Genomic DNA, 57671 nt, shown 5'->3' with positions numbered 1-57671 from the left:
TGCAGCCCGAGCGCCAGGACGCCGACGGTATCACTGAGCCAGCGGCTGCGGGCCGTGAGCAGCCCCATGGGCAGACCGAGGAGGCAACCGATGGCGTAACCAATGAGAAGACGCTTGCTGGTGACCCAGGCACTCTCCGCCAGGGAGCCATCCAGAATGGCCGCCCAGAGGTAACGCCCCACAGTAAGGGGTTCAGGAAGCAACACCGGGGACCAGATCCCAGCAGCGCAGACTGCCTGCCAGATGCCCACCAGCCCTGCGAAAAAGGCGACGATGATCAAAACCCGCTTCATTCTGCAACCTCCTGAGCGACGTGGTGGCTCTTGAGCGCACGCGTGATTTCCGTGGAATGCGCGGCGAGCTCCACGCTGTTGATGTCCCGGGGCCGGGGCAGCTCGACCTTGAACTGCTCGCGAATGCGACCGGGGTTGCGACTGAAGAGGACGACGCGGTCTCCCAGACAGACCGCTTCGCGCACGTTGTGGGTGACGAAGATGATGGTCTTTTTCCGGGCCGCCCAGATGCGCTGGATGTCCGTGTAGAGCTGCTCGCGCGTCATGGCATCCAATGCGGCGAAGGGCTCATCCATCAGCAGCACGCGGGGATTCGGAGCCAGGGCGCGGGCCAGGGCGACGCGCTGCTTCATCCCGCCGGAGAGTTCATGAATGTTCGAGTGGGCAAAGCGCTCCAGCCCCACCAGCTTCAGGTAATAAGCTGCCACATCCTGGCGCTCCTTTTCGGTCAGGCCCGGCTTGAGCCGCAGGCTGAACATCACGTTCCCCGTCACATCCAGCCAGGGGAACAGGGCGTGCTCCTGAAACATCACCATTCGATCCCTGCCTGGACCGTTCACCGGGTTGCCATTGGCCAAGAGCCGGCCGCTGTCGGGCTTCTCCAGCCCGGCAATCAAGTTCAAGAGGGTGCTCTTCCCGCAGCCACTGGGGCCCACCAGGCAGACGAACTCGCCCTCCCCCACTTCGAGGCTCACGTTGTCCAGCGCCTGTACTTTCCCGCTCCTGGAGGAGAAGGTTTTCGACACGCCCTCAACAATGAGTTTGGCTGGCGCGATGTTCTGAAGTTCATCGGTTACACTCATCTGGAATCATCAAAGCTTCGGGAAAAGGGCATCGAGATCGGGTATGCCCTTTAAAAAGCCCACTTTATTGGCACTGGTGACCATCCGGTCCAGGGACTCCCGGGACACCTCCTTGGTCACACGCGTACGGGCCAGCGCCTTCTCGAGCATCGAGTCTTTGGGCGCGGTCCGGGTCAGTTCAGTGAGCTCCGCTTTGATATAAGCCTTGGCCTCCGCAGGGTTGGCCAGGATCCAGTCTGTGAGCTCCGCGTGTGCGGTCGCAATCTTTTTCGCCACCTCTGGCCGGTCCTGCACCAGCTCGGCGCTGGCAGCCAGAAGGGTGACGTTGGTATCAGTATCTTGAAGAAAAATCTGGCCGCCCGCCTCATCCTCGAGCCGGGTGACCCAAGGTTCCACCGTCCAGGCCGCGTCGATGCCGCCGTTCTGGAAGAGGGCGAGCTGATCAGCATTCTGGGTGGGCAGGATGTGCGCGTCTCCACCCGTGAGGGTGACTTTGAGCCCCTGCTCGTGCAGCCAGGCCCGGAGTTGGACGTCCTGCGTGTTCCCCAACTGGGGGCTGGCGATCTTCTTGCCCCGGAAATCGGCCGCCGTTTTGATGCCTGCCGCCGGGCGAACCACCAGGGCATTGCCCCCGTCTGCCCCGCCACCAAGCACGCGGATCTCCTTGCCGCCGGACTTCGAATAGGCATTCAGCGCCGGGCTGGGGCCGATGTAGGTGACATCCAGGGCCCCGGCAAAAATAGCCTCCGTGGCGGACGGTCCGGCATTGTAGGTGAACCACTGCACCTTGGGCCCGATGCGCTCCTCGTACCAGCCCTTCCCAGTGCGGGAGAGGTGGTGCGCCACCAGCCCCTGTACGTGAGTGACGTTGGGAAAATGGCCGAATCTCACCACCGAAGGGTCCGCCTTTTTCCGGCAGCCGGGGAGTCCGGCAAGCCCGAGGGCGGAGAGGGTGAGAAACTGGCGGCGACGCATGGGGCGGCGAGACTAGCACGCCATGCTGGAAAAGGCCAGCAAGACTGATGCTTTGCCCAAAATACGTTCGCCAAACCCTTGTGTCTCAGCCGGTTATGACACCACTTCCGTCGGGTTTTTCGTCTGGGAGACTCCCAGCGCCGCTTGGGAGCCCGAGCAATGAAAAAGCCAGCTCCCCGCGGGGAAGCTGGCTGAATGAAGTTGGCCGGGGGAGGCCCTCCTGGCAATCCGCCTACTGAGCGGCTGGGGCTGCCGCGGCTGCGGCCGCCTTCCGACGAGCGCCACCACCCTGGCCCTGACCCTGCTGTCGGCCTTTGCCACCGCCTGCCGGGCGCCATTTGGGCTCCACGAGCTGGGCATTCCAAGCGTCCCAAGCAGCAGCCAGTTCCTTCACCTTCTCCGGTTCCTGGGAGGCGAGGTCGGTGCTTTCACCGATGTCCTTGGCGAGGTTGTAGAGAGCTGCACCCTCGGTAGAGGCCTTGCCGCCCTGGGCGGGCAGCGGGGTGCCATCGTCGGGGGCTTTTACCAGCTTCCAGTCACCCTTGCGGATGGCGATCTGCTGGCCGAAGCGCCAGTAAAGCGCGTCATGCGGGGCGTCTTTGCTGGCGCCGGTGAGGAGCGGCAGAAGATTCACGCCGTCCAGCTTCCAGTCTGCGGAGGCGGGAGCCCCCACGGCCGCGAGGGCGGTGGGCAGGATGTCGAGCTGGATGACCGGTTGGTCGAGCGTCTGGCCAGCCGGGATCTTGCCCTTCCACTGGACCAACCAGGGCACGCGCACGCCACCCTCCCAGGTCTGGGCCTTGAAGCCGCGCAACGGACCGTTGCTGGAGGTCGTCTGGCGGGTCGGACCGCCGTTGTCGCTGATGAAGAAGACGAGCGTATTTTCCTCGACTCCGAGTTCACGCACCTTGCCGAGCACGCTGCCGACAGCGTCATCCAGGGCAGACAGCAGGGCGGAGAAGGCCTTGCGCTTGGGGTCCTGCACGTCGTTGAAGCGGGCGAGGTACTTCTCCGGAGCCTGGAGCGGGTTGTGCACCGCATTGAAGGGCAGGTACACCAGCCAGGGATCTGCTTTGTGTTTCTCGATGAAGCCCACCGCCTCGCGGGCGAAGGCCTCAGTCGTGTACTCCGCCGTCGTCACCGGCTCGGTGCCGCGGAGGATGGGGTTCTGGGTGTCTGCCTTGGGATCGAGGTAATCATGTGCGCCGCCGAGGAAGCCGTAAAATTCATCGAACCCGCGCTTGAGCGGATGGAAGTCCGGCTTGTTGCCCAGGTGGGACTTGCCAAACCAGCCGGTGCTGTAGCCGGCGGCCTTGAAGCGGTCCCCCAGGGTTTTCTCCTGCAACGAAAGTCCCACGTCCTCACCCGTGTTCTGGGCGGGGCCGGGATTGAACTCGTGTCCGAAGCGCTGCTGATACTTGCCGGTCAGGAGTCCGGCGCGGGTGGGGCTGCAGTACGGGCCGCTCACGTAGCCGCTGGTGAAGCGGGCTCCGTTCTTGCCGATGCTGTCGATGTTGGGCGTGGGGATCTGGGCATTGCCCTGAATGCCCAGCTCACCGTAACCGAGGTCATCGGCCACAATGACGAGGACGTTCGGCTTCTTGGCATCCGCGGCGGTGGCAGCGGGAGCGATCCACGGCGAGATGCCAGGCGTGCCGAGAGCGGCGAGCGCCAGCAGGAAGGTGCGAGTTTTCATAGCTTGTTAGCAGGGTGTTGCACGGGAAGCCCTCAGCCGGGGCCTATTCATCGAGGTATTTGAAATAAACCACGCGGTACTTGATGGCCGCCTGCGGGGGGTTGTAGGCGTCTTCCAGCGAGCTGGAGGTGTACTCCACCGATCCCAGGGCGGAGGCGGTATAAACATCCATGCCCACCGGCTCCGGACCGTCGAACTTGGGGTAGCGCCCCGCTGCATCCAGGTCGAGGCGGTCGCCATCTCCGGAGCGCTTGAGCGGCGGTGAGCCAGGCAGCTGGAAGAGCGTGTCCGTCATGCCATCGGCCGTGCTCAGGCGGGCGGTCTGCTGCGCGGTCCGGTCCCAGGTGCCCACATTGCTGAGGTGTCCGTTGCCCGGCACGCCATCACGCCCGGTCCAGACGTAGCGCTCGATCAGCGCGTAGAAGCGCTTCTCACCGACCACGCGGTCGCCCGCCTCATAGACATCATGCTGAATGTTCCTCGAACTCTTCTGAAGCACCTGGGCCACGCCCCACATGCCGAAGGTGTTCGAGCGGGTGGTGAGCACGCCGGCCATGTTCCGCAGGAGGGACTCCCTGGCCCACGCGGAGGTGTTGCCACCGTCATACCCGGGGACTTCTGCAAGCTCGCCCACGTAGTCAAAGACCTGGCTGTCCGTCTGGTAGCTGGTGATGTTGTCCACCAGGCTGGTGACATCTGAGTCAGAGCGCAGGTACTTGAATACCGCCTCCAGCGGGAGATGCCGATCAGGGATGTTGAAGTGATCGTTCCGCGGATAGATGCGGGAGTTGAGATTCACCTGGCCCGCCGTGCTGCCCATGTAGGAGGCGGTGGAGAAGCTGTCCGGCAGCTTCTTGTCGATCTTCCACTGGTCATGCGCCATAGGATAAGTGGCGCCGAAGAGATCTAGCAGCAACCAGTCGGGAGGCCCCTCACTCGGATCCGCCTTGTCCAGGCTCAATGTCCTCCATGGAGTCTTGGACTGCATGCCGGTGTGCAGCAGGGACCAGTAGCCGGGCGAGGAAACACGGCTGGTGGTGACGTACTCATCCGGACGGTCATAGTTGTAGCCGGAGATCTTGGCCCCATCAGGTGCCCGCTGGATGGAGCGGAACTTGCTCTTCTCACTGGAGTCCTCGGCTGGCTCTCCCGCATTGATCTTGCCGGGCGTGCCGATCTTGTTCTCCTTGCCCGGGCCGGTCATGACCCACTGCGCGGCATCGGAGCTCAGGTTCGGATCCGCGATCTGCCAGGACACCACCTTGGGCGTGCCCACGTCTTTGAGATCGACGGTGAGATCCACCTTCAAAGTGTCATCTGGGGTCAGTCCCAGCGGGATCATCTGGCGCGGACGGTTCTCATTGCCCAAGGTGCCCTGACCGGGACGCCAGCGGATGGAGACCTTGGCCGTGCCCGCGTTCACGGAGCTGTCGAAGATGACGGGATCCCAGATGTTGGTCAGCTGGGCCGGGGTCAGGTCCGTGATCTTGTCATCCTTGCGTGCGGGAGCATCGCTCTTGTTGGTGGGCGGGTTGTCATTGTCCACACGCTGGAACTTGCCGATGGCAAACTCGGGGCTCTTCACCACCACGCGGTTGGGCACCGCAGTGCCTTCGAGCTTGGCCCCCTTGGGCCCGATCAGCGTGTTCGCCGCTGGATAGGTGGCGAGCAGGTTCATGAACTTGTTATGCCACTGGCGGTCATTGCGAGGATCTTCTGCGGTGGTGGCACCGAACTGCTGGCTGGGGTTCTTCCCGCCGCCCTTGGCCGTGATTTCAAAGTAATCCATGCGGGTGGGGAACTCCTTCAGATCCACGATGGGGCCAAAGGGCTGCATGTAGTACTCCACCTCGTACCAGTACTTGATGTAGCGGGAGCTCTCGGTCGTAGGCGCGTTGTTCTTCGGCGCGGGATCGGGGTTCGTGGCCTGCACAAAGAGACGCAGCTCCGTGATGTGCGGGCCGGGGGTCTGCGGCAGCATGAGCACGACTTTGTTCGTGTCCGGATCTTTGACGCGCCAGTAGAAGCGCTCCGGCGCCGCGCCGGCCAGCTCTCCGGAGTTGGGGAAGAAGTTCACGCTCGTGGAGCGGGCAGCATAGGCCGTGCTGAAATCCGCCACACCACCATCCAGCTGCGTGGTGGCCATGCGGGCCTGCTGCAGGATGTTGAGCGCGATCTGGTAGGAGCCCAGGTAGCCGTACTTATCGAGGAAACTACGATCATAGCCCGGCCACTTCCTGCCGAAGTAGTCCATGAGCATCCGGATCTGGTTGCGGTTCACCATGTTCGCCTTGTCCGCCAGGTAGCCTTCAGGTCCGGCAATGTCCGCCCCGTTCACTCCGAAGAAACCCATGAGGGAGTTCAGGTTCAGGATCTGATCGTCCTTCAACTGGCCAGAGGCGAGAGTCCCCTCCTCCAGGGTGCCTTCCACCCCTTTGGGAGTGATCGCACCGTTGGTGGAGCTGGGGTCATAGATGAAGGGAAGCTGATAGCTGGGACCGGCCTCCAGGGAGAGGGGGATGTAGCTGGTGAAAAGCCGGGACCGGCCAAAGGCGTTGAACTCAGGGCTGCGGTTGTAGAAGGTGAGGTTGAACTTGTTTTCCTCGTACCAGGCCTTGGGGTCGGCCACATCCGCGTAGTCCATGATGGCCTCCGGGAAGCGGGCAAAACCGTTCAGGAACGTCTGCGCCAGCAGCTTGTCGTGCATCAGCTTGGTCGGATCGCTGAACAGCACGTCCAGGTTCACCGACTGCGGTTTGCCGAGGCCCCACGTGCGCTTGCCATCACCCGAGGTGGTGTCATCGCCGCCCCGCAGGAAGATGGGCGGCATGAACCCGCCTTCCAGCTGCTTGGTAAAGCGGTTGTCGGTGCCGGGCGCGGGCTTGCCGATGGCCGTGTTGAAGTTGAGGCGCGCGGTTTCATCATCCAGCCAGAAGGCATAACGTGCGCTCAAGCGGTTCTCCGGGCCGGCAGCAGCGGAAGGATCACGCAACAAGTTGACCCACTTCACCCGCATCTCAGGCGGCGTCGTGCTACCAGTGGCGGCGGGCACGATGGCAGGCGTGGTGCTTCCTGGCAGAGGCTTGTTGAGGTTCACAGACTCCGCATCACGCAGCACCCCGGTGGGTGGCTGCACGGTCACCTCCCCGGTGTGAAGGGGAACGTACCGCACCGGCTGGCCGGGCCGGATAAGGGTCAGGCGGCCAGGATTCGTCACCCAGTTCTCTGCAGGGGCCTGCGCCGGCCCCTCACTGAGACGCGCGGGGTCGGGGATGTTGTTTCTTAGAAGCTCGATGGCATGGCTCACGGCCCCCTGGGCCACCAGCTTGGTGCGCTGGGAGCTCTCATAAGCACCGGCGGCCTGGCGCTCGGTCTGCATGGTGGAAAGGAAGCCCACCACCAGGATGGTAAGCACTCCGACGATGAACAGGGTCATGATCAGCGCGGCGCCGGATTCACGGCGACGGGCCTTCTGACGTGCTGGTTTTTTAGTTTCCATTGATGAGCTTGGCGCGGGTGGTGAAGGTGCGTGCGTTGTAGATGTTGAGGGCCCGGAGGTCTTCCTCAAACCGGTTGACCGATTTCTCCACATTGAGCACGCGGGTTTCGTAAACATTGGTCTGGACAGGCAAGGTGAGGCCGCGGTCGAGCGTGGCGCTGTCCAGAGTGACGACCGTGATGTCCACGGAAGCGGGCACGCGGTTGCCCTTCATGGTCTGCTCAGTCTGGCTCAGGTAGCTGAAGCTCTTCCCGTTGTCGAACTTGGTCGTGGTGGCCACCTGGAAATAGGCGGCAGAGTTGTAGAGGAGTTCGGACCCCGGGTGATTCGGATCATCCTTGACCGTGGGGATGGGATTGCCAAGCAGATCCAGCGGCTGGATCCAGAAGGCCACCACGCCGTCCGCAGCAGTGGAGACCACCACGTCCTGATTGGTGGGATCCTCCTCATCAAAGGCCTTGGCATCCCAGTTCTGGAGGAACCAGTCCGCATTGATCGGGCTGGTGCGCAGGGAGGGATCGCGAGGATTGGCGAGGTTGACGGATTTCGGGAAATAAGGTGACGGAGCCCCCACGGTGGCGTTGCCGACAGGGGGCAGCGTGGGCGAGATGAAGATGCGCTTGAGCCGGTGGAACTTGCGCGCCTCATCGCGGTAGAGGTAATAACCGACGCAGCGCATGTCTCCATTCGCACCCAGTGGTGCCATCCAGAGGACCGCAGGTGAATTGGGCGCCACATTCAGCGCTCCCCGTGTGGTCAACTGGGAACCCTGGGAGATGACGAACTGGGTGCGGGTATCCACCACGGCGGGCGTGATTTCCCGGCTCATGAGTTCCAGGGTGGTGCGGGCGCTCTGGAAAGTCTCCGTGCGGCTCTGGCCTTCCCGCCAGGCGCGGTGGGCAGCGTCCGTGAAGGACGTCAGCACGATGAGGAGGATGGCCAGGAGTGAGACAGAGAGCAGCAGCTCAATGAGCGAGAAGCCGGAGAAGGCGCGTCCGGTCGAGGGGGAAAATCTGGGCGCAATCCGCCCTGCCTGGACGCCGCCAGGATGGTGATGTGGAGACATGGCAGGTGGGGCTTAGTGCTCGATCTTCGGCTGGAACTGGGGGTCGATGACCTGCCAGTCTTGTCCAGCCAGGGAGGTGACACCGAAGGTCACATCCGCTTTGGGATTGTCGGGCCCCACTGGATTGCCGTTGCCGTCCAGGGGCCAGGAAAGTTTCACACGCACAGCGTGCAGCTTGCTGGTGTTGGCCGGGGCTGGGTTCCAGTCCGTAATCACCACCTCGGCACGGTAAGTGCGTCGGGTGCGGTAGCGCTCAATGGTTGCCAGATCTGCGCCGTCTTCTGGCGAAGGCAGATACACGCCCAGATCATCAAAGTAAGCCGGGCTGAAGGTGGCGGCTCCCGCCTGCAGGCGCTGGCCCTGCAAGCGGTTGTAGAGATCTTCCAGCACCGTCGCCACCACGGTGTGGTTCACCGCCTTGCGGGATACATCCAGGCCCACTGGCAGGATGCCCACCACCGAGACGAGCACGGTGGAGATGATGGCTACGCAGAGGACAATCTCGGTCAGAGTGAATCCGCGGCGGGCCGTCGTAGAAGGGACTGACTTCACATTCATGGGCGATAGAGTCGGACACGGCCGGTCAACGTATCCACGTTGACCTGGGCCCAGTTCGCGGCCTCCCGGCCCTGGTGGTAGAGATAAGAGCCATCGGGGTTCACCGAGGCAGGGGCGAGGACAAAGAGGGCATTGCGACCAGAGCTGCCGGGGATCCGGGCGGTGCCGGAGGGCAGGAACTCGACGTAGTGCATCTTGGTCTCGCCATCCGGGCTGGCGAAGCTGGCGCCGCCCACCTGGGCGGTGACGTAATCACCTCGAACTGAGGCCCCATCGGCCTGGGCGTAGGAGGAGGAGCGGATGTACTCCGGCAGAGCCGGTTCCAGTGCCACACCTTCCGGCAGCTTCTGCCAGGCGGTGAGCTGGACGTACTTCTGGGACTCGTCATTCCACTCCCAGAGGCTGGCCTTGCGCAGCTGGGTGTTGCTGCCGTCCGTCACCTCGGTGGCGACGGCGAAACGGATGACGGTGTGGCGGGCGATCGCCTCGCTGCGGGCCAGGCTGATCAGGTTCGAGAACTCACGCGCGCTGGTGCTGAGGGACGCAGCGGCGGTGGGCGAGTGCATCGCGGGGATGGAAATGCCGGACAAAACGGCCACCACGGAGATCACGGCCAGCATCTCCACCATGGTGTAGCCCCCGGCAAGGCGGCAACGCAGCGATTTCCGGCTGCGGGTAGAAGAGGTGTCGGTACGAGGGGGAAGTTTGGAGAACATTACAGGGTTTCAGGTCGGCTCGACTTCCTTCTCGATTTTGAGATCGGGTAGTCGGGATGTTGAAGTGCCTTCCGTTGTCTGGATGGGCCAAACGACAAAGATGTCCGCGACATCAATGTACACTCAGTTAGTGTGAATTGAAGGTACTCACGCGGCCGGAGTTGTCCACTAAAAATATGGGGTATTTATCCTACTGAGTTGGTAGGAATTGAGGATGTAAACACCAAACTTCAGGACCGGGCGAAATCGGGAATCCGGAAGCGTTTGCGGTACGCTCCGGGGGCGAGGCCGGTGGTGCGCTTGAAGAGCCGTCGGAAGAAAGCGGCGTCCTCATACCCGGCCTGCCAGCTGATTTCATCGACCGGGGTGTCCGTGCGCTCCAGCCGTCGTTTGGCCTCCTCCATCCGCAGGCGCTGCACATAGGCCAGCGGGGCCAGCCCGGTGGCCTGGGTGAAGCGGCGCTTGAAGGTGCGCTCCGCCAGGCGGGAGCGTTTGATCATCTCCTCCACTGGCTGGGCGAGGGTGAAGTTCTTCACCAGCCATTTCTGGGCGCTTTCGATCTCCGCATCGCCGTGGTCTCGCCGACCGTCGAAGACCATGTAGGGAGTGAGCCCATCCTGATGCCACTGGAGGGCGAAGGTGCGCGCGATCTCGTGGGCGGCGGTGGCCCCGACGAAGCGGGCAATGAGGTAGAGTGCCATGTCATGCCAGCTCATGGACGCACCGGAGCAGATGAGTTCATCCCGATCTCCGGACACGGTGAGCACCCGCTCAGGGTGAATGCGGACGGTGGGATGCGTGCGCTCGAACGCCTGGACGTAGCCATAGTGCACCGTCGCGTCTCTGCCAAAATAGAGGTCCGTCTCGGCCAGCAGAAAGACCCCGGAACAGGCGGAGCAGAGCACGGCCCCACCCTGGTGCATGCGCTTCAACCAATCCACCAGGGCAGGGTAGCGCCCCGTGGTCCAACCCTCTGCCGGAAGCAGGAAGGAGGGCACGATGACGATGTCGGTGGTGGGGATGTCCGCAATCTCGCGCTGCACACTGACCGGCACCCCACTGGCGAGTTGCAACGGGCCGGCTGACTCCCCCACGATCTCCACTTTGAAAGGGTTCTTGGGGACCGGCAGATCCATGAACGAGAAGGCGTTCAAGACATCGAAGATGCCCGTCAAGGTGGAGATGACCGCGTCTGGCAGGGCCACGAGACTGACGTGCCGGGGATCGGCTTCCACCTGTTCAACTCGTCGCGTCATGAGGGTGTCTTCTTTGAGGATGACCGGGCGGGCCGCTGCGCCTTACGCCCCAAAAGTGGCATAAACGAACCGCTTCTGGGTGCTTCCGACTCTGGTGACGCCATGGCGGGTGGGCGAGGCTTCATGCGAAGACAGAAACGCATTCATGCAAACACAACAACAACTGCAAACCAAGCCCATGAGTACACCAGTGATCGACCAAACCAAACTCGAATCTTTTGTCATGCGCGCCATTGGCGATCTCTCAGCCAGCTCGGGAGGCATCCTCGTCAGCCTGGGGCACAAGCTGGGACTCTACAAGGCGATGGCAGGGGCGGGCCCTCTGACCTCGCAAGAGCTGGCGGACCGGGCCGACTGCGCGGAACGATATGTGCGCGAGTGGCTGAACGGCCAGGTGGCTGGAGGCTATGTGCAATATCACGCGGTGAGCAGCACCTACGAGCTGAGCCCCGAGCAGGCGATGGTGCTGGCCGATGAGGACAGCCCCGTCTTCATGCCGCACGCGTGGAGCGTGCAGGCCTCCATGTGGTTCGATGAAGACAAGGCCGCCCATGCCTTCCGCAGCGGCAAAGGAGTAAGCTGGGGAGAGCATCACGACCGCCTCTATTGCGGGGTCGCCGCCTTTTACCGCAACGCGTACAAGGGCAGTCTGGTGTCCCAATGGCTGCCCGCGCTGGAGGGCGTGGTGGAAAAGCTGGAGGCAGGCATGGATGTGGCCGACGTCGGCTGCGGTCACGGCCACTCCACCCTGCTGATGGCCCGGGCTTTTCCCAAGTCACGCTTCTACGGGTACGATGTGCACCAGCCTTCGATTGAGGAAGCTCGCGGTCTGGCCGTGGAGGATGGTCTGGAAGGCAACACGGAGTTCGAGGTAGCACGAGCCACGGACTACCCCGACCAGAAGTTCGGCCTGATCTGCTTCTTTGACTGCCTGCACGACATGGGCGACCCCGTGGCCGCCGCGCAGTATGCCGCCAAGGTGTTGTCTCCTGGTGGCACCGTGCTGCTGGTGGAGCCCTTTGCCAATGACCGCACGGAGGACAACATCTCCCCTGTCGCAAGACTCTACTACACGGGCTCCACGATGCTGTGCTGTCCCCATGCCGTGTCCGAGGGTGGGCACATGGTGCTGGGAGCGCAGGCGGGTGAAGCGCGACTGGCGGAGGTGTTCCGCAAGGCGGGGTTCACGAAGTTCCGCTGCGCGGTGAAAACGCCGTTCAACCTGGTGCTGGAGGCACGGAGGTAGGGGGGGCACAGATTCAAAAGGACCGAAGGTCCGGCCTCATTGCAGCCTTGGGCATCGCCCAAGGTTTGCAGATCAAAGACTCATTGAGGGCTGAAGGCCCGGCCCCATCAAACCTCCCCACCACAAACATCCCTGAATGAACCGGGCCTACAGCCCTGAGCATCTCAATTCCCCAATGACCTTGGGCGATGCCCAAGGCTGGCATGACTCCGGGCTTTCAGCCCTCAACCCGGGTGCCCAGAGAGTTATTGCTGGAGGTGGTGACGCGCTTCCCTCATGACAGTGGTCCCGCACATTCCAATAACCTACCTCGCCCCTTGCTTCGGCAGCTTCATCGGCTTCCCCACGGCGGCGTTGCAGACGGCGCATTCCTCCAGTCCCACATAGGCGGGAGCAGCCTCGGCAACGCCAAAGTCCGGCCCGTGCTCTTTGCGCTGGAAGGACTCCAGGGCCTTCATGCCCTCCTTGCGTTTCTCCTCCAGTTTCACCAGCAGGCTGGATCGCTCCTCATCGGTCAGGCGCAGCTTCTTCATCCGTGTCGCCATCCATCGGTTCACCAGTTCATTGATGGCCTGCAGCCGTTGCACTGGGTCCTCGTCATGCAGCATCTCTTTTGACTGCTCTTCCAGCCCTGGCCCAAACGTGGAGGTGGCCAACTTCACGCCATAAAAGCGATCAGGCCGTGCCTGATAAGCCTGCAGCGCCCAGATGGTGGCATTGCAGACCGGGCATGCATAGATGAAGTGAAAGTACGTCTGACCTTCCTTCTTCATCAAGATCTGGGCCACATCCTCCCCAGACAGGCCCGTTTCATAGGCGCCTTCCAGCACACTGAAGAAGATGAACTGAGTGGTCTCATCCAGCATCTTCTCTGCGGGACTTTCGGCATGTGCTCGAACCGGTGCGAAAGCGATGGCAAAAAGGCAGAGCAAGATCGGAAACAAGCCATTCATGCCACCATCGTACTCCTCCCGCCCGAGCTCGGGAACCCGCAAATTGTAAGGAGATTGTCTGACCTATGACAGGAAAACGAAGACGCTCCAGATGTTGCCACCTGGAGCGTCAGAAACCTTGGGGAGGGCTCTAACAATGTCAGCTCAGTCCGCCTGTCCCCAGACCCGCGGGTTCTTGAAGCCCTTGGGAGCCGGGCCGCTCTTGGGCGCGACGGCTTCTGCGGCGAGCTTGTCATAGCGGGCGCGCAGTTCCTGAACCTTCTCCGGATTGGCCTCGGCAACGTTGTTCTTCTCACCCACGTCACTGGCGAGGTTGAAGAGCTCCACGCCTTTGGCGGGTTGTTCGCGACCCTTCTTGCCTTTGCCCTTGGCAGCGTCGCCCGGACCGTCTTCGTCATCGCGATTCGCACCGCCAATGACGAGCTTCCAGTCGCCGGAGCGGATGGCGCCGCCGTTGGGCGTGGTGTTGACGAGGATGGCGTCATGTGGTGACGCCGCGCCTTCCGTGACGGTGGCCCAGACATCCTTGCCATCCAGCGGCAGAGGTTGTTTCAAAGGTGCGCCCGCAAGGCCGAGCAGCGTCGGGAACCAGTCGGCAATGTGGATGGGAGCCTGCACCGAGGTGCCGGGTTTGATCCTGCCTGGCCAGGTGGCGAAGGCGCAGACGCGCACACCGCCCTCATATACCGTGCCCTTGCCCGCGCGCAGCGGCCCGTTGCTGGTGAGTTTCTTGGGATTCGGCCCGCCGTTGTCGCTGGAGAAGATGAAGAGCGTGTTTTCCACGAGCTTCTCATCCCGTACGGCCTGCACGATCTTGCCCACTGCCGCGTCCAGCGCGGTGATCATGCCCGCATAGGTTTTGCGTTTGCCCTCGAACTGCGTGTAAGGTGCCTCGTACCCGGCTGGCACCTGATGCGGAGCGTGCACGCCGTTGAAGGGCACATAGAGGAAGAGCGGGCGGGACTTGTCGCGTTCGCGCACACGGCGGGCGGCCTCCTTGCCAACGAGCTCGGTGGAATAGCCTTCGTCGTGATTTTCCTTGTCATCGCGGTGCCAGTCGAACCCGCCATCGCGAATGTGGGTGAAGTAGTCCAGAGCGCCGTTGTAGTGGCCGTACTGGTGATCAAAGCCCCTCTTGGTGGGCAGATAAGCGGGCTGGAAGTGGCCGAGGTGCCACTTGCCGGTGATGGCGGTTTCATAGCCTGCTTCTTTCAGCGCTTGAGGCAGGGTTCGCTCCTCCAACGGCAGACCGTACTCCGCCCAGGGACGCACCACGCCGGTCTGGAATCCGTAGCGGAAAGGGTAGCGGCCCGTCAGCAAAGCGGCGCGGGTGGGAGAGCACACGGGCTGCACATAGAACTGGTCCAGCGTGGCACCGCCACGGGCCAACTCATCCAGGTGCGGGGTCTTGATCTCACTGCCGCGCCAGCCCACATCATGGGAGCCCAGATCATCGGCCAGGATGAAGACAATATTCGGGCGGGGAGCCTCGGCGGCAGAGACCTCGCTGGCGGCAATGGCCAGCAACAACAGGGAAGCGATGCGATGGATCATGTAGCGTATCTAGGGGGTGGGAGAAAGATGAAGGCGTGCGGGGAAACGATGAAGAAGTGCGCTTCTTCACACAGATTGAGCCTGCCGGGGACGACGACGGCGCAACACCAGCATGGACAAGGTGGCGACCAGCAGCACCCCACGCGAGGGCTCGGGAGCGAGCGTGACAAACACAATGCCCTGGCTGGAGAACAGGCTGGCGTCCCACATGAGGGAGCTGTCTGAGAGCTGCGGCAGCACAAAGGTGGGCGTGGCCGATGAAAACGCGGCAAGCCCGTTCCAGTCCACGAGGTTGAACACGTCCCCTGCGGCAAACGTAGCGCCCTCCGTGGGGACGATGACAATGGACTTGGTCCCGCTGGTGGTGGCGGTGAAGGAGCCGGTTATTTCCAAGTGATCGTGTTGAAATCCGGACTGGTTGACCGCGGCCGAAAGGTCAGCCGCGTAGTCGGCACCCAGCCCGGACAAGGCTGCGGCGTAGCCTTCCGATGCGGAGTCGGTCAAGGCTGCCACATGCACCGTGGCCGCCTGCACCTGGAAGGTAAGCGTGCCGCTCTCAAACAACACATCGCCATTCACCCAGAGCGTGCCCAGCTTGCCGCCAGCATCGAAGGAGGTGTCCGCACCTGCGAGCACGGAATCGCCGGGCCGCACTTCCCCACCCTGCAGGGTAAGCCCGGTCTTGATGACCCCGGTGCCACTGACCACGCCCCCGGTCGTGACAGTGGTGCGCCCAGTGCCGGTGGTGCCTGCGGTGAGCGCCTGGCTCAGGCTGCTGCCATCGCCACCGGAACCGACCTGGAGCACGCCCTGCTGCACGGTGGTGGTGCCGCGATAAGTGTTCTGCCCGGTGAGCCGCCAGGTGGCCGTACCGGTCTTGACCACATTCACCGTGGCCTGCACGGCGAGGTTGTCGGAAATCACTCCACTGACCTGATTCTGTACCGAGGCCGCCGCCGCCCCTCCCAAGGTCAGGGTTTTGGTTCCGGTTTGGGAGATGGTCACCTGCCCGGACCAGTCCAGCGCGCCTGTCTTCTCCGCCAGCAATACTCCGCCCCCGGTTTCGCCGTTCAGCAGAAGCTTGCGGTTCGAGGACACATTTTCCGTCCCCTCATAGCTGAAGGCACCGGTCGTTGCGGCGTTCCCCAGTACGAGAGCATTCTCGTCCCCTGTCGTGATGCCCAGAGCTTCGAGGTCCGTCACCACCAGCTTCCCATCCCAGATCTCCGTGCGGCCTGTGTAGCCGTTGTCGGACAGGAGCTTCAAGGTGCCAGCGCCTGTCTTGGTCAGGCGGGAGCCGCTCACGGTGCCATTGGTGATGGTGGAGGTGACTTCCAGGATGTTGGTGGCCTCCGTCGCGGCGCTGAGGGCCACGTCCACGGTCCGGCTGCCGTTAAGGGCCATGGTTCCGTTTTGAATCAGAGCCGCGGTATCTTTTCCATCGGCGAATGCGGCGATGTTGCCATTCAGATTCAGGAGATTACCCGCCCCCACATCCAGCACCGCCTTCACCGTCGTCCCCCCAAGGATCAATCCATTCACCCCATGCACCGCCCCCGTGCCGGTGAAGCGCAGCGTGCCTTCAGTGACACGTGTGGTGCCTCCGTAGTTCAGGGCATTGGTGGTGGAGGACAAGTTCAGAACACCCGAGCCCATCTTGATAAAGCGACCGCTCCCGCCTCCCCCGATCGCATTCGCAAAAGTGACTGTGAATGTCTGCGTATCGAAGATCGCATCGCCCAGGAACAAGGTGCTTCTTGTTGAGGCATCGAACGTCTTCGCCGCATCCGCATACTTGAGTTTGCCGCCGTTGAAGACCAGCGAGCCGCCAACCCCCAAGGCATCCGCATGGCTGATCAGGATCGTGCCTTCATTGAAGTAGGTGCTGCCTGTGTAGGAATTGGCCGATTTCAGATCGAGCGTTCCCGCCCCGGCCTTCACCAACGAGACAGCACCGCCTGCCGCATTGTCACCCACCACCGCACTCACAATGAGGTTGGCCCCGGTGACCCGGACGAACAGTTCGGCCGCCGCCGTTGTATTTCCTGCGGTCAATTTGCCCGTGCCCGTGATGTTGCTGACGCTGGTACCGGTGCCATCCACTGTGCCGCCGGACTTGATCAAACCGCCGCTGACTGTGGCCAGGGTATTGGTCCCCAGGTTCACATCAATGCCTGCGGCAAGGTTCAATGAGGCAACGTCATAGGAGGTGCTGAGCGTCTGGTCGGCCGAGGGCTTGGCGTGGACGGCGGAGGTCCAGCCCGTGGCGGCGGTGGTGAGATAGTCCGAGCCGCTCATGGCGATGATGCCGGTGCCGGTGACGTACTTCACAAACTCGTTGCCGTTCGTGGCCCAGCCACCCAGGAAGCCGTCTGCGACTCCGCTGGTGAAGACCAGTTTGTTCTGCGCGGTGCCGAGGCTGCCACCAGTGAAGTTCACGGTGGCACCAGCAGCTCGTGTGCCGAAGCTGGCGAAGGTGAAGGTTGAGGTACCGTCCGACGCCTGGGTGGTGATCGTATTCGATCCCGCCTGCAAGTGGAGTGCTCCAATCGTCTCACTGTAGGCAATGGCATTGTTGCCGCCGATGCCGTAAAAGAACGTGCCTCCTGCGAGGGTGAGAGTTGCCGCGTCATTCACCCGGTTGCCACTGTTGTTGGTGGCATTGCCGTTGTTGATCCTGAAAGTGCCGCCCTGCTTCACTGTGATGCCACTGGTGTTCGCGAGTGAACCATTGGTGCCCGGTGCGTTTCCCTGCTGGTTCACGTGGAGAATCCCCTCCTCCACTATGGTTTCTCCGGTGTAGGTATTGGCACCGCCCAGCACAAGGGCAGCACTTCCCTTCTTCGTCAGCGCAAGCGCTTCAGTCGATCCATTGTTGAGGCTGCCCGTGAAAGTGCCGCCGCCATTGACGGTGAGTGTGCTGGGGGTGTTGAGAGTGGCGGAGTTGTTGATCACCGTCCCGACTCCATCCAACGATGAGACTGTCACACTGTTGCCATTGAGTCGCAATGTGCCGCCCAGCATGTTGAGCGAGTTCACCCCGGTGGTGTTGAGCCCTCCCGCACTGCGCAGTTCCACGGTGCCGTTCATCACTGTCAATCCACCGGTGAAAGTGTTGTTTCCACCCAACGCGAGGATCTTGGTGCCGCTGCCGGTGCCGTTGTAGAGCACACCGGAATCTCCGGCCAGCACGCTGTTGATCGTGGCGGTGATGTTGCTGTCACTCGCCACATGGACGATGCCTTGCGTGTAGGATGCCAGATCCACCACGCCCGCAGTGAAGGTTCCGTTGGCCGTGAAGAGCAGCCCGCCGCTATCAATGCCCAGGGTCACTGCCGCGCCCAGAGTGACCGCTCCCGTGTTGCTGTTCGTCCATGAGTTCACGCGCACCGAGCTGGAGAGGGTCACGGCGCCGCCGGATTTCACGGCATTGACCCCGGCCGTCAGGGAGTTGGCCGCGACCACCGTGTACTCGCTGGAGTTCAGCAGACGCAGGCCGTTCGTGGAGTCATAGGTGAGGAATCCGGTGCCCGTGCCCGTGGTGGAGACATCCCCCACCAGCCAGGGCAGAATAGCGCCCGCAGTGCCAAAAAGGGCGAGCGGTTCGCTGACATAAACTCTCACGGCACCCGCCGTTCCCGCACTCTGGCCCAGGCCGTCTGCGCGGATCAGCCCCAGGGCGCTCCCGCTCCGGGTGAGCGAGCCCAGTCTCAGCTCGTACTCATCCCCAGCACCTGCTTTGAGGGAGACAAAGGAACGAGCCTGCCCTGCAATCACCAATCCACCGACGGTCTCCACTTGCACCGTCTGAGTGGTGAAGTCGGAGCCGTTGAAGTTAAGATTGGTCACATCGTTGTTGCCTCCGGCCGTGAGTGTGATGATGGCCGCGTCTCCCACTCGGTTCACGGCCACCGTGTCGGTGTTGGAACCAAAGGTGAGCGTGGTGCCAGCCGCCACCGTCACGGCAGAACTGGAGGTGATGGAACCCCCGCCTGAAATCTGCAGTGTCCCGACCGTCACGTTGGTGACACCGGTGTAAGTGTTGCTGCCAGAGAGGAGGATCGTCCCTGCAGAAGTCTTGTTAACCCCGGAGGAAGCCGTGCCGTCCGCGATGACCGAGCGAATCTCCAGATCGATCAGCGCGGAGATGTTCTGCGCAGAGAAGTTGCGCGTGCCATTGAGCGTGATGGTCCCGCCCTGGATGAGCGCCGCGAGGGGCGTATTGGCATTCAGGAAGTTGATCGCGCCAGCCAGGTGATAGACGGTGCCCGTGCCCAGGGTCACGGTGGAGGAGAGCCCTGCCACACCGCCCAGATTCAGCGTGGTCCCGCTGATGGACAGGCCGTCGCCAATCGCCAGCGTGCCGGAGCTGACCAGATACGGACCGGAGGGAGCAGAGGCGTTGTTCAGATACAGCGTGCCTGCGCCAGACTTGGCGAGGCCGGCCGTGCCAGAGAGGGCGACGTTGGAGATCAGCGTGGCTCCCGTCGCGACATTGATCTGCGCCTGCACTGCGCCAAAGCCCAAGGCTCCATCCGTGCCCTGCGCCAGCGTGAGGGTGCCGCCTTCCTCGAGGGTGATGCCAGAGAGGAGCAGCGCTCCGTTCACGGTGACTTCATAGCTGCCAGTCGCATCTGTGCCTGCGGCAAAGACGGCGGTGTCGGTGCCGGTGTTGGCCCACACGCTGGGCAACGTGAGATCGCCTGTAGCGGTGGCATTCCAGTTCTGCGTGGTCAGGTCCCACACGCCAGTGGGTGTCGCGGAGCCGCTGCCTGCGACATCTCCATTGAGATCCCAATACAAGGGGGCCGCAAAGGAACGGGAGGTCCCCGCCAGCAACAGCGCGAGCAGCAGGGGCATGATCAAGGGAGCTCCGGCACCGGCTCGTGTGCGTCGTGACGGAAAGACAGAGGATATGGGAAAGAACATTGATTTACTCGCAGAAGCAGGTTGGTCCTGGCACAGAGGCATGCAGGCTCATCCGCACCACCCCTCAGTGGGGCAGGCGTTCAAAAGGTGGTTGATGAGATAGGACGGTGGTTTGGCGCAGACCGTCAGCAGCAGTCTCTGCCCCGCGGTACCGGTGGTCGGATGTGGCGGGGTCTGTATGGATCAAGCAGGAGCACGGACATGGGAACGGGGCCGTCACGAGACGGTGGAGACCTGACAGGCTTCCCAGGTGGGATCGGGCAGGAAGTTTGAAACGTGAACCTTCCTTCGTGCGGATCGGCCAAATGCTCCGAGGCCGGATGCATTCACACTGGTTTAGTGTGGATTGAAAGTAGCCACGGAGGGGAATTTGTCCAATGGAAATTTTTCCGGATCAGGTTTGTCGATGGGGGTCAATGTGACGCGAACGCGTAGTTCGTCCCGTTCGTAGCGGGTCGATTTCGTTCTTTTCGTGCATTTCGTACTTCGTTCAGTGGAGATCTGCTGCCGTTTCTGACGCGAAGAGCTGGGCGGTCGGCAGGTTCTCGACTTCTCCCGTCAACTCCTCCGCTCCCAACCCGACGGGGACCGTCGGACTACTCCCGCGACGTCGCTTCATGCGTAGTCCGGTTGTCCCAACCGGCTCAGTCGCCGCAGAAGCACGCGTCCAAGTCACCAGTCTTCTTCGCCGGGGGTGCCTCGCGATTCGTGTCGCACCGCTTCGTCGATTTCGTGCATTTCGTTCTTTTCGTACTTCGTTCGGAGAAGTTCCTCCGCTGCCTCCGTGCCCCGCCGTCGTGGAGAACCCCTTGGGCGCGAAAGGCCTCAGACCGCCACAACTCCTACGGAGTAGAAACTTCCAACACCCATACCCACCGTAGACTCACTGGAAGCTCGTCAACGTTGGGCTTGTAGCCCCATCCTCTTCGAGGAAGAACTTCAACGGAGCGCGTGGAAGGCGTCGATTCCTTGGCGGCCACCTGGAAAGTGCCCGCCTCAGTCCGAAGCTGATCCCCAGCGGGGATCTCAGCCCAACGTTGGACGAGCCCTAAGCGAGTCAACGTTGGGTACCTCCGCAGAGGATGATCAGGTTGGCAGGCCGACAGATCCGCTTTCTCCCCACCGCCATCAACACCTCCACCTCAGGCGGATGCGATGTCATGTGCGGCCTGACGTTCGCGGCAAGATGCCGCAAACAGCACGCAGGGATGCGTGCGCTCCCCAAGATCGCCCCCGCTGTCCCCCTGATGGGAATCGACTTACACTGGCCTCCACCAGAAGCTGTCCAGTTGAAACAACTCAACTGGACAGCTTCTCTCCAACTCGTCTCTCTAAGAGAGAGCGAGAGAGAGAGAGAGAGAGAGTCAGGGGGAACGCGTGCGTTTTTCCCCTATGGATTTTTTCTCCATATCACATCACAACAAAACATCCCAACCTCTTCACTGGCCAGCCTGCAGAGCTTGCTCAGGCCGGGGCAAGCTGGTCGCCCCGCCGCCTCCGCAAATCATTGTACGAAGTACGAAATGCACGAAATCGACAGGCCATCCCACGCGCTGAAATTCTCCGTACGAAGTACGAAAAGAACGAAATGCACGAAATCGACGAGTCGGCCCACGTTGAGCTCACCCAAAACAGCCTCTTCCCAGCCCACGCTCACCCGTGTTACGCTACCCGTTCCTTGCCCCGGCAATCAAACGCCTAGAGTACCACTCTCAGTGTTCAGCGTCTTTTCACCCGCCATGAAGACCTCACGCCGCACCCTCATCCTTCTCACCCTGTGTGCCGCCACGTTGTCCGCCCAGGGCCAGAGCCCCCAGAAGCTGCGCGATGAGGTGCAGGCCGCCATCACCCGCGGGGTGGCTTTCCTCAAGTCCCAGCAGAACACCGAGGGCGGCTACTGGACCACGCCGCAGGAGCCCGCCCTGAGCGCGCTAGTGCTGGCGGGCATCGTGCAGGATCCCTCCCAGGTCGGGAAGCCCTCCGCAGGCCCTGAGGTCGATAAAGGCTATGCCTTCCTGCTCAAGAACGTGCAACCCGATGGCGGCATCTACGCAAAGGGCCGCGCCAACTACAACACCTCCATCTCCCTGATGGCGCTGGTCCTGCGCAACCGGCCTGAGGACGAGGAAATCATCCGCAAGGCCCGCAAGTTCGTGGCCGGACAGCAGAACGACTACGACGCCAAGGGCAGTGCGGACAACGCGTTCGACGGCGGCTTCGGCTACGGCCCCTCCAAGCCTGGCTCACCGGCCCACGCGGACCTTTCCAACACCCAGTTCGCCCTGGAGGCGCTCTACCTCTCCAAGAAGCTCCTGGAGGACACCGGCAAGCCCGTGGACAAGCAGGATGACCTGAACTGGGGCGCCGCGGTCAAGTTCATCGAGCGCTGCCAGAACCGTCCGAAATCCAACGACCAGAAATGGGCGGGCGATGACAAGAAGAACCTCGGCGCCTTCACCTACGAACCCGGCGAACCCGGCGAACCCCGCGGAGGCAAGGATGCCAAGGGCGGCCCGGTCGCCATGCGCTACTACGGCAGCATCAGCTACGCGGGCATGCTCAGCTTCATCTACGCCGGCCTCACGCCGGATGACCCCCGCGTGCAGGGGGCGCTACAGTGGCTGGGGGAAAACTACTCGGTGGAGGAGAACCCCGGCATGGGTGCGGAGGGGTTGTTCTACTACTACCACACCATGGCCAAGGCCCTGGCCACGGCGGGGCTGGACCAGATAAAGACCAAGTCCGGCCCTGTGGACTGGCGCACCGGCCTGGCCAGCCATCTCATCAAGCTGCAAGGCGCGGATGGTTCGTGGAAGAACAGCACCTCTGGCCGCTGGATGGAGAGCGATCCCGTGCTGGTGACCGCCTACACCGTCCTCGCCCTGGAGCATGTGCACCGGGCGCTGAAGTGAGGCGAGGTGCGGAGATGTGGCCGACAGCCGCTTCGGCGGTCATCCGTCGCCACACATCGCCTTTCACCGTAACGGGTTGGCCTGCCGCTCCGCGGTAGCAGGTGGTTGGTCGTTTTCCATGGGTTGCACTCGCTCCGCTCGCTTCACCCATGGCTACTCGTGGCGAACCCTCCGGGTTCAAGGAAGCATCCTGCCTCACGCCAGCACATTCAAGAGCACTTCAGGGACCACGATGCAAGCTGTCTCGCACCAGATCACCGTCATGCCACCCTTGATTGACACACCTCGATCCTAGAGGGGTCACCATGAGATGCCTTGAGCCGGTCGCTCCCGCAAGGAGCATGCGCGTCAGATCCAGGCCTCACCATCATCCCATACGAGCACCCCGACGCCAAAGGCGTCATACAAAATAGCCCAGGGTCAGGCGAGGCACGAGCCGCCACCCTGGGTACGCGGGCAGGAGGCCGGAACTCCGAAGTGAGTTCTACAAACCGTGACTGCACCCTTGATCCGTCCCCCAGCTCAAGCGCCAGCGCATACGCTTCAGTCGCCGGTTCAAGGTCGTAACGGCACGGGACCCAAGGAGCGGCGGTTTGTGCTTGCACAACCGCCGGTGGTTGCCCGTGCAGAAGAGCTTCCAAGCAAAAAGGAGCGGCAAGACCGCATCAAGCGGTGATGCATTCGGCGGTCAACCACTCCGCTCACCCTCGGCGGTTGTGCAAGCACAAACCGCCGCTCCTTGAGGGGACACAAAGCCCCCCTCCGGGTTCAGGAAATGCACCCACCGCTTCTCAGCCGCCCTGCCCGTCAACCCGGCTGGTTGAGGAACACCTCCTGCTTCGAGGAGCGCAGGTGGATGGTCTTCGCCTCCAGGTCGTGGTGGGTTTCAATGAACCGCACGGTGTGGTTCTTCGCCCGCATGAGCACGCTGTGCGTCGTGGCGGTGTGGCCCTGCACGCGCACGCCGCGGAGCAGGGGACTGTCACTGATGCCGGTGGCGCAGAAGATGATCTCATCGGCAAAGGCCAGGTCGCGGGAGCGGAACACCTCGTCCAGCCGGTGGCCCCAGCCCGCATCGATCAAAGACTGCTTCTCACGATCATTGGCAGGCCAGATCTTGCCCTGCATGCCGCCACCGAGGCAGCGCAATGCTGCAGCTGCCAGCACGCCCTCTGGCGCACCGCCGATGCCGCAGTACAGGTCAATGCCCGAGCCTTGTAGAGCCGGGGCCAGACAGGCTGTGATGTCGCCGTCCGCGATCATGCGCAGGGAGGCACCCATGCTCCGGATGTCATCCACCAGATCCTGGTTTCGCGGGCGGTCCAGCACCATCACCGTGACGTCACGCACGGACTTGCCAAGCAGCTTCGCCACCACCGGAAGCACTTCCTTGATGGGAGCGTCCACACTGATGGGCAGGGAGGGATCGGCCATCCACGCACGCCGCACCACCTGGGGATAGGCCAGCTTCCGCATGTAAAACGCCGGGATGTCCAGCAGGTGGGCCTCTTCGCCGTCGTCCACCTTCACCGCCGCGATACAGGAGATGGAGTTGGGCATGCCTTTGCTGCAGTTCGTGGTGCCGTCCACGGGGTCCAGCGCCACGTGGAACTTGGGCGTGCCTGCCAGCCAGGTGCCCACCTTCTCCCCTTTGAAGATGCCCGGAGCCTCGTCCTTGATGCCCTCACCGATCACCACCTCACCGCGGATGTTCATGAGGTCGAACATCCCGCGAATGGCGTCGCAAGCCGCTTCATCGGCAGCCTCCTTGTTCCCCTTCCCCACCCATTTCATCACGTTGAGGGCGGCCACTTCCGTGGCACGGAGGAAGTCGAGCTGGATCAGGCGCTCGATATCGCGGTTGGACGTCAGTTCAGTCATCATTTTGCCTAGTTGTATCGCCATGCGACCTTTGTGCATTAAAATTTAATGCCCATTTGCAGACCCAGTACGAGTGCGTCACCGATTTGCCCGGTTCCGCCGGGTCGGATGACGTACTGCACCCCCGGCTGTACATAAGCAAACTTGGTGAGCTCATACCGATACGCCGCCTCCAGCACGATCTCATGCTTGGGCCGGCCGTCCCCGCGGGCCTCCACCACATCTGCGTAATCATCGCTGAACTTGCCGTAGGCAAAACCCAGGATGGTCGCGTCGCGATCACGCCCAGGGATGAGCCCGCGATATACCGCGCCCACGTTCACCTGAAACGGCACAATGGCGATGTCCTCGTTCGGGTCATGCGTCACCGCGCTCCAGAGCACCAGCCCCTGATCGCTACCCGCCGCCTCCCGATACACCATCTGGTCCCCATGCACATAGAAGCCGTACGAGTCCCCCACCTTGTCCCCGGTGCGGAACTGTGTGTACCCTTCCCACGGCGAGTAGTAGGCACCAAACCAGTAGTGCCCGGGCAGCCCCGTCTTCTCATCGCCGCCAAAGGTTGGCGTCCAGCCTAGCTGCGTGATCATCCACACGCCGTCACCGGATTCCACGCCGAAGTCCAGGCCATGCAGGTCACGGTCAAACACATCGTCCTGCGCCTGAAAGATGCCGAACTGGAGGTTCGATTCCGGCGTAGGGTCGAACCGCACCCGCGCCCCCCAGGTGGCGAAGGGATAGGCGGAGAATTGCGTGTTGAACAACACCGCACGCAGGTTCCCGTCGAACGCATTGCTCATGTAGTAGCCGTAGAGCGAGGACGTGTTGAAGTCGTCCGAGGCACTGAAGCGGCCGATCTTGAGGGAAGCGCGGTCATCCGCCCACTTCTGCTCAAAGAGCACCTGATAGAGGAAGATCGTCTGCCCTCCGACCACCTGCATGGAGTCATACTGGCTGCCCACGTAGTTCGCCGTGATGCTGTCACCTGAGCGATTGATGCCGCTGACGAGAAAGGTCGCTCCGTCCCAGCCCCAGATCTTTTCCAGGTCGAAGAGCAGTCCCAGATACGCGTTGTCCGCATACTCTGAGCCCTGGTCAAAACCTCCGGAGACATTGCCCGCGAAGTTGTTGACGTAATACGCATCCACCGTGAGGCCCCAGGCCGCGAGATCGGTGCGCAGACCGCCCCAGTCTCCGGTGAAGGAGTCGCCATCCACCCAGCGGGTGGATGAGGGCGCAGCGGGAGTGACGGCATCGGCCGGAGTTCCCGCCAGGAGCGCGGGCGCAGGCAGGGCAGCGAACGCTGCAACCAGAAGTGACAGGGAGGTGTGTTTCATATTCAGTTCGGTAGAGGCAGTTGCGGTTTAGTTTGAGTTGAGTGAGTCGAGTCGGGGGGAAAGCAGGTTGGCGTAGGGCACAGGCGCGAGATCTCCCGCCACGGCAGGCCGCCGTGTTTGCTTTGCTTGGGACGATGAGAGTGTGGTAAGGCCTCCGTCTTGAGGATGCGGAGGACGCAGTTGGGATCAGGTAATGGTCACGCTGGCGAGCAGCGCATCGAAATTCACTTCAGAGGGCAGGCCCGGTTCAGGCCGCGACAGGACATCCATGGAGCTGGCCGTGGCCAGGCGAGCCACCTCTGGCAGCGGCAGTCCACGCAACAAGCCGGAGACCGTGCCCGCCACCATCGCGTCACCAGCGCCCACGGTGCTGCGCACTTCCATGTGCGGCGGACAGGCGGTGACGACCGAGTCAGCGGTGACAAACACCGCCCCCTTCGCGCCCATGGAAACAACCACCAGACTCACGCCTTGTTGCACCAGCTCCCGGGCCGCGGCCACCACCTCATCATGCGAGTCCAGAGACCGGCCCAGCATGGCCCCCAGTTCGTCCGCATTGGGTTTGATCGCATCGGGACAGGCGACAAGGGCCTCCAGCAGCGGAGCACCGCTGGTGTCCAGCATGACGCGACCGCCCCGCCCGTGGATCGTCTGCACCAGCCGGAAATACTCTTTGGCATCGAGTCCCGCAGGCAGGCTTCCTGCCAGCACGTACCAAGGGGCTGTCAGGGTCTCGATGCGCTCACGCAGGGCTGCCACATCCTCCCGCGTCGGTGCCAGGCCGGGGAAGTTGATGTCTGTGGTCTGTCGCTTCACCGGGTCCAGGATCTTGATGCCCACCCGCGTGGAACCCGGCAGACGAATGAAGGCGTCCTCGATGTTCTTCTGTGTAAAGAGCTCCTCAAAAGGGCCGCTGTTCTCCCGCCCGAGCAACCCTGTGGCCACCACCCGGTGGCCGAGGTCTGCCAGGGAGGAGGCCACGTTGACTCCTTTGCCCCCGGGATTGTCCCGCACATGCTCCACCCGGTTCACCTCCCCGGCAGTGAACTGCGGGATGGTGATGGTCCGGTCGATGGCCGGATTGAGGGTGATAGTGATGATGTCCGCTGGGTTCATGAAATAGAGTGTCTTTATTTGCTGCCAGTCCTCAACCCACGGCCAGGGCCCGCACCTCTGTGGCACTGGCACAGGCCAGAGCGCGCCGCGCCAGTTTCTGGGCCGCAGGCAGGGAGAGCTCCCTCAGCCGTGCCTTCACCGCAGCCACACTCGGCACGGCCATGCTCAGCTCCGCCACGCCCAGTCCAGTGAGGATGGCCGCACCCAGCGGATCCCCTGCCACGCCGCCGCACACGCCCACCCACTTGCCGCACTTCTGCGCAGCTTTCACCGTGAGGTCCACCATGCGCAGCACCGCCGGGTGCAGGCCGTCCACCTGCTTCGCCAGCGCGGGGTGCATGCGGTCCATGGCCAGGACATACTGCGTGAGGTCGTTGGTGCCGATGGAAAAGAAGTCTGTCTCGCGCGCCAGTTCATGCGCCATCATCACTGCCGAGGGCACCTCGATCATGATGCCGATCTCCACCGGCGCGACGCCCAGTTCCTGGCGCACCTGTTCTGCCATCTCCCGCGCCGCGCGCAGGTCTTCCAGCGTGGCAATCATCGGGAACATGATCTTCACCGGCCCATGCACTGACGCCCGATAGATGGCACGCAGTTGCGGGATGAAGATCTCCGGCTTGCGCAGACAGAGCCGGATGCCCCGCACTCCCAGGAAGGGATTCTCCTCCTCCGCCAGTGGCAGATAGGGCAACACTTTGTCACCACCAATGTCCAGCGTGCGAATGATGAGCGGCAGTCCGTTGAGTGCCTCGATCATCGTGCGATAGGCCTCATACTGCTCCTCTTCAGAGGGCGGCGCATCGCGGTCCAGGAAGAAGAACTCCGTGCGCAGCAGGCCCACACCTTCCGCTCCCGCCTCCACCGCCGCCGCGGCCTCGGCCACCTTGCCGATGTTCGCCACCACCTCCACACGATGACCATCCGTCAGCATCGCGGGCTGATAGCGGGCCGCTGCTTCGTCTTCACGACGGGAGTGCAGATCCTGCTGATACTGGCGGGCGGACTCGATGTCCTGGGCGCTGGGTTCGATGTACAACTGCCCCGTCGCGCCGTCCAGGATACAGAGAATGCCGTTGGTCTGCTCCAGCACGGCCTGCCCTGCGCCGACCACCGCCGGAATATCCAGCGAGCGGGCAATGATGGCTGTGTGGGAGGTCGGCCCACCGGAGGCAGTACACAGGCCGAGCACACGGTTGGGATCGAGCTTGGCTGTGTCTGAAGGCGTGAGATCATCTGCCACCAAGATCACCGGTTCCCCTTCCGGCAGAGACGTATCGTGATCCGCACCCGCCAGCAGGCGCAGCACGCGCTGCCCCACATCGTGCAGGTCCACCGCGCGGGCTGCGATCCGCTCGTCCGCGATCTGGCGCATCTCCACCACGCGGTTCTCAATGCTGTGCTGCCAGGACCATGCGGCACTGCGCCCGGAGTCGATGCGCACCTGCACCTCATGAAGGAGGTCCTCATCATCCAGCAATGCCTGATGCGCCTTGAAGATGGCCGCCTTGGACTTGCCACATCGGGCCATCACGGCGTCGTGGATCTCGTCGAGCTGAATGCGGGCCGCGTCGAGAGCCCCGATCAGTGAGCGTTTTTCCAGCTCCAGATTCTGCGCCGAGTCGCTGAAGAACAACCGGGTGGGCTGGAAGATGTGGAGCCGCCCAATCGCCAGTCCTGGCGAGGCCGAGACCCCGGTGATCGCCCGGCCATAGGAATGGGCCGTCCAGGCCGCCATCGCTCCCGCTGCGGGGACCAGATCTTCCTCCTCTTCATCGCCCAGGCCCGCAGCCACCGCTTCCGCCAGCGCCTTGAGCGCCGCGTCGGCATCGGCCCCAGCTGCCTGAATGCGCACGCTCGCCCCGCCGGGCACACCCAGCTTCAGCAGCGAGGCCATGGCCTTGCCGTTGGCCGTTTTTTCCCCGAACTTCACCGCGATGTCTGAGGAGAACTTCGACGCCACTTCCACGAAGAACGTGGCCGGCCGGGCATGCAATCCCGCACTGCAGGCCATGATGACCTCCACCTCTTTCGCTCCAGCGAGATCCGCGCCCGCCCCGCCCGTCTCCTGTCTTCTGGAGAGAGCGGCGATAATGTCCTGTGGGTTCGAGGTATGGGCAAGACGGTCGGCGGCCCCGGCATCGTCCAGCACATCCGTCAGCGCCGCCAGGATGCCCAGATGCTCATCCGACTTCGCCGCGATGCCCACGATCAGCCGCACCGTCTGGCCGTCGTTCCAGGTCACGCCGTCCGGCACCTGCACCACAGAGATGGCCGTGCGATGGATCAGCTCCCGGTCCTGCGGCATGCCGTGCGGGATGGCGATGCCGTGGCTCAGGTAGGTGTTCGCCTGGCGCTCTCGGCCCATCATGCTGTCCACATAGCCCGGGGCGATGGCCCCGCAGTCCACCAGCACCTGGCCGGCGGCCCGGATGGCCTCCTCTTTGGTTCGGGCACTGGCCTGCAGGCGGATGTTTTGCGGCGCGAGGGTGATCATGGCGTGCGTAGGTTCGGTGAAGACGGCGGTTCCGGCCGGTGGTTTCGGGAAAGAACGGGAACTCATGCGGACACAACAGGGCGTTTGAGGAAGAACAGGGCGGTGGTGGTGACGGCAGTGCCGGCCACGATGGCGATGAGGTAAGGCACCAGATTGGTCACCGCACCGGGGATCATCGCAGCGAAGATCCCGCCGTGCGGCACCAGGAGCTGCACATTGCTGGCCATGGAGATGGCCCCTGCCACTGCCGAGCCCAGCACCAGCGCCGGAATGACACGAAGGGGATCCTTGGCCGCGAAGGGGATGGCTCCCTCCGTGATGAAGGAAAAGCCCAGCACCAGGGCGGGTGTACCTGCCGTGCGCTCCTCCGCATCGAAGCGGTTTTTAAAGAGGAAACACGCCAGTGCCAGGCCCAGCGGCGGCGTCATCCCGGCCGCCATCGTCGCCGCCATCGGCGTGTACACCTTGCTGGCCAGCAGCCCGACGGAGAACGTGTACGCCGCCTTGTTGATCGGCCCGCCCATGTCGAACGCCATCATGGCACCGAGGATGATGCCCAGCAGCGCCGCATTCGTCCCGCGCATGCTGTTGAGCCATTCCGTCATCGCATTCAGCGCCCCCTGCACTGGCGGCGCGATCACAAAGATCATGAGCAGGCCCACAATGATGGTCGAGAGAAACGGCAGGATGAGCACCGGCTTCAGCCCCTCCAGCGTGTTGGGCAGCTTGATCTTCTCCGCCAGGAAGCGCGTGAGATAGCCCGCCAGGAAACCGGAAACGATGCCGCCCAGGAAACCCGCTCCGAGATTCTGCGCCAGCAATCCACCCACCATGCCAGGCGCAATGCCAGGCCGGTCCGCGATCGAGTAGGCAATGAAGCCGGAGAGCACCGCGACGAAGAGGCTGAAGGCCGCACCCCCGCCGATCTGGCTCAACGCCGCGGCCAGCGTGCCCTTTTGATCGCCCGCGTAAATGCCACCGAAAGCAAACGCAAGCGCGATGGCCAGACCACCCGCAATCACGATGGGCAGCATATAGGAAACTCCCGTCATCAGGTGCTTGTAGGGGCCCGTGCGGGACTTGGACCGCTCCGCCTTCGCCTGCTCCATCGCGCTCACCAGATCGCCTCCGGTACTGACGGGTTGTTTCAGCGCGGTCTCGATGACCTCCTTGCCCTTGTGCATCGCATGCTTGGTGCCCGTCATGAAGAGCGGCTTCCCGGCAAAGCGGGACGTGTCCACCTTGGCATCGGCGGCAATGACCACCGCATCCGCCGCGGCGATGTCCTCAGGGGTCAGTTGGTTCTTCGCCCCCACGGAGCCTTGCGTCTCCACCTTGATCTCATGTCCCAGGGCCTTGGCGGCCTTCTGCAACGCCTCGGCGGCCATAAAGGTGTGGGCGATCCCCGTGGGGCAGGAGGTGATGCCGACGAGCTTCTTGCCGCCAGTCACCACCGGGGCCACGACGGCCGGAGCAGCAGAGTCCACCGATGCAGCGACCTCCTGCCGAGCAGGCACAATGGCCATACTTCGTTCGATCACCTCGCGAGTATGACGAATGGCCTCGCTTGTGGAGGTCTCCAAGGTGGGCTTGCCCGCGAAGCGCCCCACATCCGCCCGGACGTCAGCGGCGAGAATCACCACATCGGCCTCCGCGATCTCCGCTTCCGTCAGAGCGTCCCGGGTGCCTTGCGCCCCCTGGGTCTCCACCCGGATGGTATGCCCCATGATGGCAGCGGCCTTTTTCAATGCCTCTGCCGCCATGAAGGTATGGGCGACACCGGTGGGACAGGAAGTGAGTGCGGCAATTTTCATCGGCTATTTTCGTGAATTAACGAAAGTTTGCGAAAGTTTTCGAAAAATGTCGAGCCTAAATTTGCGCAATTCGGCTTCTTCCCGGGGATTTTCCTTGCGGATTCTTGTAAACACCTTCGAATACTTGTGATGGGCTCCCCTTCCAAAAATACCGCGAAAGCCTCCACTCCCCCGCCAGACACCACGCTGATGACGGCGCAACGCCGCGGGCAGATCACGGCCCTGGTGCGCGAAGAGGGCGCAGTGCGCGTCACTGAGCTGGCCAAACGATTCGGCGTGTCCGAGGTGACGATCCGGACGGATCTGGATCACCTGGAACGCGAAGGCAAACTGGTGCGCGACCGCGGCGGCGCGCTCCCCGTGGTGATGACCCGCACCGTCACGGCCCTGCCGGATCTGGACCACCGCATGGGCCTGCACATTGAGGTGAAGCGCCGCATTGCCGCCGCCGCAGCGAAGCGCATCCACGCCGGACAGTCCCTCATCCTGGACGCTGGCACCACCGCCATCGAGATGATCCCCCACCTCGCTCAGCTGGAGGGGCTCACCATTGTCACGAACGCACTCAACGTCGCGCTCGCCGCCACAGCCCACACCGCCGCCAATGTCATCCTCCTGGGAGGCACGGTGGGCAGGGATTCAGGAAGCACGCTGGGTTCGAGGACAGAAGAGATGCTCAAGGAGCTGCTCGTGGACCACCTCTTCCTGGGTGTGCAGGCGATGGACCTGCAGCACGGGGTGACGGACACGAACCTCGATATCGCTCAGATCAAGCGCGCCATGATCCGCTCCGCCCGGCGCGTCACCCTGCTGGGAGACTCCAGCAAGTGGTCGACCTCAGGGATGGTCCGGGTGGCTCCGCTCAATGCGGCACAACTTCTGATCACCGATCACGGACTGCCCACCACGGCGCGCCGGGAGATTGAGAGCCTGGGGATGGAAGTCGAGGTGGTGTAGGGAGGTTCTCGTTACCTCCTGAAACCTCACTCCTCCTGCACCGCCAGATCATACCGCAGGCCGCTGGAGCCCTCACCCCGGCCGATCTGCCTGCGCCGTGCCACCCAGAGATGCGTGGAGCCATCGCTGCCACGGCAGCGACACATGACGCGGGAAACTTGCAGCCCTTCCCGGGGCACTTCTTCTTCCCGGATCCGATAGGCCTCACTGCCGATGGACGAAGGCTGCAAGATGCGCCCCGTGGGCCGGATGGGTTGCGGGTTCTCGCCCTGGGTCAGCATGGCACCCAGTTCCAGCGCGATGTCCCCTTCCTGAGGATCAATTGCCACCGGGATCAACGGCAGCCAGTTTTGCGGCACCCGCGTCTGCAACTGGTAGCGCAGCGGTGTCTCCACAGGGGGCTCAATAGCCGGGTTGCCGATGGCCAGATCCCGCTCATGTCCTGGCCACGCACGTCCCAGGCCATTCTCCGCCGTATGCTCCACCGCCCACGCCATGTTCGCCATTTCATCGCGGAGGAATCTCACCTCCTCCAGCACCAGCCCCTGCTGCACCGCAGGCCCCACATTGGGAGGCAGCACAAAGAAGCCCGCCAGCCCCTGAGCCGCCGCCGGCGCGGTGGTGGAAAACATCGTCCACCTCTGGCCCGCCGGACCGGGGGCGGCGTCCGCCTGCTCAATGCGCGTGACCCCGCCGAAGACGTCATGCACGACCAGCGAGTCCACCCGTGTGAGAGTCCCGGTCTCCTGCTCCAGCGGGATCAGAAACCAGTCGTTTCCTTGAACGAGCATGAAGTCCATCACCAGCAGCTTGGTGAGGTCGCGCTTGTCCGGGGTGATGCCGCCAAAGTCGATCTGCCCGTTCTCAAAATCCCACCAGCGGTGGTTGGGCATGCCGCGAAACTGCACCCGCCCCGGGATGACGCTCATGCTGCGCGTCTCCACCGGGGATGGCGGAGTGGCCGCCGGGGCCGCGCTGGCGGACACTTCCAGGGACTGCCATCCCAGATCTCCACCGCTGCCCGGGCGGGCCTGGAGGGCAAGGCTCTCCCCTGAGAGTCCTCCTCCCACCACCGTCACCCCATACTCCAGACGCCCCGGATTCCAGATGCTGGCGTCTGCGGTGCCAAATGCCCCCCATACCTCCTGCACCCACGCGGCCAGACGGTCCAGCGCCCCTCTCACCGCATTCTGCTTGCCCTGCTCCACCACCGGCGCGGCGGGCAGGCCCGGGGCAACATCCGTCGCAGCCCGGTTTAAGGAAATGCCATCCAGCGCCCGGCCCGCCATCACCTGGCGGAACCTCAGGGTGTCGTGATCAGGGTTCCCGGAAACTTCAGCCGCATCGGGTGCCGCCAGGGGATAGGCGAGGCGGAAGTCGAGGATCAACTCCGGCACGCCCGCCTCAGTGAGGAGCTGCTCAAAGAGCTGCCCCACCTCCACCCGGGAGGCGTAGTCCGGCGTCAACGGCTCCGCCTGCACCATCGGCTCTATCAAGTCCCCGTCCTGGAGGGGAACCACGGTGCCATCCCCCTGCACCCAACCCGTCAGCCGGCTCTGCGTGGTGGCCACCTGCACATAGGCAGGGGCCGCTGCGTCCTCCCCCTTGAACTCGCCAAACTGCCACTGCCGGGTCAGCATCCAGAGAGGATCACGGATCCGGGCGGAGAGCGCGGAGGCGAAGTTGGCAGAGCGCGGCCGGACTTCGAGGCGGTTCCAGTAGGTGATGGAGGGCATGAGGAAACAAAGGGTGGCTTAGAGGGCGGCCTCTGGGGCATGCTGGAGGATGGCCCCCAGATCCAGGGTCACCGCCTCCCGACGTGTGTTCGCGGTCATATAGATGGCGGGCAGGAGCTGGCCCAGTGGCAGCAGGTCGCCGTCCACCGCGCGGAGCTTCGCCAGGTCCAGCGTGTCGTGCAGGATGTCATGCAGGGTGTCCAGATCCCACTGCGGCGTTTCCACCGGCGGCACGGCGATGAGCACCGCCTGCGGAGCCTCCGCGCCGGGATCATCGTAGTGGAAGGTGATCGAGGTGTCCTCCTTGCGGGCGGGGATGAGTTCGCTCCATTCATCCAGGATCAGCCCCACCCAGGCCTCCGTGGCCGCATGAGCCGCCGCCCGGTTCAGCACCAGGGAGAGGCGGCCGGACTCGGGTCGCTCCTCCTCGCTGGCAAAGGGCAGCCCCACCCACTTGCCCGTGGGCGCATGAGGAAGCTGGGCTACATTCCACGAACCGGCCGGACGTCCCAGCGCGGTGGTCAAAAGTGAAAGCTGCCGCCACGCGGCCAGCGGGGCCCGCACCCGCGACACCTGCTGCACCCAGCGCGTCACCACCTGCGGCTGCCCCACCAGCGCCGGGCCGTGAGCCAGTGCCAGATCCATCTCCGCAGCATTCACGCCTTTGAAACGCGGCAGGAAGAGGAAATCACGGCCAAAGACCGCCCGCACCTTGTCCCTCGGCGTAGCGGCCGTGGTCGCCGCCTCCTGGCGTCGCAGCAGCTCCGCCAGCAGGGCCTCGGTCCCGCCCGTCGCTGAGGTCTCCGGCACGCCGAACAAGAAACCAACCCGCGCCGCAACCGCTTCAGAAACCGGGCCTGCCTGCAACTGCGCCACCGCCTGATCCAGTGCGGTCGTGGCCTGACCTGCCCGCTGGATGGCCTCTGCCTCCAGCCGGTCCGCCGCATCCGCCGCCTGCGCATTCTCCGGAGGCACGAGATCCTCGGGTTCCAGCGGACGACCTTGCGTGAGCAGGGCGTTCAAGGCCTTTGCCACTTCCAGAAGATCAGGGAAGGTCTGCACCACCGCCAGATCCCAGTCGGGAGCCGCCGCATAGAAAATCTCCACCTGCGTGCTCCCGGCCGGGAGCACGGCAGCCACATGACGGTCCACCCCCGCACCCGGCGTCGCACCACCCGCGAGTGCCAGCACATCCAGGGGCCGCAGCCCCAGCTCCTCCAGCGTCACCACCCGCTCCGCGGACTGGTTCGATGCATCAACGAACTGCACGCGGCACTGCACCTGTGCAGGATGCCCCAGCAGCGTCCCCGCCCAGGCGTCCAGATACGGCTCCACCACCGCACGTGGCGTCAGTGCTACCGCCGCCCAGTCCGCCGCAGTGACCGGTTCCCCGCCCAGCACCACGGCCACGCGGTGCGTCAGGCTCGTGCCAGTGCGGGGCTGCACGGCCACCTCTGGATCCGGAGGCCGCAGCCCCTGCGCCAGGCTGTCCAGCACCCCGCCCGCCCTTCCGCTGTTTCCTCGAACGATCTGGAACACCGACTCCGCCGTGAGCAGGTCCGCCACCGCATCCACCGCCTCGTCCAGCCTGCGCAGCTCCGCCTCCGCTGCGGCCCTGTCATTGCCCCCGGATGGAAGTCCGCGCAGCCCCCAGGGGATCTCCCCTTTCTGCCAGGCGGACCTCAACAGCAGGCCGTCCACCACATTGCGGGCGGCGATAGCCTCAGTGGGCTCCCCCGAGGTTTCGCCCTTGTCCGCCACCAGGGGATACACCCGACGGAAGGGGTCAATGTACTTGTCGAGCCGCAAGGGACGATGCCCCTCATGCAGACCCCGTTCAAAGCGGTAGCCCAGCACCGCTCCCAGCGGCTGGCCCTGCCTCACCGCCTCCAGCAGGGTGGAGGCTTCACGCGCGCGTGATGAGGAAAGATCCACCGCATACCGGGCCGCGTCGTCGCCCGCACGGGTGAGGTGCGCATTGCGCAAGATCGCCGCCGTGGCCGCATGCGCGGAAGAGGGCGCATGAATAAATCCGCCCAGATCCACCGGCTCCACCCCGGGCCGCGCCCCGTCAGGCCGCAGGTTCTCCACCCAGCCAAACGCAGCCAGATGGCTGCCCTGCGGATGGCGTTCGCGTATTTCCTCGAGCCGTTTGGAGGCCAGCGAGGTGATCCACGCATCCAGCCGGTGAGAGCAGGTGTCCAGGGTTTCGGTGAAAAGCCGGTCCAGCTCTGCGGTCGGCACTTTCTCCAGCCGCTCCAGCGCGGCATGAAAGACGCGAATGTCCTTGGTCGCCTCCAGCTGGCGGTCCTTCAGAAGAAAGTCGCCCAGGGTCCGGTCGCCCGTCACATTGGGAATCTTCAGATCCAGCCGTTGCCAAACCGTCCTCCTCGCAGGCGCATTCCCGCCCAAATCAAGGAGCTCCGCCTCCCTCTGATCCTCCCGCGTGGCCAGGTTGTGCTGGATCGCGATCTGGGTGCCTGCATCAGCGTACAGGCTGAGCGCCGCATGCCGCAGCAGATGATAAAGCAGTGCTGGCGGGCGACTCTCCCCCTGTGGAAACTGCTCCTGCCGGAGCTCCGCCAGCGAGGCCGTACGGATCCATTGGATGTAGTTGAACCCCGGCAGTCCCTCTGTCTCCGAGAGCGGCGCGGGTGCCACAAAGTGACTGCCCACCAGATGCGCGCTGTCGGAGAAGCTCATCCGCGCCAGCCGGGGATTCCACTCCGGATGTCCGATCTGGCTCATCACACTCTGCGCCAGGGAGGCCAGCCGCGTCTGCCAGTTCCCCGCATTGATGTTGAGCGTGGCGAAGAGTTGCAGCTGGAACTGCGGCCCCAGCACCCGCCTCAGGCGCGCCTCCCGCGTGCTGGCCTCCATGCCCAGCACCGCCAGCAGATCTTCATCCGGATCTCCCGTCGCCCCCACACGCGGCACGCGTGGCACCTGCTCCTGCCAGATGCCGCGCAGGTTTCGCAGCAGCGGAGCGAGGTGCGTTTCCACCACCGGGTCCGCCTGACCGGGCACCCAACGGTTTAAGGAACTCACGGGCAAAAGCCCATATGGCGTGGCTCCTGTACGAAAGGCTGGAAGCGGGCCTCTCCCCCTCACGTGGGCTGCGAAGTGCCCCTTGGCCCGCCGCACGCCTTCATCCGCCACGACGGGATCCATGAGTTGATCAAGGAAATAATTCCATGTTGCCGGCCACAACGCCTCATTCATGGCCCGGGCCCGCGGCTGTTCCGTATCACCCGCGCCAGCCAGATGCGCAGCCGTCTCCTCCTGCACCCCCAGCGCCCGCGCAAAGAGCGTGCCGTTGCTCTCCGGCCCCATCAGAGGAGCGCCGCGCTCAGTCTCGAAGCTCAACGAGCCATCGGGATCCATTGCCGGATATCCGGAAGCGGCGTCACTGGAGTTGTTCGTCGGCGTTCCCTGCGGCACAAAGGCCAGCCCCCGGGCGTAGTGGTGATTCTCCAGCAGCTCTTCCAGCCGCTTCGCCGCCTCCTCCGGGGTGAGGGAGGCCTTGAAGCCCACCACGATGAGCCTCTCAATGCCCCGGGTGAGATCCTGGGCGTTGAGCGGCATCGTCACGGCCATACCCGCCTCCACCGCGCGGTCGTAGTCCACCGTCCACGCGATCTCGTCGTCGATCTGCAGTCCATCGGTCAGGGTGGCCATGGAGGCGTCCCCTTCCTCCACCACCGGACTCAGGGTGAGGGCCAGCGGCTCCTTCACCGGCAGGCTGGTGGCGCGATGGGTGGCACGACGACTGCGGAAGATGGTGACCAGCCAGCGGTCCGGCAGCACCCGGGCCTCAGCGGGCCGGGTCCAGCTCTGCGGGCGCTCTTCGGTCTGAGGAAACTGCGGCTCCCCGGAGGGGCGCGAGGCCACGTTCGACGGAGTCAGCGCTCGCACGATCCACGCCGCGCGCGGTGCCGGGTACTGCGCCACGAGCAGCCGCCAGGCGTCCTGCTCATTTCCTTGATCCCAACCAGCACGCCAGTAGGCCAGGCCCGCCTCGCGCTCTTTCGCGGTGAGGGGTGGCTCATGGGTGTCGGCCATGATCTCATCTGGGAAGATGCGCACTCTCAGCACCGGGGCTCCCGCCACATCGAAGCCAAAGCGCGTTTCCAGTCTCACCGGCAGCAGCACCACGGGATACTCCGCAGAGAGCCGGGCCACATCCGCCGCCACGCTGTCGGTCAGCATGCCCGCCACTCCGCGGTCGGCGGCAGCCTGGGCCGCACGTTCCCGTTCCTTCGCAGCTCGCAGCCGATCCAGCCGCTCCTGATGGGTGCGTCGCGCATCCACCACCCGTGGATCTTGGGCGGGCAGGGCGCGCTCCAGTTCCTTCAGCTTCGCCCCCGCTGCCGCAATTTCATTCCGCATTCTGGCGGTCTGGCGACGGGCCTCCGCCAGGGCGAGACGCGCCTGAGCCAGGGAATGGGATGCCGATGGGGAACCGCTCATGCAATGAGGGAAGAAGTTTTAGGAAACAAGGTCATGCGTCAGGGGGAAGCATCTGAGAACCGTGAATGGCCACCCGCACGGGCCGTTGCAGGGTGATGAAGGCCAGATCGGAGGCCTTGGTGCCCGCCGCCCCCAGCCCTCCGTTGCCATGCCAGACCACCGCAGGGTCACCCGACACCGGTGCCACGGACCTCGTGTCCGGAAGCTGGGCATCGAGATTCACGTGGGCGATCCCGGCCAGGGCCGTCTCATCCGCAGCCAGATGACCCCAGCTCAGATCCCGCCAGGCGCCAACTGGCCCACCGAAGGAGGTCCCGGCCACATCCAGCCCGAAGCGCGGCTCCGAGGGCTGCTCCTGGAGGACGAAGAACCATCCCTGGTCCCCGTCGTCGCCACGCGCCTCTTCGAGTTTCAACTCGAACCCAAAGAACGACACATCTGGATCCAGCCGCCCGGTGAAGATGGGATGTCGCTCCTCAGTTCCCAAATTGCGCCGTCCGTCCGTGCCCGCCTGGGCTTTCACGGCATAGACCACCGCATTGGGATAACGTCGCAGCAGATCCCCGCGCACCAGAAGCACAAGCGGAGAGGCCGCGCGCGCGGGGCGGGGGCTGTTCCCACCCAGCGGACCGTTCTTGGGCCACCCGTGGATGGGATGAATGTCCTTCAGCGTGTCCGGATCGGGTGTCGCCCCGGAGGCCTCGATCCGCCCCGCCACGTTCCAGAACTGACGGAAGCATGAACCACGTTGATCGGTCGGGTATTCATTCCAGAGCAACTCCCGGGCAAACTCGTGGTTCAAGCCCACCATGAAGGCTTCGATGAACGCCTGGTTGGTCTCCAGCAGGGAGACCGTGTTGGGGAGCACCTTGTCCAGCCCCGGCAACAGCCAGTCCTGTGAGAGGGCGGCCAGAGCCTGCGACATGGGTTGAGGAAACTCCGGCGCCGCCATGATGGGCTCCAGCGGATCCTTGGGCTGCCATTTCAGCCCGGGATGCAGGCGCAGCCGTTTGCGCACCCCTTCCACCACGGTGATCCGGGGATCGAGGTCCCTCACCAGCACGCTGCGCGCCTGGGCAAGGTTGACGGCACGAACCTCCGGTGCCTCCGCAGGGCGCGCTGCCAGCTCGCCGAACAACTCCATCGCGGCGGTACGAAAGGCATTCTGCTGCGGCAGCGGGCGCACCCGCAGCAACCGGCGGTTCCATTCCGTGTTTCCCCAGTCGGGCACATTGTCCCCAATACGACTAGGCGTGGCCATGGACGCTGGCAAGGGAGGCGGCGACGCCGCGGACAGCTTGCCCACATTCATCCGCACCAGCACCTCTCCAGAGCCGCGCCTCGGAGCGCGGGACACCTTGCGCGACACCGGACCAAAGGGACGTGAGAGCCGCCGAAACTGCCCCTGCAAAACACCCACCCCCACCGGGCTGCCGGTCACTGCCCGGTACACCGTGCCCTCCCCCTGGCGCACCCGTGCATGCACCGGGGCGGTCAGTTGCAGCAATGCATCATCTCCCGCCGTGGCGACATGCCGCACGTGAATGCGGACTGCGGTCTCCCGCGCGAGCTGGGCAAAACGGAGCTGGTCATTGATGGCGCGGATCTTGTCCAACTGCTGCCAGGCGGAGGCCATGAGCTGCTGTTGCTGGTCCTGGATGGTCAGCGTGCCCAGCCCCGCCGCCACGCGATGCCGGGGATCCAAGTTTAGCTCCTGAAACCAGGGTGTGGGATCAGGAGGCACCACCGGCACCACCGGCACCAGCGTCGAGCGCGCGATGTGCCAGCGGCCGTAAAGCGGTGGCGCAATCGCCCGGCTTCCGCCAGTGGTCGCAAGCAGCTCTTCCGGCCGGTTCAACAGACGGGTCAATGATGTCTGGAACGCCTCGCGATTTGCTCCAGTCCAGACGGTACGCACCACGCTGGGTGCCCGCAGAGCCCCCTCCAGTCCCAGGGGACCATCATGCGCGGCGGGCAACCCCAAACCGGGAGCACTCACGTCCATCGCCCGAATGCCGACCGTCGGCGGCAGCACCCGGGCCTGCAGCTGGCGCACCAGCGCCTCAAAGTCCCCGCTTGCCCCCGTCTGGAACCGCCACCGGTAGTACACGGGCAGACGCACGCCGGTCTGCCCCGCCGTCCAGGCAGGCGCGGTGCCATCCAGCGTGTCGGGCACGGTCTCCCGTACGCCCGCCAGACGTCCACGCTCAAACGACGGCACGAGAAAGGCGGTATACGCCACCCGGGGATCAAGCCGCCGCGGCACCAGGATCCTTGAAATAACTCGCTGCGGCGCCGATTTGAGCAGGGCTCCGAGTTCGTTCGCCGTCACTGTCCGGGCTCCGCTGACCTGGGCATGCGCCCAGGCCCAGGACTGCTCCAGCAGCGGCAGGGAGTCCGCCTCCTTCACCGTCACCACCGGGAGCTGGCCTTCCGCCGAGGCCGGGGTCAAGGAGGCGATCTCATCATCCCGCAGGACGATCAGGCTGATCCAGGGGCGGAGCCGGTCGCCCCCGGTCGCCCTGGCCGGACTGAACCGCCACGGCAGATCCGCTTGGTCAAACTCCACCAGCGGGAAAAAATTGGGCTCTGCATCCTGCACCCCGGGACGCGGCCAGACGCGGATCACCGCTCTGGGGTCCAGTCCGGTCACCTCACCGGGACCAGCCAGCTGGAGCGGCACCGTGGCGCTCAGGCTCTGGTTGTTCAGGTTCACCACCACCCGGGAGGTGGCCCACGCCGCCGCCGCTCCCGTGCCATCCACACGGTCAATGCTGGTGGCCATACCGCGGCGGAGCCACGGCAGAAAGGCAAAGGCGGCGGGAGGGCTGCTCATGGGAATGAGGAAACAGTTTCAAATTGCGGGACCACCTGCACGCGCCCCCGGTCCTGAGGATGGGCTTTCAGATGTCGTGCCAGCGCGGCCTGGGCCAGCCCCCTGCCCACCGGCCCGGTGATGCCTGGCAGCGCCACGCCATCCTCTGTGCTGCTGATCACAAAGAGATCCTCATCCAGTGCCACCAGTGGCTCCGCCCCCACCCTGCCGGTGATAAATTTCACCAGGCCCGTGTTCTGAAACGGTGCCAGCCAGGCCGCTCCCAGTTGCAGAAAAGCCAGCTGATGGCTCAGGATCAATTCATACCGCTGCACCCGCCGGGGCTGCCAGGGCACGTCCAGAATGATCGTCTCATACTCCAGCCCGGCTCCGACCGCTGCTCCCAGCGTGACCGCCTCTGCCGCCACGCTCAGGCCGGCATCCATGCGCTCAAATGACGCCCGGGAGAGCCGGTCCGTCTCCGTCAGCTCCTCGAACTGGGCCGCGGCGAAGAAATCGGTCACTGGCACCAGTCCGGGGGCCGGATGGTTGTTCAGCGTCACCGTGTGCACCGTGTAGTGGTCCGGCCCGGAAGGACGCACCGGGCCAAAGCGGGTGATTGTCCGATTCAAGGGAACTACGGTCTGCCGCACTGCCGCCGCCCCGCCGGGATCCACCAGCACCGGTGCCGCCGGGCTGGAGACTGTGTTGAGGGAGACGGTTTGAAAGGCCCCCGCGGGCAGCTGCGGAGCCCAGTTCCGCGGATCCTGCAACGCCGCCTGCAGGAGCGGCCAGGGATCTGCCGGGGGAAGCTCTTGCGGCTGATCGCGACCAAAGGTCACATCAAAGCTCACGCTGACGTCAAACAACCAGAGCGAAAGCGAGGCCTCACCCCAGACATGCCACGGGGAAGGTCCCGAGACGGAGGCCTCCAGATGCACGCTGGCCAGCACGCTCGATCCCCGCCGGAACGCGACCTCTGCAGAAAGCTCTGCCAGCAGAGAGAAAGGAGAAAACTGGATGAGACAGTCAAAGCTGACCTGCCCGCGGACGTTGAAGCCAAAGGCCGCCGCATAGAGCTCGGCATTGACCCCGAACTGCAAGGTGTTCGAAGTCAGCGTGAGATAAGCCTGGCAGGTCAGGCGTGGATTGTCCCCGTCTGCCAGCACAATCGTCAGCCGCTTCAGGGTGGGGAAACCGGGCGGCGGTTGATAGTGCGGGTTCACGCCTCCCAGAGAGACGATGAAAGTCGGATCATCTCCCCAGCCGAGACGAACGGCCATGTCCCCTGAGACGGGAAAGCCCGCCACATTCGAATCGTAAAGCGAGGCATCAATGGCCAGCAGCTTGCGGGTAAAATCCACCCGCCCCAAGACGGCCACGTTCAGCTCCACAATGGCGGCCTCCTCTGTAGGCAGCTTGGCGGTGATCAGACCCAGCAAAGTGAGGCGCACCGGGGCTGGCAGCTCCAACAGGATGCCCAGCTCTGCCCGCAGCAAGGTTGGAGTGCCCCAGCCGATCAATGCCATGGGGCCAAAGACGTGCCGGTTCCGCGCAGGTGGGAAGATGACACTCAGGTCATTTACGATGCGGGGAGCCTCGGCAATCACGTCATCAGGAAACAACAGCGAGCCGAGGCTGCCGTTTCTCAAGCCGGATTGCAGGGCATCCACCGCCAGACCACGATGCAGCGCCGCCAGCCCCCCCACGCCATTGAGCGTGAATCCCAGCCCGAGCTGGATCGGGGAGAACTGGGTGGAGATGAGAATGACAAACGAAAACCCCGGGGCACCTCCTGGCAGTTTGGTTTCCACAAACCCGACCGCCTTCAGCGTCGTCCCAAACACTTCCAACTCCAGGGCCCCGGAATACCGGCCCCGATCCTTGTCGAAGGACAGGAAACCGCCCCCCGAGACCGGCCCCGCATCCACCAGCAGGCCCAGCCCGGTAGGCGACTTGAACCCCGACTCAATGTCGAAGGGACCGGCATTGCCATCCTCAAATGCCACCGCCACCGAAACTCCCAGCCCCTCCACCACGAAGGACACCGGACCCAGTTTGCCCGAAAGCACCGTCCCCGCTTCCACTCTCAGGTCCGGCGCCTGTCCGGTGCTGAAGGTGGACTTCAGGGCCAGGTCGATCCGGTCCACCCGGAAAGGACCGGCATTCAGGTGAGGGTATGTCGAAACCTCGAACCCCGCCCCGCCTGTGAAGTTGAATCCCGTGCGGTTGGACCAGCCTGCGGAGAGAACGATGGGCAGGGTCCGCTCCCCGCTTCCCAGCAGCTGTCCCAAAAAGCCGTCCAGATCTCCGGCATTGAGCGCTATCTTCAGATCCTGCGGAGCGGCAGCGAGCTGCAGCTCGAGCTGTCCGTTGCGAAAATCCAGCAGGATGCTGCTCTCCGCCCCTTTTAGTTGCAGACGGCTTTTGCCCGGCGTGCCGAGAAGCAGCGCGGGCGTCTGCGGCGCGTACTTGAACGTCACGCCGAAGCCCGCATTCGGCAACGCGGCCCCCGGTTGCAGCGGGAACTTCACAGAGATGTCCCCGGGGCGGAGCAGGACGCCAAAGGTGTCCGCCACATTGCTGCCCGCCCGCAGTTCCAGACTCAGATCATCCGTGAGATTGAAGGTGTTCCCCACCGCAGACGGCACGAGAGGCTGCAGGATCAACCCCGCGGGTCGCCCCTCCTGCGCGGGCAGCTCGATCAAGGCCAGCCCGACCTCCACCTCCTCCCCGCCGATGTTGTCCAGCAGCACCGGCAGCTTCAGAGCCCAGTCAATGGAGACCGAACGGTCTTCTGGGGTTTCCTTTAACCCACGCCCCAGCTCGGGGTCGATCCGTCCCAGATAGGCTGGCCAGCCAAGTGACACAAAGACCTCCAGCAGATGACCCGCCAGCCGGTGGAAGTCCACATCATCGGTGCCCCAGCCATACACCCGCTCTGCCACCAGAGTGGGATCTGCAAGAATCTTGGGAATCTCCTCCCACGCAAAGCGGGTCACCAGCACACCGGGTCGCGTGGAGGTTTCCTCCACGAACTCCTGCTGGAGAACGTTCAGCGCCTCCAGAGCGCCATGCACCTGTGGGAGCGTTTCATTGAGGTAGTCCGCCAGCAACAGGTCGAACAGGCTGCGCCCAAACTCGGCCAGGAACTCCGCGGGCGGCGCTCCGGCCGGAGCCGTCTGCAGGGCACCGATGGCGTCATAGAGCGCCTTCACCCTGCCCAGCAGGGCGACCACTGCTTCCGGTGATGGATCATCCCCCAGAGCCTCCAAAGCGGTCAATGCCGCCTCCACCCGCGTGGCCAGGGCAGTGTATTCCGGCGGCAGCGAGTTAACCTGCCACGCCAGACGATAGAGCAGGGTCCGGAAGGAGGGCAGATCTGCCACGCCCGCCTTCAACGGCCGCAGTGCCAGCACCAGGTGCCGGGCCAGGGTATGCAGGGTGCTGGAGGGCGGGTCCATGGGTTCGATGCAGCAACTAGGGGTATTGAACCGCGTAGAGAACGTCGAGGGCGCCCTGCAATGCCGGGTCCACCTTGTCCACAATCACATACCGGCAGACCTGGCAGAAGGGCAGGCTTGCATTGATCCGGTGGCGCATGCGGCAGCGTCCGGCGGGCCGGTAGACGCCGCAGTCGAGGTGCCCACCGCCGTCATAGATGCCGATGATGTCGGCACGGGAAGGCAGCTTCCTGGGCTTCTTGAAACCAGTCGGAAGATTGGTGGGCGACATCACTTTCTGCGGGTCATTGCTGGGCGTGCAGACATGGGCGGAGGGGGGCGGGACTGGACCCCGGGCTGCGTTGAGCGGGCCATCGCTGGTGTCGATGTGATTCAGAATGGAGGGGGCAATCAGTGAATTCGTCACACCAGCAGTCGCGCTCACGGTGAGGAGCGAGCCCACCCCCACATTCACCAGCGTGGTGGGAGTGATCTGCAGTCCTGCGGGACTCGGGTCCGAGATCACCACCTTGTCTTGCAGCAGCTTGTGCACCCTCAACGGAATCAGCAGGGGCAGATCATTCCGCGGAGAGGTCCAGTGGAAGGAGGAACCGAGCTTCTCCACATGAGCTCGAAATCGCACCTCAACTCCCAGAGGGAAAGGATCAGGAGCGCTGTCCAGGTACTCGAAGAGAAGGAAGGTGCCGGAGGGGTTTGGGATCCCATTCGTGTCACACAACTGCGGCGACACCACCACACCCGCGAAGTTCACGTCCACCTTCACCCGCACCCCCTTCGTGACTCGCGGCCACACCCAGGCGATTCTTGGAGCGTTGATGGTGCGAACCCCACCCATGACACTGCTGATCACGACCTCGGGTTGCAGATTCTCCCCGAAGGGCGACAAGCTTGAGGGCGCGGGTGCCGCCCCCTGGCCGTCCCCCGCCTCATCATTCAGCCCCAGCGCCCTCGCACAACCATAGGCCACCACCGACGCCACCATGGGCGAGGAAAACAAGGGCACCGTGGGAGGTGTGATCGCATGCCCGTTGGTGGCGATACTGACCTCCGACTTTTCAGCGCCTCCCGTGCTGGCGGAAAAATAGGCCATGCGCGTGGTGCCCTGCATCTGAAAGAGCGACTTCCAACTGCCACCGCGGCGACTGGATCTGCAAATAAAACACACCAGGCCAAAGTCTCTGCCTTCCGCAGGCGTGATGCTGGTATTGAAATCCGCCCAGGTTTCGCCAATGGAAGCGCGCACGTTCGTGGTGGCATTCAGACCGAACTTCAAGTTCTTCAAGAACGTCTCCAGGCTGGCATCGGTGGTGCGTCGAGCATCCATCACCAGCCGCCCCGAAGGCTCCCGCGCTGCCGAGATCCGCGTGCGCTCCTGATGCGCCAGCCCAAACGCCGTATTGCGCTCATTGAGCAGCGTACGCGGCTGGAGCAGATTCCATTCATCCAGAACTCCCTGGTCCACATCCGACGGTGAGAACTGAAGATCGTAGATGACATTGCGATCAGCGAACCACGCTGCAGGTGTGGTCAACGCTGGTTGAGCCGGGACCGGCAGGCCTCCCGCATGGATCATCTCCTCCAGCGTCAAAGGCCGGGACAGAGAAGTTGGCGGGGTGCGTGGCAGAGGAACATCCAGCGCGACCAGGGCGGGCGCCGCCCCTTGCACCACCTGATCCCCCAACACACCGATGCCCTCCTCCCGCGAGGGCACAAAGACGGACCAGTAGTTGATGACGCCTTCCAGCAGTTTGAAGGGCTGTAGAATCTCGCTGGACCGCAGCTCTTTATTCACAATCACATCCACGACCATCTGCCGGAACTCGTTCTCCTGGGCGTCGGTAAACCCGTCAGAGATGAACAGCACGTTCGTCCGCTTCTCCACCACAATGCGGACGCTGGTCGGATTGCTGCCATCGGGGTCCGTTTCATCGGGCCGGGTCCCCGAGCCGCCGTCCACAAACGCCACCTTGGCCGCCTGGCCCGCATCTGCCCATGACGGGAGCGCAAAGGCCTTGCCGGTCACCTGCAGGTTGATGGACAGGGCGCTCAGCACCAGACTGACGGTGATGTCTGCATCCGTGTTGGCCGCCACCGCAGAGAGAGTGCCCTTCCTGACCGTCGCGCTCGCCGGCAGAATCTTCACCTTGGCAGGAGCTGAGCTGGTGTAGCTCAACTGGGGCCAGTCCGTGATGTCACCTACGGTGTCATCGTCAAACTGTGCCAGCACGGTGAACCGCATCTCATCAGATCCCACCCGCGGATTCAAAGTTTCAGGAGTTAACCACAATTTCTTCACACTGCCGTGCACATGCACCCGGATCTGGGTTTCCAGGGTGCCCACCCCGCCGATGACCTGGCGGGCCGTCATGAGGAAGTTGAAGTTCTGGAACGGCGCAGCGGCCCCCGTGGCGGCAGTGACCTGGCCATTGCCGGGGTCCACGGTCACCCCGTGATTCACCGCCGACTGCTGAAAATGCGGCAGAAACACTGGCGCCAAAGCATTCGGATCCTGGCTGAGCTCCAGCTGCACATCCAACGGTTCAGATGCCGGCCCGCCCCTCAGGACGTGAACATCATACCCTCCTCCTTCCTTCCATGGGAGCGGATCGGCCATAAGCAAAGATCAAGGATGCAGAGCTGCCTATTAGACGCATCCCAGCCCCCGGCGTCAATCGCAAACGTACGGAGGAACTCCTGCAGCCGCCAGTTTGTGAACGCAAACTATTGGATGGCGCAAAAGCCGCGTGCAGAAGCATGCCAGCCTCAGTTGAAGCAAGCGGCTCAACCTAAGAAAGTTGTTTCATAATTCCCCGGCGCAAATTTTCACTTGCACCCCCATGAAGATCCAAACCGGCACCACGGGATTTTTTTTCCAGGCAGGTTCTCAGGACCCGCCGACATAGACCGTGTCCTCATCTCGACGCCAGAGCAGCGCGGCCAGCCAGAAGAGGAAAAGCTGCGCATGTTCCGGGATCGGCGAAGTGCACTCCACGAAAGCCCGCCGGGTGAAAGCATGAGCGGGCCGGATCACCCCCGCCGGTTGGTTTCCCACCAGGATGTCAAAGGCGCGCTGGAAGGAGGAATGCGCCTTCAGGGTGATCTGGTGGCCCGCCACCTCCACATTGAAGGAGCGATACATGGCCCGGGGTTTCCGGGCATCTGCCACCGCCCGTCCGTCGCATTCGAGCGTCCAATGCCCGCTCATCGGCCCATGCTTGCGAATCGCGAACTCGGAGTCTCCCAACGAGATGCTGCCCTGCTCCGTGAAGGTGTTGAAGTTCACCGCAGCGGCACCGGAGGCACCAAGGATGCGGAAGTCGCGTGAGCACAAGGACTTGGGCAGGCAGGTCAGCATAAGTCTCTTCAAGTGGTTGGCCCAAGATACACCTCACCCGCACCACTGCCAGCGGGAATGCATCGCGCAAACTTAGCCCTGCGGATACACGCGCTCATAACCCGCATCCAACACGGGATGATGCGGTGGCGACACCCGGTCAACCAACGCATACCGACACACATGGCAGAACGGGATGGTGGTGTCCGTGTTGCGCATCTTGCAACGTCCTGCGGGCCGGTAGATGCCGCAGTCGTGATAGCTTCCGCCTTCATACACGCCCAGGATGTCCGCCCTCGTCCTCGGGCTGCGGGTCAGCGGCGGCAGATTGCCCGGCGGCATAACTGAGTTAGAACTCCGCGCCGCCACGCAGACCGCCGCAGGCTGCAGATCCGGGGCATTGAGCGGACCGTTGCTGGTCCTGATATGTTGCAGGATCACCGGGGCAACGAGTCCGACATCGGCACCGCTGGCTTGCAACGGCACCACGACAGCATGGCCGACATCGGGAGCAAAGAGCGCGTGGAGAATCTCCGTCCAGCTTCGCGGATCCATCTGCCCCGGCCGGGGACTGTCCACATCCACCGGCTGACCAGCGGCATTCAGCGGCACGACGGAGACGGAATCTGCATCACGCGCCGCCACCTGAAACTGAAGGCCCGAGGTGCGGTGAAAGGCGGTGAAGGGATCATCGGCAGGACGCTTCGCCACCGGCCACTCCCGGAAGCGCACCACGTCTCCCAAGGCGAACTGGGTACCATGTCCGGCAACGACGGCAAGGTGATAGCCGTTGAGCGACCGGCGCGGCAGATCCGTCAGCACCCCCGCCTTGGTGAGTCGCAGCCAGTTCCACTTCAGCCGCTGCAACTTGTCGAACTGCACCACTCCGGTGGAGGGCAGAGTTGTGATGTCGTTGCCAGCCTCCACATTGGGAAAATCATCCAGATCGGCGGGCTTCACCATCAGCCGGGTCCCCCGACCATCGCCATACTCATCCCACAGCCCCAGTGCATGCGAGAGCTCATGGGAAACCACGGAGGCAAACAAAGTGCGCGAGTGTTTGATAGGCGGCGAGACCTGCGCCTGCCAGCCTCCTGAAGTCACCTTCGCCAGCCTGGCGAATCGTCTCCTCCCCGTGCTTACGGCGACGTAGCCGTTGCCATACCGGGCCTGAGCACCGATCCGGTCTGAGAGACAGACAAAGCACACCAACCCGTCATCCCCCGCACCACTCATCCACGTCTGCCCCACCGGATGACCTCCGTATTGCAACGCCTCCACAAAGGTCCGCAGGCTCACCTCACTGGTCCGCCGGAAGTCAAACCGCAGTGAGTTCTCCAGTCGGGTGGCTGGATGGGCTCGGGGCCGGTCTGAGACCGCAAGGCCAAACGCCGTGGAGCGCTCATTGATAATCGTGCGCAAGGCGAGATTGATCCACGCAGGATAAGCCGCCCGCGTTTTGTCCTCTGTCACATGGGTGCCAAAGAACTTCTGCCAACGATTCACGTGAGACGGCAGAAACGGAGTATCCACCTCCGGGAGGATGGGAAAGCCCACCTCCCGCAGCATCTGGGAAAGGCTCCACGAGGTCGCGGTGCTGGGACCGAAGGCAATGTGCGGCACCAACGATGCAGTGAAGGACGCGCCTTCATAGACGTGGTCACCCAGCTCAGTGATCCCGTTCTCCTCCGATGGCAGATAGACGGACCAGTAGTTGATCGCCCCCTTGAGCAGGGGATAGGGTTCGAGGTGTGACTTTGACCTCAGATCCTCCACCATGGTGGCGACCAGATTGTTGAAGTCGCCCCGCAGCGGTCCGCTGAAACCTTCCGAGACAAACAGGATGTTCGTCGCGCTTTCCACCACCGTCTTTACGCTGTCGCGCGCTGAGCTGCTGGGATCCGCCGCATTGGGCGCACAGGGTCCGGCGATGAAATGAAAGAGAGCCCCTCCGGCGACATCGGTCCACGCGGGCGCGGCCAGTGCCCGGACAGGGGGCGAGGTGAGGTTCACCGCAGGCGAGCTCAGCTGCAGGCGGGCCGTGATGGACGCGGCTCCACTGGTGGCCTTGGCACTGAGCACCCCCTGGGAGCTGAACCCGATCACCGAAGGCGTGTCGCTAATGTACTGGATGGATTCCCAATCGGTGATGTCCCCCACCACCCCGTCGGTAAAGAGGGCCAGCACCGTGAACCGCATTTCATCCGCGCCCATGTGAGCGGTGAGCGTGGTGGGAGTAAGCCACAGCTTTTCAATACCATCATGCACATGCACGCGGTACTCCGCGCGAAAGTCCCGCGCCTGGGGATCGAGCGTGTCCCGGAACTGCACGTTCACGAGAAAGTTGTTCAGCTTGGGTCGCGTGGGATCGGCGGGCACAGAGGCCGTCACGCTGCCAGTGAACAAATCCACCGCGATGGATTGGGCACCCGGAGGTCCGGCGAACAAAGGGGTAAACGTGAGCGATGCCGTGGTGTTGGGCACATCTGCCGGGATCTCGATCGCATCCATGAGCGAGCGTGACGGCGGACCACCCCGCAGCACGTGGATGTCGTAGCCTTCACCTTCTTTCCAGTTCAAAGGGAGCAGAGCCATGGCAGCAGCAGGGAAACGCGAACGCCCGCCTGCCCGGTTGCCCCGAAGAGGAAAAAACTGCCCCAGGCCTTATTCCGTGATACTCGCCGCCAGGCCCAGGAAGGCACCGTAGCGGTCCGCTTCTTTGGCAAATGCCTTGCGCTGCGTCTGGCTCAGCGGGCTGAAGGGCTGCAACTGCACCTCCACCGACTTCTTCTTGATCGTTCGTTTCCAGATGCCGGTGACGCGCCCGTCCACCAGCATGACGGGATTGAAGATGCCGTTGCCACCGGGCACGATCTTCGCAGCGTGGGCCGGATCGGTGATGGAGGGGCTGCGGTCCTTGTAACCGAGGATCATTTCATCAAACCCGGCGACCAGCCGGACCTGCGGCTTCTTCTCGGCGGGCGGACAGACATCCGGTGAATGCCAGACCTCGCTGCCTTCCAGCGTGTCCTTCGCCAGCTTCGGCTTCACCGCCTCCAGCCCGGCCCGGACATCCGGCATGGTGAGCCCCGACCAGCTGGCAAAGTCCCCCACCGAGGCCGGTCCGCGGCTCAGGAAATAACGCTCCGCCAGCAGGGCGATCGACGCCGCCCGGTCCAGCTTGCGGGGTGTCGTCACCCATTCATCCAGCAGCACAAAGGTCTGCGATTTGCCCGTGCGCGGCCCCACGCAGAGGAGGCGCTCGGAACTCAACCGCCAGAGGATGTGGTAGCCCCGCTGACCCGCCGTGGAGATGCCCGCCTTGTCCAGCGTCGCCTGCATGTCCTCCCGGCTCAACATGCCGCCACCCTGCAGGGCCTTAAGGAGCACCTTCTCCGCCTTGGCGAAAACCTTGGCATCCAGCTCGAGTTGTTTCTGCCGGGTGCCCGTGCCCGCGATCACCCGCGGTGTCAGCAGTTCCAGCATCCAGTGCACATCCGCTGGAGGCACGAAGTGCAATGTCCCGCGCATGGGCCAGGTGCGGACGAGTTCCCGCCTTGTGATGGCCTCCTCCACCTGAGTTTCCGTGGTGCCCTCCGGCAGGCGCGAGCCCAGCGCCCACAGAGCCTGGAGGAAATCCTGCGCCTGCACGCCGCCCAGATGCTCCACCACTTCCCCGGCGGATTTCAGGGACGGACCTCCGGGTGCCAGACCTTGGGAACCGGATCGAATGCGGGCAGCTTCAGCAGGTGTCATGGCAATGGCCCGATACCTGCACCACCCATGAAGAATCTGCAAGCAGGGTGCCAGAGACACTTTTCCGACACTTTCGCCCTGCATCCCCTGTCACTCAGCAGTCGTTACCCGTTCATGATCCGCCAGTTCCCGCTCATCACCCGCATGAAAACCTTTCATTGCCCCGCCTTGCAGGGGGCTCGCTCCGTGGTTGCGCGGCGGTTTTTCGCGGCGTAGTCTCCCCACCCTGATGGCCTCCGGGCTTCAGGCGATTCCAATCTCCCTCTCCCCTCTGCCACAGCACATGTCCGAAGACTTCGAGAATCCCTTCCAGGAAACGCTCATTCAACGCCACAGCGCCGAGCCCTGCACCGTGGTGATCTTTGGTGCCACCGGGGACCTGACCCATCGCAAGCTGATTCCCGCCCTCTACAATCTGGCCGTGGGTGGCGACCTGCCCCCGCAGTTCAAGGTGGTGGGTTTTGCCCGGCGCGACAAGAGCGACGAAGAGTTCCGCACCGAGCTGGAAGCGGCCAACAAGAAGCACTCCCGCCAGGGTCACGACGACACGGTGTGGGCCAACTTCGGCAGCAGCATCCACTACCACAAGAGCGAGTTCCAGGATCTGGAAGGCTACAAGGCCCTCAAAGTCCTCCTGGAGAAGTTCGATGCAGAGCGCGGTGCTCCCGCCAACCGTCTGTTCTACCTCGCCTCCGCCCCTGAGTTTTTTGACCAGATCATGCTCATGCTGCGCGAGAGCGGCCTGAACGAAGGCGCGGGCGGCAAGTGGGCTCGTGTGGTCTGTGAAAAACCATTCGGCAAGGATCTCAAGACGGCCCGTCACCTCAACGAAGTGGTGAACGCCACCTTCCACGAGAGCGACACCTACCGCATCGACCACTACCTGGGCAAGGAAACCGCCCAGAACATCATGGTGATGCGCTTTGCCAACCACATCTTTGAACCGCTCTGGAACAGCCGCTTCATCGACCACGTGGAGATCACCTGCGCCGAGAACCTCGGCATGGAAGGCGGTCGCGGTGGCTACTACGACACCGCCGGTGCCCTGCGTGACATGGTGCAAAACCACCTCTTCCAGCTCCTGAGCCTGGTGGCCATGGAGCCGCCGACGGGCCTGAGCGCCGACGCCGTCCGCGATGAGAAAGTAAAAGTCATCCGCTCCCTGCGCCGCTGGCGTGGCACGGATGAGATTGCCAAGAACGTGATCCGCGCCCAGTACACCAAGGGCAGCGTGGACGGTGTGGAGCGAGTGGGCTACCGCCAGGAGGACCGCGTGAATCCGCAGTCCAACACGGAAACCTACGTGGCCCTGCGCCTCTTCATCGACACCTGGCGCTGGCAGGGCGTGCCCTTCTACATGCGCGTGGGCAAGCAGCTCCCGAAGAAGGCCACGGAGATCTCCGTGCACTTCAACCACCCGCCGCAGGTCCCCTTCGCCACCAAAGGTCAGGGTGGCACCCGCAACGTGCTGGTGTTCCGCATCCAGCCGGATGAAGGCATCTCCCTGCGCATGATGTCCAAGCTACCTGGCGTGCAGCTCCTCATGCAGCCGGTGAAGATGGACTTCCGCTACAGCACCAGCTTCGGCAAAGCCAGCCCGGAGGCGTATGAACGTCTGCTCCTGGACGCGATGGCCGGTGACGCCACCCTCTTCGCCCGTCGCGACGAAGTGGAGAACGCATGGGCCTTTATCGACGAAATCGAACATGCCTGGCACAATGACGGCCCACAGCCGCCCATGTGCGAGTACCCTGCCGGCTCTTGGGGCCCGAAAGAAGCGGACGAGCTCCTCCAGAGCGATGGCCGTGTCTGGCGTCGCCTCTAGTCGTCTCTTCCCCTGTCTGCTAAGCTAAGCTACCCCTGCTGACTGAGCACATGAGCACCCTTACGGAAGATTCGCTAGCCATCCTGGGCCAGGAAGTCCCCCTGGGCCGGGTGGACAAGGCGCTGAAGGAACTTTGGGGCGCGGACAACGCGCGCACCAAGGCCTCCCTGATGAACTTTGCCATCTACAGCGAGGAGTCATCCTCCCTGGAGAAGAACACTGCCCTCCTGGCCGAGATCACCCAGGAGCACGCTTGCCGTGGCCTGCTGATCCTGGCCCAACCGGCTGAGGCCGCCACTACACCACGCGCCTGGATCACCGCCCACTGCCAGCTCCATGAAGGACACAAGTCCGTCTGCAGTGAGCAGATTTCCTTCCTGCTCCAGGGCGGCAATCTGGACGAAGTCCGGAACATCGTCTTCGCCCACTTGGACTCCGACCTCCCGTTGGTCTGCTGGTGGCAGGGCGATCTCACCCAGAGCTTTAGCGAGCGCCTCTACAGCGTCTTTGACCTGCTCTTTGTGGACAGCTCCACCTGGACCGACCCGGCGAAGGCGTTCTCCACCCTGGAAGAGGCCCAGAGCCAGAAGACAGCCCGTTTCCGCAGCTACGATTTGAGCTGGCTGCGGTCCCACCTCTTCCGCACCGCGCTGGCGTCCTGTTTCCAATCTGCCGCCGCCATTGCTGAGCTGCGGCAACTCCAGAGCATCGAGGTGGCCCACGCCCCAGGCCAGCGCATCGCCGGCCTGTTGCTCGTCGCCTGGATGGCAGTCCGCATGAAATGCGAATTGAAACGCGAAGGCGATCGCTTCGCACTGGTCCTTCCCGATGGCCAAACGGTCACGGTCAATGTGCATGAAGGCACCGGCACCGAGCCGCTCCAGGAAATGACGTTGGTCACCGCTGGCGGCAAGTTCACCGTGAATCGCACCTGCGGCGGCAACCGCATCTGCACGCGCGTGGAACTGGGTGAGCACGTCAACGAAGAGAGCCTGCCTGCCGATCTCCCGGACGATCCAGCCCTCATCACCGACCAGCTCAGCCGCCTGGGTGGCCAGAGTCTGTATGTGCAGATGGTGCCCGTTCTTCGTCAGATGCTGGGCTAGGCCCTGCCCCTCACAGCTCCATCTATTTGGTTTTCAGTGCTCAGGGCCGCAGTCTTCGGACTGCGGTCTTTTGTTTTACCGCCATTTCCCGACACAGCATAATTGAGTCCACTGGATCATGTCTTATGGCAACTTTGACCAGCGAGTCGAATGCTCTTGTCAAAGTGCATGCAAAATGCTTTCTGGACGAAGGACTCCAGTGCTCTAAATGCCCGGTCTAAGCACCCTCCGCAGGTGCTCCGCGCGCGCTGCATACGGCACGGCAGTCTCCGTTGCAGTTCTATGAAATTTCCGTTCGTCAAAGCCAAGACCGCCAGCTCCCTGCAGCAGAAACTCGACGACACGCGGCAGAAACTTGAGGCGGCGCGAAAGGAACTGGGGACCTTGAAAAAGGAGGTGAATGCGGCGCGGAAACGTCTGGGCAAGAACAAGGGTGTCGGCCCCATGATCGATGAAGGACGCGCCTTCATGAGCATCCGTTTCCTTCGGGGGAAAGGACTGGAGATCGGCGCCCTGCACCGCCCCACCCCCACCGCCGACGGTGTGGTGACGAAGTACTACGACTACCTGAGCGCAGAGGACAATCTGGCCCGCTGTCCGGAACTGGCAGCCGACGGCAACGAACTCGTGCATGTGGACTATGTGGGCGATGGCGAAAAGCTGGAACTGATCCCCGATGACAGCCTGGATCATCTCATCGCGAACCACATGCTGGAGCATTGCCAGGATGTGATCAGCACGCTGAAGGTCTTCATGAGCAAGTTGAAGCAGGGAGGCCACCTCTTCATCACCCTCCCTGACAAACGCTACAGCTTCGACTTCAACCGGCCCATCACCCCCTATGAGCACCTGGTGAAAGACCACCAGGAGGGCCCCGCGCAAAGCTTGTACGATCACTATCTGGACGTGCATCGCCACAACGCCATCAAAGGGGTGGGCTCCAACACGATGACCAAGGAACTCCTCACTCGCGAGGAAGTTCACGCCCTGCCCCACCTCGACATCCACTTCCACGTCTGGACCCAGTTCGACATGCTGGAAATGTTCATGAGACTGAAGGCAGACTTCGGGTTCCTCTGGGAGTTTGAGGGATTGCTGCGCAATGGCCATGAGGTCATCATGGTGCTGAAGAAAGAGGAAGTGGAGGTTTGGGACCGGGCCGAGCCGGATTCGAAGGCGGTGAGGCAGGAGCGCTAAAAGCAAAGGGCGCGCGCTCAATCACCCCAGCACGCCCTCCGCCACTCCACGCCAACCCCTCCGCTCCCAATTCCCGGCTGAGGACAGCCAGACTACTCCCGCAGCCACCCGTCGGTGTAATCCGGTTGTCCCAACCGGTCAGTCGTCGAAGGAACGCTCGCCCAAACACCTCAGCACGCCCTCACCCACTCCACGCCAATCCCTCCGCTCCCTCCCCGGCTGAGGACAGCCGGACTACTCCCGCAGCCACCCGTCGGCGTGGTCCGGTTGTCCCAACCGTCAGTCGCCACGGGCATGCTCGCCCAAACAACGAAGGACCGGCCTAAGCCGGTCCTTCGTTGTTTGAAATCAAGATCGCGAATCGCGAGAGCGCCGATCAAAACGGGATGTCGTCGTCTTCCAGGCCGTCCGTGATCGGACCGTCGCCGAAGTCTTCGCTGTTTGCGGGAGCCGGACGATTGCCGCCCTGCGGCGGGCGAGCACCATAGCTGCCGCCGCCACCACCACCACCGCCGCCGTACCCGCCACCACCACGGGCTTGCTGCGGGGGACGCTGCTGGTAGCCACCGCCACCACCGCCGCCGCTAGGACCACTGCTGCTTGCGCCGCCGCCTTGGCCAGCGTCGTCCATGCCGCCTTCGCGCTTGCTGTCGAGGAACTGCATCACCTCGCCCACCACGCGCAGTCGGCTGCGCTTCTGGCCAGTCTGCTTGTCTTCCCACTGGTCCATCTGAAGACGGCCTTCAATGAAGACCGGACGGCCTTTGTGCAGGTACTGACCGGCCAACTCCGCCAATCGGGCCCACAGTACCACGTCCACGTAGGTCACTTCCTCACGCTTTTCGCCATTCTCGGCCGTGTACACACGGTTCACCGCGATCGCCAAATCAGCCACAGCGCTGCCTTTGGGGGTGTACCGGACTTCGGGATCTCGCGTGAGATTCCCCATGAGCATCACTTTGTTGTACGAAGCCATAGCGCGGTGAAGTTAGCGGGCGCCGCCTAGTTTGGCGACAGGTTTTTGGAGTTTACGACCCGTGTCTCCAAGACACGACCTGCCCGGGCACAGCAGAAAACTGGCTGGAGGGCGGGGCGGATCATGAATCCGCCCGCTGGAGGAACTGCAAAACAGACAGCAGCGAGCACCTCACTTCCCGGCCCTGGATCCGAGGACCCACGGGGCGGAGGAGCACGCAGCCCAGATCACCGCAATTAGCGGCGCTGGAAGTACTGCTGATAGATGTTCTCGTTGAGCTTGAGCTTCGTCTGAAGACCGTTGATGGCTTCAGGAGCAGCTTCAAAGTGGAAGTTGATGTAGTAGCCGGACTCCACGTGACGCGGGGCATAGGGGAACTTCTTCTTCCCGAGGTTGTCCACCTGCTCGAGCTTGGCACCGTTTTGTTCGAACTCGCGGCCCAGCTGGCTGACCAGGGTCTCGACGTTTTCCTCTTTGCCCTTCATGTCGAGGACAATCATCGCTTCGTATTTGCGGCTCATGGTTTTGGCGTAGTTTGGTTCGTGGTTGATTCTTTGCGGTTGTAGAGATTCATCGCGTTTTCCAGGCCGGTGTTGAGCGCGGAGCGCACGGCCTCTACGGCCCGGCTCACGGCGGTCTGCACCTGGGGCTGCTCAGCCTCACTGAAGCGGCCCAGCACATGGTCCACCATGCGGTCACCCGCAGGACGGCCCTGCTCCCCGGCAATCCCCACCTTCAACCGGGGAAACTCCTCCGTGCCGAGATGGGAAATCAGAGATCTGACGCCGTTGTGACCGGCCGGTCGGCCGTTCATCCGAAAACGCATCGAGCCGAGGGACAGATCCACGTCGTCATAGACGGCGAGCACCTCCTCCGGCTGAATCTTGTAAAAGCGGCAGACGGATGACACCGCCTCGCCGCTGGCATTCATATA

35 protein-coding genes (1 of these 35 running past the window's edge) are annotated in these 57671 nt (G+C 63.4%); 6 read left to right on the top strand and 29 right to left on the bottom strand.

Going from position 1 to position 57671, the window contains the following annotated elements:
* From BV034_RS03515 to BV034_RS03475, 9 genes are all read right to left on the bottom strand, one after another.
* Positions 1–293 carry the beginning of an ABC transporter permease gene (locus BV034_RS03515; protein WP_038163323.1) on the bottom strand. The gene continues 475 nt to the left of window position 1, outside the view, so 293 of the gene's 768 nt are visible here — the first part of the coding sequence; the start codon lies at positions 291–293; its stop codon lies beyond the left edge, outside the window.
* Complete coding sequence (locus BV034_RS03510) at positions 290–1096, bottom strand: ABC transporter ATP-binding protein (protein WP_050024173.1); 807 nt, start codon at positions 1094–1096, stop codon at positions 290–292. The genes BV034_RS03515 and BV034_RS03510 overlap by 4 nt, the downstream gene beginning before the upstream one ends.
* 9 nt (positions 1097–1105) lie before the next feature.
* Positions 1106–2071 carry an ABC transporter substrate-binding protein gene (locus BV034_RS03505; protein WP_050024172.1) on the bottom strand — a complete coding sequence of 322 codons (966 nt, stop codon included), beginning with the start codon at positions 2069–2071 and terminating at the stop codon, positions 1106–1108.
* Between the two features lie 232 nt (positions 2072–2303).
* On the bottom strand, positions 2304–3767 hold the full coding sequence (locus BV034_RS03500) for a sulfatase-like hydrolase/transferase (RefSeq protein ID WP_050024171.1): 1464 nt from the start codon (positions 3765–3767) through the stop codon (positions 2304–2306).
* A 43-nt stretch (positions 3768–3810) separates the two neighbouring features.
* Positions 3811–7266: a hypothetical protein gene (locus BV034_RS03495; RefSeq protein ID WP_050024168.1), complete on the bottom strand. Its 3456-nt coding sequence runs from the start codon at positions 7264–7266 to the stop codon at positions 3811–3813.
* Positions 7256–8332, bottom strand: a complete 1077-nt coding sequence (locus BV034_RS03490; protein ID WP_050024166.1) for a hypothetical protein — start codon at positions 8330–8332, stop codon at positions 7256–7258. The genes BV034_RS03495 and BV034_RS03490 overlap by 11 nt, the downstream gene beginning before the upstream one ends.
* Before the next feature lie 12 nt (positions 8333–8344).
* Entirely contained in the window at positions 8345–8890 is a 546-nt protein-coding gene (locus BV034_RS03485; RefSeq protein WP_050024164.1) for a prepilin-type N-terminal cleavage/methylation domain-containing protein, read from the bottom strand.
* A complete protein-coding gene (locus BV034_RS03480) occupies positions 8887–9606 on the bottom strand; it encodes a GspH/FimT family pseudopilin (RefSeq protein ID WP_265592579.1) in 720 nt (239 codons plus the stop codon). The genes BV034_RS03485 and BV034_RS03480 overlap by 4 nt, the downstream gene beginning before the upstream one ends.
* A 230-nt stretch (positions 9607–9836) precedes the next feature.
* On the bottom strand, positions 9837–10862 hold the full coding sequence (locus tag BV034_RS03475; protein ID WP_050024160.1) for a helix-turn-helix domain-containing protein: 1026 nt from the start codon (positions 10860–10862) through the stop codon (positions 9837–9839).
* Positions 10863–11040: 178 nt separating this feature from the next.
* On the opposite strand from BV034_RS03475, the gene BV034_RS03470 reads away from it, so the two are divergent.
* Entirely contained in the window at positions 11041–12108 is a 1068-nt protein-coding gene (locus BV034_RS03470; protein WP_050024158.1) for a class I SAM-dependent methyltransferase, read from the top strand.
* A 305-nt stretch (positions 12109–12413) separates the two neighbouring features.
* On the opposite strand, the gene BV034_RS03465 is transcribed toward BV034_RS03470, so the two are convergent.
* From BV034_RS03465 to BV034_RS35585, 4 genes are all read right to left on the bottom strand, one after another.
* Positions 12414–13061: a hypothetical protein gene (locus BV034_RS03465; RefSeq protein WP_265592578.1), complete on the bottom strand. Its 648-nt coding sequence runs from the start codon at positions 13059–13061 to the stop codon at positions 12414–12416.
* A gap of 144 nt (positions 13062–13205) precedes the next feature.
* Positions 13206–14615, bottom strand: coding sequence for an arylsulfatase (locus tag BV034_RS03460; protein WP_050024154.1), 1410 nt, complete (start codon positions 14613–14615; stop codon positions 13206–13208).
* A 66-nt stretch (positions 14616–14681) separates the two neighbouring features.
* Positions 14682–19475, bottom strand: coding sequence for an autotransporter-associated beta strand repeat-containing protein (locus BV034_RS03455; protein ID WP_265592577.1), 4794 nt, complete (start codon positions 19473–19475; stop codon positions 14682–14684).
* A gap of 559 nt (positions 19476–20034) precedes the next feature.
* The gene (locus BV034_RS35585) at positions 20035–20163 is read right to left on the bottom strand and encodes a hypothetical protein (protein WP_265592576.1); all 129 of its coding nucleotides are present in this window, start codon (positions 20161–20163) and stop codon (positions 20035–20037) included.
* Positions 20164–21283: 1120 nt separating this feature from the next.
* Between BV034_RS35585 and BV034_RS03450 the strand changes: the two genes are divergently transcribed.
* Positions 21284–22456, top strand: a complete 1173-nt coding sequence (locus BV034_RS03450) for a prenyltransferase/squalene oxidase repeat-containing protein (protein ID WP_050024151.1) — start codon at positions 21284–21286, stop codon at positions 22454–22456.
* An 807-nt stretch (positions 22457–23263) separates the two neighbouring features.
* On the opposite strand, the gene glpX is transcribed toward BV034_RS03450, so the two are convergent.
* The 5 genes from glpX to BV034_RS03425 all read right to left on the bottom strand — a co-directional run bounded on the left by glpX (position 23264) and on the right by BV034_RS03425 (position 31101).
* Positions 23264–24340: a class II fructose-bisphosphatase gene (glpX, locus tag BV034_RS03445; protein WP_265592575.1), complete on the bottom strand. Its 1077-nt coding sequence runs from the start codon at positions 24338–24340 to the stop codon at positions 23264–23266.
* 35 nt (positions 24341–24375) lie between these two features.
* Positions 24376–25674: a carbohydrate porin gene (locus tag BV034_RS03440; protein WP_050024148.1), complete on the bottom strand. Its 1299-nt coding sequence runs from the start codon at positions 25672–25674 to the stop codon at positions 24376–24378.
* 186 nt (positions 25675–25860) lie between these two features.
* A complete protein-coding gene (gene pfkB, locus BV034_RS03435) occupies positions 25861–26790 on the bottom strand; it encodes a 1-phosphofructokinase (protein WP_050024146.1) in 930 nt (309 codons plus the stop codon).
* A gap of 31 nt (positions 26791–26821) precedes the next feature.
* Positions 26822–29353 carry a phosphoenolpyruvate--protein phosphotransferase gene (gene ptsP, locus BV034_RS03430; protein ID WP_265592574.1) on the bottom strand — a complete coding sequence of 844 codons (2532 nt, stop codon included), beginning with the start codon at positions 29351–29353 and terminating at the stop codon, positions 26822–26824.
* Positions 29350–31101 (bottom strand): PTS fructose-like transporter subunit IIB, encoded by a 1752-nt coding sequence (locus tag BV034_RS03425; RefSeq protein ID WP_050024145.1) that lies wholly within the window; start codon positions 31099–31101, stop codon positions 29350–29352. The genes ptsP and BV034_RS03425 overlap by 4 nt, the downstream gene beginning before the upstream one ends.
* A 129-nt stretch (positions 31102–31230) precedes the next feature.
* Between BV034_RS03425 and BV034_RS03420 the strand changes: the two genes are divergently transcribed.
* On the top strand, positions 31231–32058 hold the full coding sequence (locus tag BV034_RS03420) for a DeoR/GlpR family DNA-binding transcription regulator (RefSeq protein WP_063768665.1): 828 nt from the start codon (positions 31231–31233) through the stop codon (positions 32056–32058).
* A gap of 26 nt (positions 32059–32084) precedes the next feature.
* On the opposite strand, the gene BV034_RS03415 is transcribed toward BV034_RS03420, so the two are convergent.
* From BV034_RS03415 to BV034_RS03380, 8 genes are all read right to left on the bottom strand, one after another.
* Positions 32085–33794, bottom strand: coding sequence for a hypothetical protein (locus BV034_RS03415; RefSeq protein WP_050024144.1), 1710 nt, complete (start codon positions 33792–33794; stop codon positions 32085–32087).
* An 18-nt stretch (positions 33795–33812) separates the two neighbouring features.
* Positions 33813–38264 carry a hypothetical protein gene (locus BV034_RS03410; RefSeq protein ID WP_050024142.1) on the bottom strand — a complete coding sequence of 1484 codons (4452 nt, stop codon included), beginning with the start codon at positions 38262–38264 and terminating at the stop codon, positions 33813–33815.
* A 31-nt stretch (positions 38265–38295) separates the two neighbouring features.
* Positions 38296–41100 carry a hypothetical protein gene (locus BV034_RS03405; RefSeq protein WP_050024140.1) on the bottom strand — a complete coding sequence of 935 codons (2805 nt, stop codon included), beginning with the start codon at positions 41098–41100 and terminating at the stop codon, positions 38296–38298.
* Entirely contained in the window at positions 41097–44543 is a 3447-nt protein-coding gene (locus BV034_RS03400; protein ID WP_050024138.1) for a DUF6603 domain-containing protein, read from the bottom strand. The genes BV034_RS03405 and BV034_RS03400 overlap by 4 nt, the downstream gene beginning before the upstream one ends.
* A 16-nt stretch (positions 44544–44559) precedes the next feature.
* The gene (locus BV034_RS03395; protein ID WP_050024137.1) at positions 44560–47157 is read right to left on the bottom strand and encodes a M64 family metallopeptidase; all 2598 of its coding nucleotides are present in this window, start codon (positions 47155–47157) and stop codon (positions 44560–44562) included.
* Positions 47158–47427: 270 nt separating this feature from the next.
* Positions 47428–47898 carry a hypothetical protein gene (locus tag BV034_RS03390; protein ID WP_050024135.1) on the bottom strand — a complete coding sequence of 157 codons (471 nt, stop codon included), beginning with the start codon at positions 47896–47898 and terminating at the stop codon, positions 47428–47430.
* A gap of 72 nt (positions 47899–47970) precedes the next feature.
* Complete coding sequence (locus BV034_RS03385) at positions 47971–50472, bottom strand: M64 family metallopeptidase (RefSeq protein ID WP_050024133.1); 2502 nt, start codon at positions 50470–50472, stop codon at positions 47971–47973.
* 69 nt (positions 50473–50541) lie between these two features.
* Positions 50542–51633, bottom strand: coding sequence for a winged helix DNA-binding domain-containing protein (locus BV034_RS03380; RefSeq protein ID WP_050024131.1), 1092 nt, complete (start codon positions 51631–51633; stop codon positions 50542–50544).
* Positions 51634–51916: 283 nt separating this feature from the next.
* On the opposite strand from BV034_RS03380, the gene zwf reads away from it, so the two are divergent.
* The 3 genes from zwf (at position 51917) to BV034_RS03360 (ending at position 55761) form a co-directional block, all read left to right on the top strand.
* Complete coding sequence (zwf, locus tag BV034_RS03370; protein WP_050024257.1) at positions 51917–53458, top strand: glucose-6-phosphate dehydrogenase; 1542 nt, start codon at positions 51917–51919, stop codon at positions 53456–53458.
* 50 nt (positions 53459–53508) lie between these two features.
* Positions 53509–54564 (top strand): glucose-6-phosphate dehydrogenase assembly protein OpcA, encoded by a 1056-nt coding sequence (locus BV034_RS03365; RefSeq protein WP_050024127.1) that lies wholly within the window; start codon positions 53509–53511, stop codon positions 54562–54564.
* A gap of 282 nt (positions 54565–54846) precedes the next feature.
* On the top strand, positions 54847–55761 hold the full coding sequence (locus BV034_RS03360; protein ID WP_050024125.1) for a methyltransferase domain-containing protein: 915 nt from the start codon (positions 54847–54849) through the stop codon (positions 55759–55761).
* 376 nt (positions 55762–56137) lie between these two features.
* On the opposite strand, the gene ssb is transcribed toward BV034_RS03360, so the two are convergent.
* From ssb to pth, 3 genes are all read right to left on the bottom strand, one after another.
* Positions 56138–56737, bottom strand: coding sequence for a single-stranded DNA-binding protein (gene ssb / locus BV034_RS03355; RefSeq protein WP_050024123.1), 600 nt, complete (start codon positions 56735–56737; stop codon positions 56138–56140).
* A 236-nt stretch (positions 56738–56973) separates the two neighbouring features.
* On the bottom strand, positions 56974–57258 hold the full coding sequence (gene rpsF, locus BV034_RS03350) for a 30S ribosomal protein S6 (protein WP_009958576.1): 285 nt from the start codon (positions 57256–57258) through the stop codon (positions 56974–56976).
* Positions 57255–57671, bottom strand: a 417-nt coding sequence (gene pth / locus BV034_RS03345; protein WP_050024121.1) for an aminoacyl-tRNA hydrolase, incomplete at its 5' end; no start/stop codon positions are given. The genes pth and rpsF, both read right to left, overlap by 4 nt.

It is taken from the genome of Verrucomicrobium sp. BvORR034 (assembly GCF_000739635.1).
GTDB lineage: Bacteria > Verrucomicrobiota > Verrucomicrobiia > Verrucomicrobiales > Verrucomicrobiaceae > Verrucomicrobium.
The sequence above is the reverse complement of the archived record's forward strand: the minus strand, read 5'-3'. Positions and strand labels throughout refer to the sequence as shown.

What these genes read in the sequence shown, in the direction of transcription:
- glpX (WP_265592575.1), bottom strand. Translation starts at nt 24,340, where the DNA reads ATGATGACTGAACTGACGTCCAACCGCGATATCGAGCGCCTGATCCAG.
- BV034_RS03425 (WP_050024145.1), bottom strand. Translation starts at nt 31,101, where the DNA reads ATGAAAATTGCCGCACTCACTTCCTGTCCCACCGGTGTCGCCCATACC.
- BV034_RS35585 (WP_265592576.1), bottom strand. Translation starts at nt 20,163, where the DNA reads ATGAAGCGACGTCGCGGGAGTAGTCCGACGGTCCCCGTCGGGTTGGGA.
- BV034_RS03385 (WP_050024133.1), bottom strand. Translation starts at nt 50,472, where the DNA reads ATGGCTCTGCTCCCTTTGAACTGGAAAGAAGGTGAAGGCTACGACATC.
- BV034_RS03510 (WP_050024173.1), bottom strand. Translation starts at nt 1,096, where the DNA reads ATGAGTGTAACCGATGAACTTCAGAACATCGCGCCAGCCAAACTCATT.
- BV034_RS03505 (WP_050024172.1), bottom strand. Translation starts at nt 2,071, where the DNA reads ATGCGTCGCCGCCAGTTTCTCACCCTCTCCGCCCTCGGGCTTGCCGGA.
- BV034_RS03495 (WP_050024168.1), bottom strand. Translation starts at nt 7,266, where the DNA reads ATGGAAACTAAAAAACCAGCACGTCAGAAGGCCCGTCGCCGTGAATCC.
- BV034_RS03380 (WP_050024131.1), bottom strand. Translation starts at nt 51,633, where the DNA reads ATGACACCTGCTGAAGCTGCCCGCATTCGATCCGGTTCCCAAGGTCTG.
- ptsP (WP_265592574.1), bottom strand. Translation starts at nt 29,353, where the DNA reads ATGAGTTCCCGTTCTTTCCCGAAACCACCGGCCGGAACCGCCGTCTTC.
- BV034_RS03500 (WP_050024171.1), bottom strand. Translation starts at nt 3,767, where the DNA reads ATGAAAACTCGCACCTTCCTGCTGGCGCTCGCCGCTCTCGGCACGCCT.
- BV034_RS03410 (WP_050024142.1), bottom strand. Translation starts at nt 38,264, where the DNA reads ATGAGCGGTTCCCCATCGGCATCCCATTCCCTGGCTCAGGCGCGTCTC.
- ssb (WP_050024123.1), bottom strand. Translation starts at nt 56,737, where the DNA reads ATGGCTTCGTACAACAAAGTGATGCTCATGGGGAATCTCACGCGAGAT.
- BV034_RS03405 (WP_050024140.1), bottom strand. Translation starts at nt 41,100, where the DNA reads ATGAGCAGCCCTCCCGCCGCCTTTGCCTTTCTGCCGTGGCTCCGCCGC.
- pfkB (WP_050024146.1), bottom strand. Translation starts at nt 26,790, where the DNA reads ATGAACCCAGCGGACATCATCACTATCACCCTCAATCCGGCCATCGAC.
- BV034_RS03470 (WP_050024158.1), top strand. Translation starts at nt 11,041, where the DNA reads ATGAGTACACCAGTGATCGACCAAACCAAACTCGAATCTTTTGTCATG.
- BV034_RS03395 (WP_050024137.1), bottom strand. Translation starts at nt 47,157, where the DNA reads ATGGCCGATCCGCTCCCATGGAAGGAAGGAGGAGGGTATGATGTTCAC.
- BV034_RS03455 (WP_265592577.1), bottom strand. Translation starts at nt 19,475, where the DNA reads ATGCCCCTGCTGCTCGCGCTGTTGCTGGCGGGGACCTCCCGTTCCTTT.
- BV034_RS03400 (WP_050024138.1), bottom strand. Translation starts at nt 44,543, where the DNA reads ATGGACCCGCCCTCCAGCACCCTGCATACCCTGGCCCGGCACCTGGTG.
- BV034_RS03415 (WP_050024144.1), bottom strand. Translation starts at nt 33,794, where the DNA reads ATGCCCTCCATCACCTACTGGAACCGCCTCGAAGTCCGGCCGCGCTCT.
- BV034_RS03465 (WP_265592578.1), bottom strand. Translation starts at nt 13,061, where the DNA reads ATGAATGGCTTGTTTCCGATCTTGCTCTGCCTTTTTGCCATCGCTTTC.
- BV034_RS03480 (WP_265592579.1), bottom strand. Translation starts at nt 9,606, where the DNA reads ATGTTCTCCAAACTTCCCCCTCGTACCGACACCTCTTCTACCCGCAGC.
- BV034_RS03365 (WP_050024127.1), top strand. Translation starts at nt 53,509, where the DNA reads ATGAGCACCCTTACGGAAGATTCGCTAGCCATCCTGGGCCAGGAAGTC.
- BV034_RS03440 (WP_050024148.1), bottom strand. Translation starts at nt 25,674, where the DNA reads ATGAAACACACCTCCCTGTCACTTCTGGTTGCAGCGTTCGCTGCCCTG.
- BV034_RS03460 (WP_050024154.1), bottom strand. Translation starts at nt 14,615, where the DNA reads ATGATCCATCGCATCGCTTCCCTGTTGTTGCTGGCCATTGCCGCCAGC.
- BV034_RS03475 (WP_050024160.1), bottom strand. Translation starts at nt 10,862, where the DNA reads ATGACGCGACGAGTTGAACAGGTGGAAGCCGATCCCCGGCACGTCAGT.
- BV034_RS03485 (WP_050024164.1), bottom strand. Translation starts at nt 8,890, where the DNA reads ATGAATGTGAAGTCAGTCCCTTCTACGACGGCCCGCCGCGGATTCACT.
- BV034_RS03450 (WP_050024151.1), top strand. Translation starts at nt 21,284, where the DNA reads ATGAAGACCTCACGCCGCACCCTCATCCTTCTCACCCTGTGTGCCGCC.
- rpsF (WP_009958576.1), bottom strand. Translation starts at nt 57,258, where the DNA reads ATGAGCCGCAAATACGAAGCGATGATTGTCCTCGACATGAAGGGCAAA.
- BV034_RS03360 (WP_050024125.1), top strand. Translation starts at nt 54,847, where the DNA reads ATGAAATTTCCGTTCGTCAAAGCCAAGACCGCCAGCTCCCTGCAGCAG.
- BV034_RS03490 (WP_050024166.1), bottom strand. Translation starts at nt 8,332, where the DNA reads ATGTCTCCACATCACCATCCTGGCGGCGTCCAGGCAGGGCGGATTGCG.
- BV034_RS03420 (WP_063768665.1), top strand. Translation starts at nt 31,231, where the DNA reads ATGGGCTCCCCTTCCAAAAATACCGCGAAAGCCTCCACTCCCCCGCCA.
- zwf (WP_050024257.1), top strand. Translation starts at nt 51,917, where the DNA reads ATGTCCGAAGACTTCGAGAATCCCTTCCAGGAAACGCTCATTCAACGC.
- BV034_RS03390 (WP_050024135.1), bottom strand. Translation starts at nt 47,898, where the DNA reads ATGCTGACCTGCCTGCCCAAGTCCTTGTGCTCACGCGACTTCCGCATC.